Origin of the sequence: Nonomuraea sp. AD125B, from assembly GCF_041402765.1 — a bacterium.
Taxonomy (GTDB): domain Bacteria; phylum Actinomycetota; class Actinomycetes; order Streptosporangiales; family Streptosporangiaceae; genus Nonomuraea; species Nonomuraea bangladeshensis.
In genome coordinates, this window is sequence record NZ_JBGLOU010000001.1 from 882,587 (window position 1) to 937,054 (window position 54,468).

The 54,468-nt window shown below is 73.0% G+C and carries 54 protein-coding genes (1 of these 54 running past the window's edge); 17 read left to right on the top strand and 37 right to left on the bottom strand.

All coding sequences use genetic code 11. The features are described 5' to 3' along the window. Positions 1-85: 85 nt before the first annotated feature. Positions 86-955 carry an LLM class F420-dependent oxidoreductase gene (locus ACBR40_RS04085; RefSeq protein WP_371247436.1) on the bottom strand — a complete coding sequence of 290 codons (870 nt, stop codon included), beginning with the start codon at positions 953-955 and terminating at the stop codon, positions 86-88. A 17-nt stretch (positions 956-972) separates the two neighbouring features. Between ACBR40_RS04085 and ACBR40_RS04090 the strand changes: the two genes are divergently transcribed. The 7 genes from ACBR40_RS04090 (at position 973) to ACBR40_RS04120 (ending at position 7,251) form a co-directional block, all read left to right on the top strand. Continuing rightward, positions 973-2,085: an iron-containing redox enzyme family protein gene (locus ACBR40_RS04090; RefSeq protein ID WP_371247437.1), complete on the top strand. Its 1,113-nt coding sequence runs from the start codon at positions 973-975 to the stop codon at positions 2,083-2,085. Positions 2,086-2,179: 94 nt separating this feature from the next. Further along, positions 2,180-2,308 (top strand): hypothetical protein, encoded by a 129-nt coding sequence (locus ACBR40_RS04095; RefSeq protein ID WP_281249601.1) that lies wholly within the window; start codon positions 2,180-2,182, stop codon positions 2,306-2,308. After that, a complete protein-coding gene (locus ACBR40_RS04100) occupies positions 2,308-3,402 on the top strand; it encodes a YeiH family protein (protein WP_371247438.1) in 1,095 nt (364 codons plus the stop codon). Before ACBR40_RS04095 ends, ACBR40_RS04100 begins: the two co-directional genes overlap by 1 nt. Before the next feature lie 93 nt (positions 3,403-3,495). Continuing rightward, entirely contained in the window at positions 3,496-4,275 is a 780-nt protein-coding gene (locus tag ACBR40_RS04105; RefSeq protein WP_371247439.1) for an ABC transporter permease, read from the top strand. Between the two features lie 21 nt (positions 4,276-4,296). Continuing rightward, the gene (locus ACBR40_RS04110) at positions 4,297-5,337 is read left to right on the top strand and encodes an ABC transporter substrate-binding protein (RefSeq protein ID WP_371247440.1); all 1,041 of its coding nucleotides are present in this window, start codon (positions 4,297-4,299) and stop codon (positions 5,335-5,337) included. Continuing rightward, complete coding sequence (locus ACBR40_RS04115; RefSeq protein WP_371247441.1) at positions 5,321-6,163, top strand: ABC transporter ATP-binding protein; 843 nt, start codon at positions 5,321-5,323, stop codon at positions 6,161-6,163. Before ACBR40_RS04110 ends, ACBR40_RS04115 begins: the two co-directional genes overlap by 17 nt. Positions 6,164-6,168: 5 nt before the next feature. Next, complete coding sequence (locus ACBR40_RS04120; protein ID WP_371247442.1) at positions 6,169-7,251, top strand: LLM class flavin-dependent oxidoreductase; 1,083 nt, start codon at positions 6,169-6,171, stop codon at positions 7,249-7,251. 9 nt (positions 7,252-7,260) lie between these two features. Here the strand turns inward: ACBR40_RS04120 and ACBR40_RS04125 are convergent, their stop codons facing one another. Both ACBR40_RS04125 and ACBR40_RS04130 read right to left on the bottom strand, forming a co-directional pair. Continuing rightward, entirely contained in the window at positions 7,261-7,653 is a 393-nt protein-coding gene (locus tag ACBR40_RS04125) for a hypothetical protein (RefSeq protein WP_371247443.1), read from the bottom strand. An 83-nt stretch (positions 7,654-7,736) separates the two neighbouring features. Further along, complete coding sequence (locus tag ACBR40_RS04130) at positions 7,737-8,054, bottom strand: sensory rhodopsin transducer (RefSeq protein WP_344216104.1); 318 nt, start codon at positions 8,052-8,054, stop codon at positions 7,737-7,739. A gap of 88 nt (positions 8,055-8,142) precedes the next feature. Here ACBR40_RS04130 and ACBR40_RS04135 point away from each other — a divergent pair, with 88 nt between their 5' ends. Further along, complete coding sequence (locus tag ACBR40_RS04135) at positions 8,143-9,363, top strand: aromatic acid exporter family protein (RefSeq protein WP_371247444.1); 1,221 nt, start codon at positions 8,143-8,145, stop codon at positions 9,361-9,363. On the opposite strand, the gene ACBR40_RS04140 is transcribed toward ACBR40_RS04135, so the two are convergent. Next, positions 9,355-10,164, bottom strand: coding sequence for a GNAT family N-acetyltransferase (locus ACBR40_RS04140; RefSeq protein ID WP_371247445.1), 810 nt, complete (start codon positions 10,162-10,164; stop codon positions 9,355-9,357). The genes ACBR40_RS04135 and ACBR40_RS04140 overlap by 9 nt on opposite strands. Continuing rightward, positions 10,161-12,260: a phosphate acetyltransferase gene (gene pta / locus ACBR40_RS04145; RefSeq protein ID WP_344216098.1), complete on the bottom strand. Its 2,100-nt coding sequence runs from the start codon at positions 12,258-12,260 to the stop codon at positions 10,161-10,163. Before pta ends, ACBR40_RS04140 begins: the two co-directional genes overlap by 4 nt. Before the next feature lie 76 nt (positions 12,261-12,336). Between pta and ACBR40_RS04150 the strand changes: the two genes are divergently transcribed. Beyond that, on the top strand, positions 12,337-13,059 hold the full coding sequence (locus ACBR40_RS04150) for a class I SAM-dependent methyltransferase (protein ID WP_344216096.1): 723 nt from the start codon (positions 12,337-12,339) through the stop codon (positions 13,057-13,059). Between the two features lie 149 nt (positions 13,060-13,208). Here ACBR40_RS04150 and ACBR40_RS04155 read toward each other — a convergent pair whose 3' ends face one another. Further along, positions 13,209-13,985: an SDR family oxidoreductase gene (locus ACBR40_RS04155; protein WP_371247446.1), complete on the bottom strand. Its 777-nt coding sequence runs from the start codon at positions 13,983-13,985 to the stop codon at positions 13,209-13,211. Between the two features lie 174 nt (positions 13,986-14,159). Here ACBR40_RS04155 and ACBR40_RS04160 point away from each other — a divergent pair, with 174 nt between their 5' ends. Next, positions 14,160-15,020, top strand: a complete 861-nt coding sequence (locus ACBR40_RS04160) for a helix-turn-helix transcriptional regulator (RefSeq protein WP_371247447.1) — start codon at positions 14,160-14,162, stop codon at positions 15,018-15,020. Between the two features lie 79 nt (positions 15,021-15,099). Here the strand turns inward: ACBR40_RS04160 and ACBR40_RS04165 are convergent, their stop codons facing one another. From ACBR40_RS04165 to ACBR40_RS04175, 3 genes are all read right to left on the bottom strand, one after another. Beyond that, positions 15,100-15,615, bottom strand: a complete 516-nt coding sequence (locus tag ACBR40_RS04165) for a hypothetical protein (protein WP_371247448.1) — start codon at positions 15,613-15,615, stop codon at positions 15,100-15,102. Between the two features lie 98 nt (positions 15,616-15,713). After that, positions 15,714-16,562 (bottom strand): cytochrome c biogenesis CcdA family protein, encoded by an 849-nt coding sequence (locus tag ACBR40_RS04170; RefSeq protein WP_371247449.1) that lies wholly within the window; start codon positions 16,560-16,562, stop codon positions 15,714-15,716. Between the two features lie 5 nt (positions 16,563-16,567). Beyond that, positions 16,568-17,140, bottom strand: coding sequence for a redoxin domain-containing protein (locus ACBR40_RS04175; RefSeq protein WP_344216086.1), 573 nt, complete (start codon positions 17,138-17,140; stop codon positions 16,568-16,570). A gap of 284 nt (positions 17,141-17,424) precedes the next feature. Between ACBR40_RS04175 and ACBR40_RS04180 the strand changes: the two genes are divergently transcribed. Further along, positions 17,425-18,264: an alpha/beta fold hydrolase gene (locus ACBR40_RS04180; protein WP_371247450.1), complete on the top strand. Its 840-nt coding sequence runs from the start codon at positions 17,425-17,427 to the stop codon at positions 18,262-18,264. A 30-nt stretch (positions 18,265-18,294) separates the two neighbouring features. On the opposite strand, the gene ACBR40_RS04185 is transcribed toward ACBR40_RS04180, so the two are convergent. From ACBR40_RS04185 to ACBR40_RS04210, 6 genes are all read right to left on the bottom strand, one after another. After that, a complete protein-coding gene (locus ACBR40_RS04185; RefSeq protein ID WP_371247451.1) occupies positions 18,295-19,449 on the bottom strand; it encodes an NADH:flavin oxidoreductase in 1,155 nt (384 codons plus the stop codon). Between the two features lie 61 nt (positions 19,450-19,510). Beyond that, positions 19,511-19,972 (bottom strand): hypothetical protein, encoded by a 462-nt coding sequence (locus ACBR40_RS04190; protein WP_371247452.1) that lies wholly within the window; start codon positions 19,970-19,972, stop codon positions 19,511-19,513. A 104-nt stretch (positions 19,973-20,076) separates the two neighbouring features. Then, a complete protein-coding gene (locus ACBR40_RS04195) occupies positions 20,077-21,063 on the bottom strand; it encodes an LLM class flavin-dependent oxidoreductase (protein ID WP_371247453.1) in 987 nt (328 codons plus the stop codon). A 120-nt stretch (positions 21,064-21,183) separates the two neighbouring features. Beyond that, positions 21,184-22,401, bottom strand: coding sequence for an Ig-like domain-containing protein (locus ACBR40_RS04200; RefSeq protein WP_371247454.1), 1,218 nt, complete (start codon positions 22,399-22,401; stop codon positions 21,184-21,186). A 146-nt stretch (positions 22,402-22,547) separates the two neighbouring features. Continuing rightward, positions 22,548-23,147: a dihydrofolate reductase family protein gene (locus tag ACBR40_RS04205; RefSeq protein ID WP_371247455.1), complete on the bottom strand. Its 600-nt coding sequence runs from the start codon at positions 23,145-23,147 to the stop codon at positions 22,548-22,550. After that, entirely contained in the window at positions 23,144-23,980 is an 837-nt protein-coding gene (locus ACBR40_RS04210; protein WP_371247456.1) for a metalloregulator ArsR/SmtB family transcription factor, read from the bottom strand. The genes ACBR40_RS04205 and ACBR40_RS04210 overlap by 4 nt, the downstream gene beginning before the upstream one ends. An 88-nt stretch (positions 23,981-24,068) precedes the next feature. Here ACBR40_RS04210 and tsaA point away from each other — a divergent pair, with 88 nt between their 5' ends. Next, positions 24,069-24,470 (top strand): tRNA (N6-threonylcarbamoyladenosine(37)-N6)-methyltransferase TrmO, encoded by a 402-nt coding sequence (gene tsaA / locus ACBR40_RS04215; protein ID WP_344216070.1) that lies wholly within the window; start codon positions 24,069-24,071, stop codon positions 24,468-24,470. Between the two features lie 110 nt (positions 24,471-24,580). Here the strand turns inward: tsaA and ACBR40_RS04220 are convergent, their stop codons facing one another. Then, on the bottom strand, positions 24,581-26,749 hold the full coding sequence (locus ACBR40_RS04220) for a hypothetical protein (RefSeq protein WP_371247457.1): 2,169 nt from the start codon (positions 26,747-26,749) through the stop codon (positions 24,581-24,583). Between the two features lie 155 nt (positions 26,750-26,904). On the opposite strand from ACBR40_RS04220, the gene ACBR40_RS04225 reads away from it, so the two are divergent. Further along, positions 26,905-28,074 carry an MFS transporter gene (locus tag ACBR40_RS04225; RefSeq protein ID WP_344216067.1) on the top strand — a complete coding sequence of 390 codons (1,170 nt, stop codon included), beginning with the start codon at positions 26,905-26,907 and terminating at the stop codon, positions 28,072-28,074. Here the strand turns inward: ACBR40_RS04225 and hydA are convergent. The 14 genes from hydA to ACBR40_RS04295 all read right to left on the bottom strand — a co-directional run bounded on the left by hydA (position 28,049) and on the right by ACBR40_RS04295 (position 44,136). Next, positions 28,049-29,455, bottom strand: a complete 1,407-nt coding sequence (hydA, locus tag ACBR40_RS04230; protein WP_371247458.1) for a dihydropyrimidinase — start codon at positions 29,453-29,455, stop codon at positions 28,049-28,051. The genes ACBR40_RS04225 and hydA overlap by 26 nt on opposite strands. After that, the gene (locus ACBR40_RS04235; RefSeq protein WP_344216063.1) at positions 29,452-29,841 is read right to left on the bottom strand and encodes a gamma-glutamylcyclotransferase; all 390 of its coding nucleotides are present in this window, start codon (positions 29,839-29,841) and stop codon (positions 29,452-29,454) included. Before ACBR40_RS04235 ends, hydA begins: the two co-directional genes overlap by 4 nt. A gap of 13 nt (positions 29,842-29,854) precedes the next feature. Then, positions 29,855-30,649 (bottom strand): ATP-binding cassette domain-containing protein, encoded by a 795-nt coding sequence (locus ACBR40_RS04240; protein ID WP_371247459.1) that lies wholly within the window; start codon positions 30,647-30,649, stop codon positions 29,855-29,857. Then, positions 30,646-31,506 carry an ABC transporter ATP-binding protein gene (locus ACBR40_RS04245; protein ID WP_371247460.1) on the bottom strand — a complete coding sequence of 287 codons (861 nt, stop codon included), beginning with the start codon at positions 31,504-31,506 and terminating at the stop codon, positions 30,646-30,648. Before ACBR40_RS04245 ends, ACBR40_RS04240 begins: the two co-directional genes overlap by 4 nt. Further along, positions 31,503-32,372, bottom strand: coding sequence for an ABC transporter permease (locus tag ACBR40_RS04250; protein WP_371247461.1), 870 nt, complete (start codon positions 32,370-32,372; stop codon positions 31,503-31,505). Before ACBR40_RS04250 ends, ACBR40_RS04245 begins: the two co-directional genes overlap by 4 nt. Beyond that, on the bottom strand, positions 32,369-33,433 hold the full coding sequence (locus ACBR40_RS04255; protein ID WP_371247462.1) for an ABC transporter permease: 1,065 nt from the start codon (positions 33,431-33,433) through the stop codon (positions 32,369-32,371). Before ACBR40_RS04255 ends, ACBR40_RS04250 begins: the two co-directional genes overlap by 4 nt. 26 nt (positions 33,434-33,459) lie before the next feature. Continuing rightward, complete coding sequence (locus tag ACBR40_RS04260; protein ID WP_371247463.1) at positions 33,460-35,058, bottom strand: ABC transporter substrate-binding protein; 1,599 nt, start codon at positions 35,056-35,058, stop codon at positions 33,460-33,462. 105 nt (positions 35,059-35,163) lie between these two features. Beyond that, positions 35,164-36,897, bottom strand: a complete 1,734-nt coding sequence (locus tag ACBR40_RS04265; RefSeq protein ID WP_344216050.1) for a hydantoinase B/oxoprolinase family protein — start codon at positions 36,895-36,897, stop codon at positions 35,164-35,166. Then, positions 36,894-38,945 (bottom strand): hydantoinase/oxoprolinase family protein, encoded by a 2,052-nt coding sequence (locus tag ACBR40_RS04270; protein WP_371247464.1) that lies wholly within the window; start codon positions 38,943-38,945, stop codon positions 36,894-36,896. Before ACBR40_RS04270 ends, ACBR40_RS04265 begins: the two co-directional genes overlap by 4 nt. Continuing rightward, entirely contained in the window at positions 38,942-40,240 is a 1,299-nt protein-coding gene (locus ACBR40_RS04275) for an amidohydrolase family protein (RefSeq protein ID WP_371247465.1), read from the bottom strand. Before ACBR40_RS04275 ends, ACBR40_RS04270 begins: the two co-directional genes overlap by 4 nt. Before the next feature lie 8 nt (positions 40,241-40,248). Beyond that, entirely contained in the window at positions 40,249-41,406 is a 1,158-nt protein-coding gene (locus ACBR40_RS04280) for an FAD-binding oxidoreductase (RefSeq protein WP_344216044.1), read from the bottom strand. Then, positions 41,403-42,908: an NAD(P)/FAD-dependent oxidoreductase gene (locus ACBR40_RS04285; RefSeq protein ID WP_371247466.1), complete on the bottom strand. Its 1,506-nt coding sequence runs from the start codon at positions 42,906-42,908 to the stop codon at positions 41,403-41,405. Before ACBR40_RS04285 ends, ACBR40_RS04280 begins: the two co-directional genes overlap by 4 nt. Further along, entirely contained in the window at positions 42,905-43,192 is a 288-nt protein-coding gene (locus ACBR40_RS04290; protein WP_344216040.1) for a (2Fe-2S)-binding protein, read from the bottom strand. The genes ACBR40_RS04285 and ACBR40_RS04290 overlap by 4 nt, the downstream gene beginning before the upstream one ends. After that, on the bottom strand, positions 43,189-44,136 hold the full coding sequence (locus ACBR40_RS04295; protein WP_371247467.1) for a dihydrodipicolinate synthase family protein: 948 nt from the start codon (positions 44,134-44,136) through the stop codon (positions 43,189-43,191). Before ACBR40_RS04295 ends, ACBR40_RS04290 begins: the two co-directional genes overlap by 4 nt. A gap of 196 nt (positions 44,137-44,332) precedes the next feature. On the opposite strand from ACBR40_RS04295, the gene ACBR40_RS04300 reads away from it, so the two are divergent. Beyond that, positions 44,333-45,376: a LacI family DNA-binding transcriptional regulator gene (locus tag ACBR40_RS04300; RefSeq protein WP_344216036.1), complete on the top strand. Its 1,044-nt coding sequence runs from the start codon at positions 44,333-44,335 to the stop codon at positions 45,374-45,376. Here ACBR40_RS04300 and ACBR40_RS04305 read toward each other — a convergent pair. From ACBR40_RS04305 to ACBR40_RS04315, 3 genes are all read right to left on the bottom strand, one after another. After that, positions 45,330-46,706, bottom strand: coding sequence for a hypothetical protein (locus tag ACBR40_RS04305; RefSeq protein WP_371247468.1), 1,377 nt, complete (start codon positions 46,704-46,706; stop codon positions 45,330-45,332). The two genes, ACBR40_RS04300 and ACBR40_RS04305, sit on opposite strands and share 47 nt — an antisense overlap. A gap of 138 nt (positions 46,707-46,844) precedes the next feature. Further along, entirely contained in the window at positions 46,845-47,714 is an 870-nt protein-coding gene (locus ACBR40_RS04310) for a hypothetical protein (protein WP_371247469.1), read from the bottom strand. Then, positions 47,714-48,268 carry an RNA polymerase sigma factor gene (locus ACBR40_RS04315; protein ID WP_371247470.1) on the bottom strand — a complete coding sequence of 185 codons (555 nt, stop codon included), beginning with the start codon at positions 48,266-48,268 and terminating at the stop codon, positions 47,714-47,716. Before ACBR40_RS04315 ends, ACBR40_RS04310 begins: the two co-directional genes overlap by 1 nt. Positions 48,269-48,370: 102 nt before the next feature. On the opposite strand from ACBR40_RS04315, the gene ACBR40_RS04320 reads away from it, so the two are divergent. Next, positions 48,371-49,225: a pentapeptide repeat-containing protein gene (locus ACBR40_RS04320; protein ID WP_371247471.1), complete on the top strand. Its 855-nt coding sequence runs from the start codon at positions 48,371-48,373 to the stop codon at positions 49,223-49,225. Here ACBR40_RS04320 and ACBR40_RS04325 read toward each other — a convergent pair. Then, entirely contained in the window at positions 49,191-49,583 is a 393-nt protein-coding gene (locus ACBR40_RS04325) for a hypothetical protein (protein WP_371247472.1), read from the bottom strand. The genes ACBR40_RS04320 and ACBR40_RS04325 overlap by 35 nt on opposite strands. A 70-nt stretch (positions 49,584-49,653) precedes the next feature. Between ACBR40_RS04325 and ACBR40_RS04330 the strand changes: the two genes are divergently transcribed. Further along, positions 49,654-50,541, top strand: coding sequence for a helix-turn-helix transcriptional regulator (locus tag ACBR40_RS04330; RefSeq protein ID WP_371247473.1), 888 nt, complete (start codon positions 49,654-49,656; stop codon positions 50,539-50,541). 69 nt (positions 50,542-50,610) lie between these two features. Here ACBR40_RS04330 and ACBR40_RS04335 read toward each other — a convergent pair whose 3' ends face one another. Both ACBR40_RS04335 and rsgA read right to left on the bottom strand, forming a co-directional pair. Then, positions 50,611-51,123 (bottom strand): GNAT family N-acetyltransferase, encoded by a 513-nt coding sequence (locus tag ACBR40_RS04335; RefSeq protein ID WP_371247474.1) that lies wholly within the window; start codon positions 51,121-51,123, stop codon positions 50,611-50,613. A 47-nt stretch (positions 51,124-51,170) separates the two neighbouring features. After that, the gene (gene rsgA / locus ACBR40_RS04340) at positions 51,171-52,247 is read right to left on the bottom strand and encodes a ribosome small subunit-dependent GTPase A (protein WP_371247475.1); all 1,077 of its coding nucleotides are present in this window, start codon (positions 52,245-52,247) and stop codon (positions 51,171-51,173) included. Positions 52,248-52,579: 332 nt separating this feature from the next. Between rsgA and ACBR40_RS04345 the strand changes: the two genes are divergently transcribed. Beyond that, entirely contained in the window at positions 52,580-53,848 is a 1,269-nt protein-coding gene (locus ACBR40_RS04345; RefSeq protein WP_371247476.1) for an ABC transporter substrate-binding protein, read from the top strand. A 58-nt stretch (positions 53,849-53,906) separates the two neighbouring features. Here the strand turns inward: ACBR40_RS04345 and ACBR40_RS04350 are convergent, their stop codons facing one another. After that, positions 53,907-54,468, bottom strand: partial view of an EF-hand domain-containing protein gene (locus ACBR40_RS04350; protein WP_371247477.1) — the 3' portion only. Its footprint extends 17 nt past the window's final position; the window shows 562 of its 579 coding nt (coding positions 18-579); its start codon lies off the right edge, out of view; its stop codon occupies positions 53,907-53,909.

Genomic DNA, 54,468 nt, shown 5'->3' on the forward strand with positions numbered 1-54,468 from the left:
ACCGTACAACACCCCTCTGACCTGCGTAATTCCCCGGTCACGAAATCCCCATGACGGGCGGCGAAGGTAACGTGCGGGTGTGCTCTCAGCCGCGTCCCAGCCCGAGCGCGGCGGCGGCCTCCTCCAGAGCTTCCAGGTGTCCCTCGACCGGGCCGAGGCCCGCCCCCATCGTGTTGATCGAGAGGTGCGTCGCGCCCGCCTCCCGCCAGCGCCCGGCGAGGTCGACCAGCGCCTCGGCGTCGCCCGTCCACCCCGCCCGGCCCTCCATGCCGAGCCCGGACGGGTCGCGGCCGGCCTGCGTGGCGGCCTCCTCGACCATGGCCTTGGCCTGGTCGAGCTCCGGCCCCGGGGACATCTGGGGGAACCAGCCGTCGGCCAGCCGCCCGGCCCGCCGGTAGGCCGGGGGCGACTGCGCGCCGAACCAGACCGGGATCGGCCGCTGCACCGGCAGCGGCGCGAGCCCGGCGGCGCTCACCCGGTGGTACTCGCCCTCGAAGGTGACCGTCTGCTCGCACCAGAGCTCGCGCATCAGCGCGACCTGCTCCTCGATCCGCTTGCCGCGGGTGCCGAAGTCCGCGCCGAGCGCTTCGTACTCGACGTGGTTCCAGCCCAGCCCCACGCCCATGCGGAAGCGTCCGCCGGTCAGCAGGTCGACCTCGGCGGCCTGCTTGGCGGCCAGCACCGCCTGCCGCTGCGGCAGGATGATGATGCCGGTGACCAGCTCCAGCGACGTCAGCGCGGCCAGGTAGCCGAACATCACCATCGGCTCGTGGAAGGTCGTGTGCACGTCATAGGGGCCGCTCCAGCCCTGGTGCACGGCCGGGTCGGCGCCCACGACGTGGTCGTAGGCGAGCACGTGGCGAAAGCCCAGTTCCTCGACGCGCCGGCCGTAGGCGCGTACGGCGCCCGGGTCCGCGCCGATCTCGGACTGCGGGAAGACGACACCGATCTGCATGTGTGGCTCCTGTCATCGTGATCTTCCCTCCCATCATCGCGGTCCCGCCGTGCCCGGCCCGCGACCGCCGCGCTGCCCGGCGCGCCCGGTTTGGACGTGAGGGCCCCGGGCAGCGGAGCCGGATGCACCTGCCCGCCGCCCGCGGCCCCCTCACCGCCGAGCTCTTCGAACGCCTCGCCGGGCCGCCCGCCGACCTGGACCCGCCGCCGGCAACCCCTGGCCCCTGCGCCACGGCCCTGGCGGACGGCGACCTGCAGCTCGCCCTGTTCGCCTGCTACGAGCTGCACTACCGCGGCTTCGCCGGGGTGGACGACCGCTGGGAGTGGCAGCCGTCGCTCCTGGGCTTCCGGCGCGAGCTCGAACGCCGCCTGGAGGGCGCGCTCGCGGACGCCGTGCCGCGTCCCGAGCCGGTGCCGCCCCAGCAGGTACGCCGCGCGCTCAAGGAACTGGTCGCCCACGACGAGCAGCAGGGACCGGGCCTGGCGGCGTACCTCCAGCGCGAGGCCGACCTCGACCGGTTCCGCGAGTTCGTCGTCCACCGCTCGATCTACCACCTGAAGGAGGCCGACCCGCACACCTGGGGCATCCCGCGCCTGCACGGCCGGCCCAAGGCCGCGCTGGTGGAGGTCCAGTCCGACGAGTACGGCGGCGGCAGGCCCGAGCGCATGCACGCCGAGCTGTTCCGCACCACGATGACCGCCCTGGGCCTGGACGCCTCCTACGGCGCCTACCTGGGCCGGGTGCCGGGCGTCACGCTGGCCGTCTCCAACGTCATGTCGCTGTTCGGGCTGCACCGCCGGCTGCGCGGCGCGCTGGCCGGGCACCTCGCCGCCGTGGAGATGACCTCGTCGCTGCCCAACCGCCGCTACGCCACGGCCCTGCGCAGGCTCGGCGGGGACGCCGAGGCCACCCGCTTCTACGACGAGCACGTCCAGGCCGACGCCGTGCACGAGCAGATCGCCGCGCACGACCTGTGCACCGGCCTGGCGACGCAGGAGCCGTCGCTGACCGGCGACATCCTGTACGGCGCGGCGTGCGCCCTGGCCGTCGAGCGGCTGTGGGCGGAGCACGTGCTGGGCCGTTGGGAGCAGGGCGCGACCTCGCTGGAGGACGAGACGGTCGCGGCCTGAGACCTCCTGTTAACCTACTAAATCAGTAGGTCTTGACGGGTTTAGTCCTCCGTGGTGTCCTGAAATCGGCCGACCGCCGGAGAGGGGCACCCCCATGAGCACCCGAGAAGAACCTCCTGAGAGCCGTACCGCGTTCAACGAGGACTGGGCGGCGACCCTCCTCGGCCTGGCGCTGCTCGTCCTCGTCCTCGCCGGCGTCATCCCGCCCGGCCTGGTGCCGTGATGACCGCCGGGACCGCCGTCACGACCCGCACGTGGCAGTGGAGCGCGCTCGGCGTGCTCGCCGTCCTGCTGCTCGGGGCCGCCACCCGCTTCCTGGAGCAGAACGTCCCGTCCTGGTTCGCCGGCTCGGGCCTGGCCAAGGCCGTCGAGTTCCCCGTGTACGCGATCGTCCTCGGCCTGCTCGGCAACGCGGTGCTCACCGCGGCCGGGCTGCGGGAGCGGCTGTCGGGCGGGTTCCGCACCGAGTTCTTCATCAAGACCGGGCTCGTGCTGCTCGGCGCGTCGATCAACCTCAAGGTGATCGTGACCGCGGCCGGGCCGGCGATCGTGCAGGCCCTGGTGCTGATCAGCACGGTGTTCCTGTTCACCTGGTGGCTGGGCGGCAGGCTGGGGCTGGACGACCGGCTGCGGGCGCTGCTGTCGTCCGCCGTGTCGATCTGCGGGGTCAGCGCCGCCATCGCGGCCGCCGGAGCCGTGCAGGCCAAGCGTGAGCAGCTCGCCTACAGCGCCAGCCTGGTGATCGCCTTCGCGCTGCCGTCGATCTTCGTCCTGCCCGCGCTGGCCACCCTGCTCGGGCTGAGCCCGGAGGTCGCGGGCGCGTGGATCGGCGGCAACATCGACACCACGGCCGCGGTGACCGCCGCGGGCGCGCTCGCCGGTGAGGACGCGCTGGCCATCGCCACCATCGTCAAGGTCACCCAGAACGCGCTCATCGGCGTCGTCGTGGTGGCGCTGACGGCCTGGTTCGCCTTCCGCGTGGACCGGCGGCCGGACGCGCCCCGGCCCGGCGCGGGGGAGCTGTGGCGGCGCTTCCCGAAGTTCGTGCTCGGCTTCGTGGCCGCCTCCGTGCTGGCCACGTGGTACCTCAACACGGTCACCGCCGCCCACGGCAAGGAGGTGATCGGGGTGGCGAACGACCTGCGCACCTGGTTCCTCATCCTCGCCTTCGTGAGCATCGGCCTGGAGTTCCGGGTCGCCTCGCTGCGGGAGGCGGGCTGGCGGCCGGTCGCGGTGTTCGCGGCGGCGACCGTGGTCAACGTGGTGGTCGCGCTGGCGCTCGCCCTGGCGCTGTTCTCGGGCTTCGCCGTGTCCTGAAGGCGGTGAAGCCGCAGCTTGTGCGGCACGGGCCGGATCCTCTACCGTATTCCCCACTAAACCAGTCGCTTATAGGGAATAGGGGTTGGGCCGGTGTTCCGTGGCGTCGGGCTCCGGGTCGCGAGCGTGATCCTGCTCGGGGCGATCTGGTGGGCGGTCGCGGCCGCCCACCTCTGGCCGGAGGTGTTCGTGCCGTCGCCCGGCTCGGTGTGGCAGCAGTTCCTGCTCACCTCCTCCACCCACGACGGGCAGCGCGGCTACGGCGGCCACCTGCTTTCGGAGCACCTGCTGGCCAGCCTGCGCAGGATCGCGCTCGGCAGCCTCTACGGCATCGCGGGCGGCGTCGCGCTCGGCCTGGTCGTCGGGCTCGTGCCCACGGTGCGGGCGCTGCTCAACCCGCTCATCACGTTCGTGCGGACGCTGCCGCCGCTGGCCTACTTCAGCCTGCTCATCATCTGGCTCGGCATCGACGAGCCGCCGAAGGTCGCGCTGCTGTTCGTGGCCGCGCTGCCGCCCGTGGCCGTGGCCACCGCCGACGCCGTACGCGGCGTGCACGCCGACTACCTGTACGCGGCCCGCTCGCTCGGCGCCCGCCGCTGGCAGCTCCCGTACCGGGTGGTGCTCCCCAGCGCGCTCCCCGAGGTGATCACCGGCGTCCGGGTGGCCGTCGGGGTCGCCTACACCACGGTCGTGGCCGCCGAGACCGTCAACGGCGTCCCCGGCATCGGCGGCATGATCCGCGACGCGCAGCGCTACAACCAGACCGACGTCGTCGTGCTCGGCCTGCTCGTCATCGGCGCCTCCGGGCTGCTCATCGACACGCTCCTGCAATCCACCGAGCGCCTGCTCGTGCCCTGGCGCGGCAAGGCCTGAAACCCCCGGAGGCACCAGCCCATGAAACTCCGCCTCGTCCCCGCCCTGGCGCTCGCCCTCTGCCTGGCCGCCTGCTCGACCGGCACCGGCGCGAGCCCTGCCGCCGACGCCGCCGCCGACGCCGACGGCAGCCCCAAGGAGCTGCGCATCGGCTACCAGCTCATCCCGAACGGCGACCTCATCGTCAAGGACCAGCGCTGGCTGGAGAACGAGCTGCCGGGCACCAAGGTGACCTGGATCAAGTTCGACTCCGGCGGCGACGTCAACACCGCGATGGTGGCGGGGAGCATCGACATCGGCCTGGCCGGCAGCAGCCCGGTCACCCGCGGGCTGTCCGCGCCGCTGAACATCCCGTACCAGGTGCCGTGGATCTTCGACGTCATCGGCGAGAACGAGGCGCTGGTCGCCCGCGAGGCGACCTCCGTCGACGGGCTGAAGGGCAAGAAGATCGCCACCCCGTTCGCCTCGACCGCCCACTACAGCCTGCTCGCCGCGCTCCAGCGGGCCGGGCTCGCCGAGTCCGACGTCACCGTCGTCGACCTGGAGCCGCCGGACATCCAGGCCGCCTGGACGCGCGGCGACATCGACGCCGCCTACGTCTGGACGCCGGTGCTCGGCGAGCTCCGCAAGACCGGGAAGACGCTGGTGACCAGCAAGGAGCTGGCCGCGGAAGGCAAGCTGACCGCCGACCTCGCCGTGGTGCGCACCCAGTTCGCGACCTCCTACCCCGAGACCCTGCGGACCTGGCTGCGCCAGCAGGACCGGGCCGTCAAACTGGTGCGCTCCGACAAGCAGGCCGCGGCCGCCGCGGTCGGCCGCCAGCTCAACCTCGCCCCGGACGAGGCCGCCGCGCAGCTCGACGAGCTGATCCTGCTCGACGGCAAGGAGCAGGCCGGGCCCGACTACCTCGGCACGCCGGACGCGCCGGGCAAGCTCGCCGAGAACCTGCGCGACGCGGCCACGTTCCTGAAGGCGCAGAACAAGCTGCCGTCGGTGCCCGAGCTCACCGTCTTCCAGAAGGGCCTGGCCACGAAGGACCTGCGCGATGCGTTCAGCGGATGAGCTGACCGGCGGGTCGCGCACCGCGGCCGGCGTGCGGCTCGACGGCGTCTCGCTCACCTACCGCCCGCGCTCCCGCTGGTCGCGCGCCCAGCCCGTCGAGGCGCTGCGCGGCATCACGGCCGGGTTCGACGCGGGCGAGTTCGTGGCCGTCGTCGGGCCGTCCGGCTGCGGCAAGAGCACGCTGCTGCGGCTGGTCGCCGGGTTCGCGGCCCCGACCGCCGGGCGGATCGAGGTGGGCGGCGCGCCGGTGACCGGTCCTGGTCCCGACAGGGGCGTGGTGTTCCAGCAGCCGCGCCTGTTCCCCTGGCTGAACGTGCGGCGCAACGTCGAGTTCGGGCTGCGGACGGCGGGCGTGCCGGGGCCGGAGCGGCGGGCGCGGGCGGCCGGGCTGCTGGAGCTCGTCGGGCTCGGCGACGTGGCGGAGCGGCGGCCGTACGAGCTGTCGGGCGGCATGCAGCAGCGGGCCGCCATCGCCCGCGCGCTCGCCCCCGGCCCGGCGATCCTGCTCATGGACGAGCCGTTCGCCGCGCTGGACGCGCTCACCAGGGAACGCCTCCAGGAGGAGCTGCGCCGGCTCTGGCAGGCCACCGGTACGACCGTGCTGTTCGTCACGCACAGCGTGGACGAAGCCGTCTACCTGGGCACCCGCCTGATCGTGATGAGCAGGCGGCCCGGCCGCGTCCTGCTCGATCAGCGCTCGGCCCTTCCCCACGCGCCCGACCCGCACACCCACCCGGACTTCCCGGCGGTGCGCGAGAGCGTGGCGCTGGCCGTGCGCCGGGCCGCGGCCGATGATGACTCTGACGACACGAAGCACGCGAGGTAACCCGGATGCTCCGTTTCCACTGGTTCCTGCCGACGACGGGCGACGGCCACGACGTCCGCTCGGCCATCACCACGACCGACGCCTTCCGCCCCGCCGACCGCGCGGCGAGCCTCGCGTACCTCACGCAGGTGGGCCGGGCCGCCGAGCAGGCCGGGTTCGAGGCCGCGCTCACCCCCGTCGGCGCGGGCTGCCCCGACCCGTGGATCGTCTGCGCCGCGCTCGCCCAGCACACCGAACGGCTGAAGCTGCTCGTCGCCTTCCGCACCGGGTACGCGCTGCCGACGCTGCTCGCCCAGCAGGCGCAGTCGTTCCAGGAGATCTCCGGCGGACGGCTGCTGCTCAACGTCGTCACCGGCGGCGACCCCGTCGAGCAGCGCGCCTACGGCGACTTCCTCGACCACGACGCCCGCTACGCGAGGACCGGCGAGTTCCTGCACGTGCTGCGCCGCTCCTGGGCGGGCACGCCCTTCGACCACCACGGCGAGCACTACCAGGTCGAGCGCGGCGGGCTGGCCCGGCCGCTCGACCCGGCCCCCACGCTCTACTTCGGCGGCGCCTCGCCGGCGGCCGAGCAGGTCGCCGCCCGGCACGCCGACGTCGTGCTCATGTGGGGCGAGCCGCCGCACGCCGTCGCCGAGCGGGTCGCCCGGCTGCGGGCGCTGGCCGGGCCGCTCGGCCGCGAGCTCCGCTACGGGCTGCGCGTGCACGTCATCGCCCGCGACACCGCCGCCGAGGCGTGGACGGTGGCCGACCGGCTGCTCGCCGGCATGGACCCGGCCCGCGTCGAGGCGGCCCAGCGCCGCTTCGCCCGCTACGACTCCGTGGGGCAGCGCCGGATGGTGGACCTGCACGCGGGCTCCACCCGCGACCTGGAGATCCATCCCGGGCTGTGGGCCGGGGTGGGGCTGGTCCGTGAGGGCGCGGGCACGGCGCTGGTCGGCTCCTACGCCGAGGTCGCCGCGCTGCTGGGGGAGTACGCCGAGGCGGGGGTGTCGGAGTTCGTGCTGTCAGGCTGGCCGCATCTGGAGGAGGCCTACCGGGTGGGCGAGTACGTGCTCCCACGCCTCGCCCCGGTCCCATCGCCGTGACCTGCTACCTCACGCCGCCCGCCACCAGTACGACGGCCGCCGCAACGTGCCCTGCACCCGCCCGTCGCCCTTGAGCAGGTCCAGCAGCGCCTGGCTGAACTCCGTACGGACGGCGCACGCGCAGCCGCGCCCGGCGAGCACGGCCGCCGCCAGGTCGCGCGTGCGCAGCTCCCGCCCGTCGGCGAGCGCGGCCAGCACCTCCGGCATCGTCGCCGCGGCGGGCGCGCCGCCCTCGCCGCAGTCGTGCGCGCCGGGCTGTTCCGACAGGTACGCGTCCAGGCGTGTCAGGAACTCCTCGGACGAGGACGTCACGTCCTCCGCGCCCGTCCGCGGCGGGATTCGCGCCGGCTCGTGCTGGTCGAGCCGCCTGCGCTGACGTCTGATGCGATTACCCTTTCCCATGATCCAGGGACAGTAGCCGCTCGCCGCCGGCCGGAGCGCGTGGCAACGCCCGGCCGATCGGCAAGTTTGCGTCAAACGCCGGCTCACGCCGCCGTGCGCCGGCTCGCCTCGTGGGTGTCGCGGGTCAGGTCGACCAGCACGTCCACGTCGGCGACGATCACGACCGCGTAGGAGATCGCGGGGGACAGGACGGCGGGCCCGGCCAGCTCCTCCAGCGACAGCGCCTGGTGCCGCTGGGCGGGCACGACCGTGCGGTACGGTCCGAGCGGCGGCCGGCCCTCCGCGCAGAAGGTCAGCTCGACGCCGGCGTGGCGCGGCCCGACGTTGAACAGGTGCAGCCGGTCCCCGGGCGCCCAGCCCTCGGTGACCGCCATCCGCTCGGCTCCGACTAACGTCCTCATGCGCGACTCCCGTGTCTGGTGACTCCGTTTGCCGCTACCCAGACAGACCGGTCTCTATCAGACGTCCTTGTGGGGGCAGGGGACAGACATGGACACCGAACCGGGACGGGGGCGCGACGACGGCGGCTCCCCGCTCGGGCGCATCATGCGGAGCGGGGCGGCGGCGCTCGCCAGCATCCACCGGCAGGGACTCGGGCGCTGGCTGCAGCTGGAGCGCGAGGAGCTCATCCAGACGATCAAAGTGACGGTCGCGTGCATGTTCGGCTGGTGGCTGGCCGCGTACGTGCTGAAGGTCGATCTGCCGGTGCTCGTGCCCATCGGCGTGCTGCTGACGATCTCCGCCACCGCGTACGACACCGTGGTACGCGGCGTGCAGCAGGTCGGCGCGGTCTTCGTCGGCATGGCGGCGGCCTCGGCGCTGATCTGGCTGATGGGCGTCAACGCCCTCACTCTGGGCGTGCTCGTGCTGGCGGGCCTCGTGCTGACCCGCCTGCTCAACCTGCCGGAACGCAACGTGCAGATCCCGATCACGGCGCTGCTGGTGCTCGCGCTGGGCAAGACCTACGGCTTCGCCCGGCTCGGCGACGTGCTGCTCGGCGCGGCCATCGGCATCGCCGCGAACCTGCTGATCCTGCCGCCGCGCTTCGTCGACAACGCGATGCGCGAGCTCGGCGACCTGTCCGGCGAGCTGTCGGAGCTGGCCCAGGACATGGCCGACGGCCTGCGCTCCGACTGGGGCAAGGACGCGGCCGACGACTGGCTGGAGCGGGCCAGGGACCTGTCGCGGCGCCTGGAGCAGGCCGAGGAGGCGAGCGACCAGGCCGAGGAGTCGGTACGCCTGTCGCTGCGCCGCCGCCGCTACGACCGCAGGCTGCGGCAGGTGGCCGAGGCCGCGACCTGCCTGGACCACGCCTGCCACCAGTTGAGAGGCGTGGCCAGGGGGCTGGCGGACCTCGTGTCGGGCGTGCGCGGGCTGCCGGCGCAGGAGGCGGCCGAGGTTCCCCGCCCCCTGGCCGAGGAGCTGGACGCGCTGTCACGGCTGTTCGGCACGTTCGGGCGGCTGCAGCTCGGCCGCGGACGCGAGGAGGACCTGCGGGAGCTGCGCGCCGCCCTGCGCGAGGGCGAGCGGCAGCAGCACGTGTCGCAGTCGATGTTCGGCCGGACGCGCGACGACCGGCTGCGGACGCTGCAGGGAGCGCTGCTGGAGGACTGCGCCCGCATCCGGCACGAGTTCGACCCCGACCACGGTCCGCACCGCGACGCCTTCCCCTGGCCGGCGGCGAAGGCGTCCGGCGACGGCTCAGCCTAGGTCGGGGTGGGGGACGTACCTGTCGGGGCGCAGCCGGGCGAGCGCGGCCTCGTCGGCCATGAAGGTGTCGTGGTCGGCGATGTGCCAGCCCGCGCCCAGCAGCAGCGGCACGAGGGGATGCGGGCCGGGGACGGCGATCCGCCCGGTCCGTGCGCCGGTGGCGGCCAGGGCGCCGAGCACCGCGTCCGCGCAGTCGCCTGAGGTGTCGCCGCCCGCCGGGCCGATCAGGGTGTCGTCGCCCGCGCGGCGCGCGAAGGCGTAGCCGTCACCGTCGGTGACGTGCAGGGTGACGTCCGGCTGGGCCGCGTACCAGGAGAGGGTGCCGGGGCGGGCGCCCCCGGAGGCGCGGGCGTCGACGTCGGCGACCTCCGCCGGCAGGGCCGCGCGGACGGGCGGCGCGGGCAGCGGCGCGGCGGGCCCGGTCAGGTAGAGCAGCGGGGTCCAGGGACGCAACCCGTGCCGGACGTAAAGGGCCAGGGCGCGGGGGTCGGAGCTGGCGAAGGTGACCTTCGGCCCCTCGCCGGCCAGCAACTCGGCCAGCAGGGCCCGGCCGACGCCGCCGGACTGCCGGTCGGGCAGCACGAACAGGTCGCCGAGGTGGGTGAGATCCGCCCGGCGCAGCGTCCCGCCGAACCCGGCGGCGTCCTCGGCGGGAGCGCGCGCGATCAGGAGGGCGCCGAACGCGCGCTCGGCGTCCAGGAAGTCGGCCCCCTGCGGCCAGCCGGTCAACAGCCCGAACCGGCGGGCGATGCGCCGCACGGCGGGCATGTCGGCGTCCGTGGCGGCACGCACGGCGCTCATCGGCGGGCACCGGGGGAGAGCGCCACGTCCGCGCCGCTCGTCACGGGCGCGGCCGGGACGTCGTCGCGCACCTGCGCGGCGGTGATGGCGACGGTGGTGACGATGTCGGCGACCGTCGCGCCTCTGGACAGGTCGTTGACCGGTTTGCGGAGGTTCTGCAGCACCGGGCCCACCGCGACCGCGCCGGCGCTGCGCTGCACCGCCTTGTAGAGATTGTTGCCGGTGTTGAGGTCGGGCACCACGAAGACGGTGGCGCGGCCGGCCACCTCGCTGCCGGGCATCTTGGCGTGGGCGACGGCGGGATCGACGGCGGCGTCGTACTGGATGGGGCCCTCCACCGGCAGGTCGGGGCGGCTCCTGCGGACCAGCTCGGTCGCCTCCCGCACCTTGTCGACGTCCGCGCCCGCGCCCGAGGCGCCCGTCGAGTACGACAGCATCGCGATCCGCGGCTCCACGCCGAACTGCGCGGCCGTACGGGCCGAGGCGATCGCGATGTCGGCGAGCTGGGCCGCGTCAGGGTCGGGGTTGACCGCGCAGTCGCCGTACACCAGCACCCGGTCGGCCAGGCACATGAAGAACACGCTGGAGACCAGCCCGAGGCGCAGCAGCTCGAACGCCGGCCGGATGGTGTGCGCGGTGGTGTGCGCGGCCCCCGACACCATGCCGTCAGCCAGGCCGAGGTGCACCATGAGCGTGCCGAAGTAGGACACGTCGGTGACGGTGTCGCGGGCCAGCTCGACGGTGACGCCCTTGTGGGCGCGGAGCGCGGCGTACTCACGGGCGAAGCGCTCGCGCAGCTCGGGGTCGAACGGGCTGATCACGGTCGCGCCGTCCAGGTCCAGGCCGAGCTGGGCGGCCTGCGCCGCGATGCGCTCGCGGTCGCCGAGCAGGGTCAGCTCGGCCACGCCGCGGCGCAGCAGCACCTCGGCGGCGCGCAGGATGCGCGGCTCCTCGCCCTCGGGCAGCACGATGCGGCGGCGGCGGGCCCGCGCCCGGTCCAGCAGCTCGTATTCGAACATGAGCGGCGTGACGACGTCGGTCCTGGCGATGGCCAGCCGGTCCAGCAGCACCTGGCCGTCGACGTGCTCGGCGAACAGCCGCAGCGCCGTGTCGATCTTCCCCTCGGCGGCGGGCGTGAAGCGGCCCTCCACGGCCGACAGGCGGGTCGCGGTGTCGAAGGTGTCGCGGTCGGTCGCGATCACCGGCAGGGGGATGACCATGCCGCGCAGCAGGCGCTCGACCGGCGCGGGCAGCTCCGTGCCCCCCGTCATGATCACCGCGGACAGCGAGGGGAAGCCCGGCGAGGTGTGGGCGGCGATCAGGCCGGGCAGCAGCGCGGCGGCCCGGTCGGACGGGATGATCAGCGCGGTGCCCTCGGTGTAGCGATCGAGGATGTTGGGCAGCGACATCGCGCCCACCGTGAGCCCGCTCGCCTCGCGGCCGAGCCCCTCGCGGTCACCGAGGAAGAACGCGCCGTCGCACGCCTGCAGCAGGTCGGCGACGGTGGGGGCGCGCAGGGACGGGGCCTCCGGCAGCACGAACACGGGCGTCGGATGCTCCAGCGCGGCCCGCAGGCCCGCCGGCTCCGAGGCGCGCGTGACGACGACGGCGAGCTCGTGGGCGTGGTGGTGGACGAGCTGCCGCGTCGACAGCTCCACGGCGGCGGCCACCTCGGCGGCCGTACGGTTCCTCGCGCTGACCACGTTGAGCACGGGCGTGCCCAGGTCGGCGGCCAGCCGGGCGTTGAACTCGAACTCGGTCGGCGCGCCCACGTCGGTGTAGTCGGTGCCGACGACCACCACGGCCTCGCAGCGCCCGGCCAGCTCGCGGTAGCGGGCCACGATGTCGCCGGCGGCGCGGTCGGCGTCGGCGTGCACGTCGTCGTAGGTGACGCCGGCGCAGGCGTCGTAGGGGAGGCCGAGCTGGAAGCGGCTGCGGACGGTGTTGATGAGGTTGTCCTCGCGGCCGGCCCGCACCACCGGCCGGAACACGCCCACCGCCCCCACCTGCCGGGACAGCAGCTCGACCATGCCGAGGGCGACCGTGCCCTTGTTGCTCTCCGCCTCGCCCGCCGCGACGTACACCGCACGTGTCATGCGCCCATTCTGTCCCGCCGCCTGACCGGATGTTTAACCGGTGGCGCCTGTCCGGCTCCGTGCCTAGGGTCGCGGCATGAACGAGGAGTTCGAGGACCCGCGGCTGGCCGCCGTGTACGACCCGCTCGACCCCGACCGCTCCGACCTCGACGTCTACGCGGCGATCGCGGCCGAGCTGGGCGCGCGCAGTGTGCTGGACGTCGGCTGCGGCACCGGGACGTTCGCGCTGATGCTGGCCGCGCGCGGCCTGGAGGTGACCGGCGTCGATCCGGCGGCGGCGTCGCTGGCCGTCGCCCGCGCCAAGCCGGGCGCCGAGCGGGTGCGCTGGATCCACGGCGACGCCCGCGCGCTGCCGCCGATGGCCGCGGACCTGGCCACGATGACCGCGAACGTCGCCCAGGCCATCGTCGAGCCGGACGACTGGGCCGCCACCCTCGACGGTGCGCGCCGGGCGTTGCGGCCGGGCGGGCGGCTGGTGTTCGAGACGCGGGTGCCGGCCCGCCGGGCGTGGCTGGCGTGGAACCGCGCGGAGTCGTACCGGGTGACCGACGTCGAGGGCGTGGGCCGGGTCGAGCAGTGGTTCGACCTGCTCGACGTCAGCGGACCGCTGGTCACCTTCCGTGGGACGTGGGTGTTCGCCGCCGACGGCGCGGTGCTGACGTCGGAGGCCACGCTGCGGTTCCGGGAGCGGGAGGAGGTCGAACAGGACCTGGACGCCCACGGGTACGTCGTGGAGGAGGTCCGCGACGCCCCGGACCGGCCGGGCCGCGAGTACGTGTTCCTGGCCCGCGTCCGGTGACCGATCGTGACGGCGGAGGTGACAGAAACCTGCCTTGACGTCACTCTGCGTGACGAGCGAGGGTGGGAGGTGTCAACGCCCGCCCGCAGGGGCCTGCCGGGTCTCTTCCCTGGTGCTCAACCCGGCCGGCCCCTGCCCTCGCCGCCGCGTCAGCTCGCCTGACCGGTCGGCATGATGGTGACCTGCTGGAGGTTCGCCCGGGGCGGCAGGCTCGCGAGGAACCCGATCGTACGCGCGACGTCCTGCGGCGTCAGCCACTCCATCGCCTGCTTCGACCCCTCCAGCCAGGCCAGCGCCCCTTCGTCGGTGACGTGGTCCTGCAGCTCGGTGCCGACGATGCCGGGCTCGATCGCCGACACCCGCACGTTCTTCGGCCCGAGCTCGGTGCGCAGGTGCCGGGACAGGTGGGTGACGTACGCCTTGGTCGCCGAGTACACGGCGAAGTTCGGGAAGATGTTCTGCGCCGCGATCGACGAGGTGTTGACCAGGTCGGCCACGCCGCGTTCCGTGGCCGCCTCGACCAGTTGCGGGACGAACGCCCCGATGACGTTCATCAGTCCCGTGATGTTGAGGTCGATCTGGTGCCGCCACTGGTCGGTCGCCAGCTCCTCGACGGGCGCGGGCAGCATGACGCCCGCGTTGTTGAACAGCAGGTCGGCGCCGCCGAGCTCGTCGGCGACGCGGTCGGCGGCGGCGCGCACCGCCGCCTCGTCGGTGACGTCGGCGGCGAGGGCCAGGGCTCGGCCGCCGGCCTGGGTGACGCGGGCGACCAGGGCGTCCAGGCGCTCCGCGCGCCGGGCCAGGACGACGACGTGCGCGCCGAGCTCGGCCAGGTGCTCGGCGGTGGCCTCGCCGATGCCGCTGGAGGCTCCGGTGACGACCGCGACGCGGCCGGCGAGGGGACGGGCGGAAGTGTGCGTGGTCATGAGGTGGTCCTTTCCGGGTTCCGTTGCGGAGTTCCGCCCCTTCAGCACATCACCCCGTGACCCCTCGACAGGAGGTCCGGACACGCCCTGACCAGGTAGGTTCTCAAAAGGCTGGTACTGACAGGGCCACCCACGCCGCGGGCCGCCGGGTCCCGTCCGGTCACAATGGAAGGCATGGACCGTAGCCGCGAGCTCGCCGACTTCCTGCGTTCCCGGCGTGCCAGGATCACTCCCGACCGTACGGGGCTGCCCGCCGACGGGCGTGCCCGCCGGGTGCCCGGGTTGCGCCGCGACGAGGTCGCCCGGCTGGCCGGGGTCAGCACCGAGTACTACACGCGCCTCGAACAGGGCCGCGCCGGCAACCCGTCGCCCGAGGTCGTCGAGGCGCTCGCGCGGGCGCTCGAACTCGACCTCGCCGAGCGCGAGCACCTCACCGACCTGCTCGCCCGGCCCGCCCGGCGGGCACCGGTCAGCCCGCAGCGCGTCCGGCCGGGGCTCCACCTGATGTTGCGGACGCTCGACCACGTGCCCGCGTTCGTCGTCGGGCGGCGTACGGACATCCTGGCCGCCAACCGCCTGGCCCGGACCGTCCTGACGGACTTCGACGCCCTGCCCGTTCCGCAGCGTAATCTCGCCCGTTACTACCTGCTGGATCCCGCCGCCAGGGAGCGCACGGGGGACTGGGAGCAGATCGCCGCCGAGACCGTGGCCATGCTGCGGCTCGAAGCCGGCCGTTACCCCGGTGACCGCCGGCTCGCCGACCTGGTGGGGGAGTTGACGTTGCGCTGCCCGGAGTTCAGCACGTGGTGGAACGACCATCGGGTGCTGCGGCGCACGCACGGCTCCAAGCGCTACCACCACCCGCTGGTCGGTGAGCTGCACTTCTCGTACGAGTCCCTGCAGCCTCCGGGGGATCCCGACCAGACGTTGTGCGTGTACAACGTGGAGCCGGGGTCCCCGACCGAGGAGGCCCTGCGCCTGCTCGCCGACTGGACGGCCCCGTCCGTGCCCGGCAGTTATGAATCTACATTGTAAAGGCGCCGAGGTCGCACAAAACCCTCAAGATCAATAATGGAACGGGCTTCGCCCGTACCTCTTCAACAACCGAAAGGCTTCACCGTCGTGTCACTGGCTGCCTGAGCAGGGTCTTGGGCTCGGGATCGGTGAAGTCGGTCAGGTAGATCTCGTGGTGCAGGCCGTTGCGCACCAGGCCGTGCTCGGCCATGAAGGCGTCCATCACGTCGAGCGACACCTTCTCCTCGCTGTAGGGGCTCTCGTGGAGCAGCTCCACGCACTCGCCCTCGGTGAAGACGACCACCTGGACGCGGTCCACGGCCGCGCCGGACGCGCGGGCCTGCTCGCGGGCCGTCTCGACCGTCCCCGGCTCGGGTACGCCGGGCAGCGGCAGCAGCAGGTGCCACCGCCACTGGTCGCGGGGCACTTCCAGCGGGGGCAGGGTGGTGTCCTCCACCCACCAGCGTCCTTCGAGGGGGCCGGCGGGGCCGCCCATGGCGGCGGCCACGGCGTGCAGGGCGCTGATGGCGGAGAGGTGTTCGGTGCCGCCGGGTTCGCCCATGCCGGTGACGTTGAGGCAGGTGGTGGGGCCGTGGTGGACCAGTTGCGGTGTCATGGGGTGCCTCCTGGGGCTTCGTGGGGTGGCCGGGCGGGGTGGTTGCCCGGGTCGGAGCCCTCAGCATGGGGTCTCCCGGTGTGGGAGAGTCCAGTCGTTCAGGGGGCTGGGTCGCGGCGGCGTGTCGTGCGCAGGATCAGGGTCGTCAGGGCGAGCAGGAGGCCGAGTGCGAGGGCGAGCGGTCCTGGGCCGAGTTCGGTGACCCAGCCGGTGATGGTCGTCTGTGCTGCGGTGACCGCGCTCACGATCGGGTCGTCGGTGTTCTGGCCTGCGAAGACGCGTAGTTCGTACCAGCCGTAGTAGAGGACGTACAGGCCCGCGAGGGTGAGTAGGGCGCCGCTGGCTCTGGAGACGTAGGGGAGCAGTCGTCGCAGCCGGGTCACGAGGGTGGCGCGGGCGAGTGCGACCGTCAGCGACAGGATGGCGATGATCAGGCCCATGCCGAGCGCGTAGGCGGTGAAGGCCGCGGCTCCGCCGCCTATGCCTTGTCCGGACAGTGCGGCGGAGGTGACGGCGAGGAAAGGTCCGGCTGTGCATGACAGGGAGGCGACGGCGTACGACAGGCCGTAGCCGTAGAGCGACAGGGGTGCGGTGGTGGGGCGGCCGGTGGCGAGCCCTGGGAGGCGGAGCACGAGTTCGCGGCCGGAGAGCAGCCACAGGCCCAGTCCGGCCAGAATCGCGCCGATGGCCAGGGTGGCCCATGGCAGGTGGCTGCCCACTGATACCGCCAGTATGGTCACGACCAGTCCGAACAGGCCGAAGACGGTGACGAATCCGGCGGTCATGGCGGCCGCCAGGATGAGGGCCCGGCGGATGGGGCGGGTTTCTTTGTCGTTGATCAGGAGGGTGAGGTAGGCGGGCAGCATGGCGAAGCCGCAGGGGTTGAAGGCGGCCACCATGCCGGCGGTGAGTGCCAGGGCCAGTGGTGTCTGGGTGGGGGAGGTCATGGCGGCTACTGGGCGGTCAGTGTGCGGAGGTGCTTCTCCAGTCCGTTCTGGCCGAGTGGTCCGGATGCTTTTTCGAGTGTGCCGTCCGGTTTCATGAATACGAAGGTGGATTGTTCGGTGACTCCGAGTTTCGTCCATACGGCGCCTTTGGCGTCGGACAGGTGGACGAGGTCGCTGGTGCCTGTGCGCTGGACGAACTCTTTCATCGCGGCTTCGGTGTCCAGGCCGGCGATTCCGATGAATGTGACGTCTTTGTGCTGGGTGGCCGCCGCTTTGACGGCGGGGGCGTCGGAGAGGCATTTGGGGCACCATGGGGCCCAGAACCAGAAGGCGATGGGTTTGCCCGCGAGGCTTTCCCCTTGGAAGGTTTTGCCGTCGAGTGTCCGGGTGGTGAAGCGGAGTGCGGCGGGTGCCGTGGCCTTGCGTGTCTCCTCGTTGCTGCCGGTGGGTGCGGCCGGCGCGGATGCTGAGGTGTCGGTGGCCTGGTGTTCCGGCTGGTCGGGGGGCGTGGTGCCGCATGCGGCGGTCAGCAGGGTGAGCGTGGTCATCGCGGCGGCGGCGCTTCGCAGGGTGCTCATGGCGACCACCGTAGATGTGCTGGGCTGGGTCACTTCTTACGAGATGGTGATGGTCGCAGTGGTGTGGCGTGGTTCAGGTGGGTTGCGGGTCGCCGGCCCTGCCGAGAGCCTGGCTCTGGCCGCCGCCGGGGCGTACCCGTGGAGGTCGCGACTTGGATTCGGCGGGTCCTGTCACGGCCTGCTCATCCATGTCGACAGGACCTCGGTGTCCTGGTCGCGGGTGGCGGGTACGCCGGTTGCGAACCTTTCCGTGGGGTGCGGGTTGCGCTCCTACGCTGTGGGACATGGTGATGATCGATGGTCTGGCGTGCGAGGAGGCCGGTGAGGGGCCGGCGCTGGTGCTGATTCACGCGGGCATCGCTGACCGGCGCATGTGGAGGCATCAGCGTGAGGTGTTGTCCGCTGGTCATCGGGTGATCAGTTATGACTGGCGGGGGCACGGCGAGTCGGCTGATCCGGTGGGTGGGGTCGTTCATCACGAGGATCTGCTGCGGGTGATGGACGGGCTCGGCGTGGAGCGGGCGGTGCTGGTGGGTGATTCGATGGGCGGCTCGTACGCGGTGGAGGCGGCGTTGGTGGCGCCGGGCCGGGTGGCGGGGCTGGTGCTGATCGCTTCGGGGTTGTCGGGTCATGTGTGGCCGGAGGAGATGGTGGCGCAGGCGCGGGAGCGGGTGCACAGCACGGTTCCTGCTGATCGGCTGGCTCGTTACCACGACGGCACGGCGGAGAAGGTGCTTGCCGAGGATCTGGACGCCTTCGCCCGTGCGCACGCGCTGTGGCAGGTGGCGGGGCCGGATCGGGGGGCGGATGATCTGGATCCGCGGGTGTGGGAGCTGGCGCTGGCGATGATGCGCCGGGTGTTCGAGCGTTCCTGGAGTCGTCCGCCGGTGCCGGAGCGGCATCTGTCGGCGAAGGATCGGCTGGGTGAGGTGGGCTGTCCCGCTCTGGTGATCAACGGTTTGGCTGACGTGCCGGGGATTCAGGCGGTGTCGGGGTTGCTGGCGGAGGGGATCCCGGGTGCGGGGCGGCTCGATCTGCCGGGGACGGGGCATCTGCCGCCGTTGGAGCGGCCTGCGGAGGTCAATGCCGCGCTGATCGGTTTTCTGGCGGGTCTGGGGTGGTGACGGGTCAGTGGCGGTCGCGAACCGATGGGCTCAGGCCAGGACGCAGCGGGTGCCGGTGTAGATCGTCGGCATGCACTTGTTGCAGTGGACGCACAGTGAGCGGGTCGCGGGGTCGGTTCGGAGGCGGTTGACGAGGTCGGGTTCGCGCAGCAGGGCGCGGGCCATGGCGACGAACGCGAAGCCCTCGGCCATGGCCAGGTTCATGGTGGCGCGCTGGCTGATGCCGCCCAGGAGGATCAGGGGTGTTTTGAGTGCGGCGCGGAAGTGGCGGGCGGAGTCGAGCAGGTAGGCCTCCTGGTAGGGGTAGGCGCGGATGAAGCGTTCGCCGGCGAGTTTGATGCCGAGGCGGGCGGGTTGTTTGAAGGTGGCGGCGAACTCGTGGATGGGGGCGTCGCCGCGGAAGAGGTACATGGGGTTGAGCAGGGAGCTGCCTGCGGTGAGTTCGAGGGCGTCGAGGCTGCCGTCGCGTTCGAGCCATTGGGCGACCTGGAGGCTTTCGTCGATGCCGAGGCCGCCGCGTACGCCGTCGTCCATGTTGAGTTTGGCGAGGATGGCGATGCGGTCGCCGACGGCGTCGCGGACGGCGCGGGCGGCGCCGAGGGCGACTTTGGCGCGGTTGGCCAGCGGGCCGCCGTACTCGTCGTCGCGCTTGTTGAGTCTGGGGGAGAGGAAGGCGCTGGCGAAGTAGTTGTGGCCGAGGTGGATCTCGACGGCGTCGAAGCCGGCTTCGGCGGCGAGCCGGGCGGCGGTGGCGTGGGCGGCGGTGATGCGTTCGATGTCGGCGGTGGTGGCGCGTCTGGTCATGGCGATGGCCTGCGGGTTGAACGCCGCGGACGGGGCGAGGGCGGGCAGGCGGTTGGATTTGCTGTTGGCGACGGGGCCGGCGTGGCCGATCTGGGCGGAGGCGGCGGCGCCTTCGGAGTGTACGGCGTCGGTGAGGCGGCGCAGGCCGGGCAGGGCGTCGGGGCGCATCCAGATCTGGCGGCGTTCGGTGCGGCCTTCGGGGGCGACGGCGCAGTAGGCGACGGTGGTCATGGCGGCGCCCCCGGCGGCGTGGGCGCGGTGGAAGGCGATGAGGTCGTCGCTGACCAGGGCGTTTCTGGTCATGCCTTCGAAGGTGGCGGCCTTGATGATGCGGTTGCGCAGGGTGAGCGGGCCGAGTTTGGCCGGTTCGAACACGTCCATGCGGGTCTCCGGGTGTCGGGGCCGCCTTCAGTCAAGCACTGACGGGGCTTTGCCTCGACCCCTATGGGGACGGCTTGTGGTGTCCTTCGAGTCGGCCGCCGAGCCGGGCGCGGAGGTCGGTCAGGAGGTCGGGGGCGGCGACGACGGTCCATCGGTCGCCGACGAGGTAGGTCCCGCCGTACGGTTGGGCTTCGTCGAGCCAGGCGCGGGCGCCGGCCTGGGTGGCGAAGGTCAGGAGGGTGTAGCGGCCTGCGGGGGTGTGGCAGCTGACTTCGCGTAGTTCGGTGGCGTCGACCTGGGGTTTCGGGTCGGTGCAGGCGACGGCTCGCTGGAGTTGTTCGAGGTCGGCGGCGGGGAGGGGTTGGTCGTCGGGAGGGGGTGGCTGTGTCGCGTGCCGGTGGGCGGTCGCGGCGTGGGCGGTGGTGGTGAGGGCCGGGTCGGGGGTGAGGAAGGTGGACACGGCCAGGCTCACGCCGATGAGGATGAGGCAGGACGCCGCGATGGACCGTACACGGTGCAGCATGTCGCCAGGTACGCAGGGGGCGGGGTCGCGGTTCAATTGCCGTGCGAGTTTTTATCGCTTGTGGCGGATCGGGAAGTGACAGCCGGCTCGGAGTTGGCGCCGTGTCAGGTGGTGAGCTGGGGGAGGACTTTTTCGCCGAACAGGCGGATCGCGCCGAGCACTTCGTCCTGGGGGAGCCCGCCGATGTCGATCAGCAGCAGGTGTGTGTCGAGGCCGAGCAGTTTCTGCTGGGCGTTGAGGCGGTCGGCGACCTCGCTGGGGTCGCCGCAGATCGCCGCTCCGGCCATGAGCTTGTCGAGGTCGATCGCGGCGCCGTCGCCGCGCCAGCGGCCGGCGAAGGAGGCGTAGGCCCGTAGGTGGGGCCGCCAGCGTTCCCGGGCGTCGCGTTGGGCGACGAACACGTGACTGGGCAGTCCGACGCGGCCGGGGGCGCGGCGCCGGTAGTGGGTGACGAGGTCGAGGTGGACGGCGGGGTCGCGCAGGGTGCTGGGGAGCATGAGCGGTAGTCCCAGGGTGGCGGCGAGGTCCGCCGAGGCGTGCGATCCGCTGCCGATCCAGACCGTGGGGTGGGGTCGCTGTACGGGTCGTGGGGCGGTGGTGACGTTCTCGAGCGGGCCGCGGTAGGTGCCGTGCCAGGTGACGTTCTCTTCGCGCAGCAGGGTGAGCAGCAGCCGGAGGTTCTCGTGGAAGCGTGGCCGTAACTCGGCGGGGGTGATGCCGAAGGCGGCGTCGGTCTCCCTGGAGACGCCGCGGGCGGCGATGAGCTCGGCTCGTCCGTCCGACAGCGCGTCGAGGGTGGCGAGCTCTTCGGCGACGCGTACGGGGTCGTGGTGGGCGAGCAGGGTGACGCCGGTGGACAGGCGCAGGGTGGTGGTGCGGGCGGCGATCGCGGCGAGCAGGAGTTGCGGCGCGGAGACGATGTAGCGGGTGAAGTGGTGCTCGCCGATGGCGATGCCGGTGAATCCGGCCTGTTCGGCGGCGACGGCCTGTTCGATCACGGCGCGCAGGCGTTCCCGCTCGGGTGGTGAGACGCCGGTGCGCGGGTCGGGCAGGTGGTCGCCGAGAACCAGCAGGTAGACCGATGCGGTCATGGAAGCCCCCGTCAGCGTGGGCGGTCGTCTGGCACCGGGACCGATCTGTGCGGATCGGTCCCGGTGGGCCGCTGATTGTGACTATAAGAGCCGACGGGGGCGGTGCGCGGGTGTGACGGGTCAGGCGTCGTTGGGACGGGGCGTCTCGGCCGGTTCGGCGGGCGTGGCCGGGGCGTCGGGCGTGTACAGGGCGCTGCCTGCTCGCCATTCCTCCCAGGACTTGGCCCACGGGGTCGGCCCGTTGCCGAACTGGAGTTTGTGCTTGGTCCCGACGATTTTGATGATGTCGCCGCGCTGGGTGAAGTTGTAGAACCAGCGGGCGTGGGAGGTGCTGGCGTTGACGCAGCCGTGGCTGACGTTGCGGTGGCCCTGGTCGCCGACCGACCAGGGGGCGGCGTGGAAGAACATGCCGCTGTAGGTCATGCGGATGTTCCATTTGGTGCGGGTCCGGTAGAGGCCGGGCAGGCCGATGGTGGCGGAGTCCATGATGATGTCGGGGGCCTTCTCCTGGGCGATCATGGTGCCGGACCAGCTTTCGAAGCCGGGTTTGCCGAGGCTGATGGGGATGGTCCTGACGACCTTGCCGTTGTTGCGGACGACGGCGCGGTGGGTGCCGTTGCGGATCTTGGTGATGTGCTCGGCGCCGACGGTGAAGGTCACCCGCCGGTCCTTGACGCCCCAGGTGCCGCGGCCGACGCGCAGCCCGGCCAGGTGCGCGACCACGGTGACCTCCTGGCCGGAGGGCCAGTACGTGCGCGGCCGGTACTGCACCTCCCGGTCGCTCACCCAGCTCCAGGAGCCCTCGACGGGTTTGGACATCTCCACCGTCAGCGCGCGCTCGACCGCCGCGCGGTCCTCCCGTGCCGGCACCGGTTTCGACAGGGTGAGCTGGATGGGCATCCCGACGCCGACGCGCTCGCCGTCCATCGGCGACATGCCGCCGTCGATCACCCGCGCCGGTTTGAGGGTGGTGAACGTGGCCCGCTCGGTGACCTGCCGGCCGTCGGTGCCGACGGCGCGTGCCCGCACGGTGTACGTGGTGGAGGGTTTGAGCGGCCACTGGGGCCGCCAGGTGCCGTCGGCGCCGGCGCTGCCGCTGATCTGGCGTCCGTCGGCGTCGGTGACGGCCACTGCGGTGATCTGGCCGTCGGCGACCTTGACGGTGATGCCGGCGTCCGGGGCCACCTTCCGCGTGCCGTCGGCGGGCGTGATGAGCAGCCTGGCCGGGGCGCCTTGCGGCTGCCGCGCCGGGGCGCCGGGCTCGCCGGGGGCGCATGCCGCGGTCAGGAGCAGCACCGCGGTGCAGGCGCTGAGGAGTAGGGTGCCGCCGGTCCGCATCGTGTGTGCCTCCAGTTCCCCGCAAGTAGGCATAAGTGGGGCTAGTAGCCTCTTAGTGATACGGATAGCGGCATTCCCACTACTGACAGTAATCATGCCGAGATGTCGCAATCGGCCGGTGATCACGCCATATCAGCGGGCTTCTTCTAGCGGACGCGGTCGTAGACCAGGGCGAGCTCGCCCAGGTCGCCGCCGCGCTGGTGGGTGAGCCGCCACTTCGAGGCCGGCAGGCCGTCGTCGAACAGCCGCTGCCCGCCCCCGGCGATCTCGGGGGTGATGAGGAGGTGGAGCCGGTCGAGCAGGTCGGCCGCCAGGAGCGGCTTGATGACGCTGGCGCTGCTGTTGACGAGGATGTCGCCGCCGCCGGCGGCCTTCAGCTCGGTGACGACGTCGGCGGCGGGGGCGTTCACCACGCGGGTGCGTTCCCACGGGGCCTCGGTCAGGGTGGTGGACAGGACCACCTTCTCGGTGCCGACCAGCCATTGGGCGTATCCGCGGTCGCGCGGGTCGGCGTCGCCGTCGTCGGCGACCGAGGGCCAGTAGCCCATGAAGCCCTCGGCGTTGACCCGGCCGAGCAGCGCCGTGGTCGCGTTCTCCCAGATGCGGTTCATGTGGTCGCGCGCGACCTCGCTGGTGACGTAGGGGGCGAAGGCGGCGAAGTCGCCCGGCCCGCCGGGGCCGTGGTAACGCCCGTCGAGGGTGAGGCTCAGGTTCGCGGTCACTTTGCGGCCGGTCGGCTGGTTCATTTCGTGCTCCTGGTGGTGGGGAGGTCGGTGAGGATCGCGGCGAGCTTGTCGAGGCTCTGGCCGAAGCCGATCTCGATGCCCGCGACGAAGTCCGCGGACTCGACCGCGCTGTCGGTGATGCGGAAGCGGACGTCGAGGTCGGTGCCGGCGGCGGCGGGCCGGAGGGCGAGGTCGAGGTGGGCGGTGAAGGCGGGGGTGCCGTCGGGGAGCTCGGGGGAGAGCCGGTAGGCCAGGTGCTCGCCGGGCCGTACGTCGTCGACCACGCCCCGCGCCCGCCCGACGACCAGGTCGGAGCCGTCGGCGTCCTCGGCGTCGCGGTACTCGTGGACGATCCGGCCGCCCTGGCGCGCCTCGAAGACGAGCTCGGAGACGCGCAGGTCCTGCGGCGTCCACCAGCGGGCGAGCAGGCCGGCCTCGGTCAGGTGCCGCCAGACCTCCTCCGGGCTCCCGGCCAGGGACCGGTGGAAGGTGAAGGAGCGGCCGTCGGCCCATCCCGGCTCCCGGGCGGCGAGCCGTTCGGCCTGGAGGGTGAGTCCGTAGCGGTCGTAGGTCTCGCGGGAGCCGCCGGCCCGGTCGGCGGTGTCGGCGAGCCGGGTGAGCGCGGCCGCCAGCTCCCGCAGCGGCCCGGCCCGCAGCGCGTAGACGCGGCGCTGGCCGGAGCGCTGGGAGGTGACGAGGCCGGCGCGTTCGAGGTTTTGCAGGTGCTTGGTCGTCTGGGGCTGGCGGGCTCCGGCGAGCTGGGCGAGCACCCCGACGGGCCGGGGCCGCTCGGCCAGCAGCTCCACGAGCCGCAGGCGGGCCGGGTCGGCCAGTGCGGTGAGGATCGCGTCCATGCCGAGAAGTATTCACCACAGAGAATATTCCTGTCAACGAATATTTTCGGGGTGGCGCTCCGGGGGCGGGCTGCGGTAGGGAGAGATCATGACGTACGAGATCCGGGTGATCGGCGCGGTCGAGTCGCCCCTGGCGGATCGCGCGAGCGCGCCAAAGCAGGGCCATGAGGGCGCACCCGAAGCCTGGCTGGCGTTCGACCCGGCGATGGCGGAGGGGATCGGCGATCTCGCGGCCGGTGACGAGGTGTTCGTCCTGACCTGGCTGCACCTCGCCGACCGGACCGTGACGGCCGTGCGCCCGCGCGACGACCCGCGCAACCCGCTGACGGGGGTCTTCAGCACCCGCTCCGCCGACCGGCCCAACCCGATCGGGCTGCACCGGGTGCGGGTGCTCGCGGTGGACGGGCTCCGGGTGCGGGTGGCCGGGCTGGAGGCCGTGGACGGCACGCCGGTCATCGACGTGAAACCGGTCCTGGACGCGGCGCGCTAGGCGCCCGCGTCCAGGACCGAAGCGAAGGGCGAGGAAAGCGGGAAGGCTGGAGAGCTCTTTACGAAGAAAGAAGAAGGAAGCCCACCCATGGCCTCGCGATCCGCACCCTATCAGGCGGGGATCAGCTCGTGCAGCGTCGCCGGCGTGTAGACCCGCGCCCCCTCCGGCGCGTCGGCGGGAGCCTGCAGCCCGAGGTAGGTGGTGTGGTCGCCGGTCCCGCCCCTGCGGGCCAGCAGGGCGGCCAGGTGGCGGACCGTGAGGTACTCGCGTTCGACGATCGAGCGCACCAGCAGGGCCGTGCTCAGCCGGTTGCCCTCGACCTGGTTGAAGGCGGGGCTGCCCTTCAGGTAGAGGTGCAGCCACTTGGCCCGCCAGCGGCCGTCGCCGCCGCGCAGGAAGACCAGCGGCAGCGCGACGCTGCCCGCGCCGCGCAGGTCGGACTTCATCCGCACCGTACGCGGCTCGAACGGCAGGCCCTGCTGCACGAGGTCCCTGGTCATGAACCCGAAGAACGCCTCCGCCGCCTGGTCGAAGGGCTCACCGTCGTAGACGTTGACCTGGGGGATGACGACCGGGCGGGTCGCGCGGGCGAGGACGACGTCGATGAACTCGCTCGCGCCCTGGGCGGCCGTGGTCAGGTCGCCGGAGTAGGTGGCGAAGTCGTTGGTGTAGTTCGTCCACGAGATGTACTCGGGGTCGCCGTAGGCGTCGTCCAGCATGAGCGCCGACAGGTCGTAGTCGGTGCGGCGCGCGGTCTGGCGCCAGTGGACGAAGAAGCGCAGCAGTTCCCCCTCGACCGGCGCCGTCGAGCCGCGCGGCAGCATGCCGAGGCCGGGCGCGGCCGCCTTGCCCGACAGCGGCAGCGCGACGTCGAGCATGGCGGGCTCGACGACGAGCCTGCCGAGGTCGGGCAGCCGCCGCGTGATCTCCTCGTCCAGGAGGCCGGCCGCCTGCGCCAGCACGCCGGCGGAGAGCGGGGGGCGGGTGTCGGCGCTCGTCCAGGCGCGGCCGTGCCGGTTGACGAAGACGCGCCCTGCGGCCGGGGCGAGCCGGTTGTGCAGGTGCTCGCGCAGCGACAGCAGCACCCGGCCGGACGCGGCCCGCGCCGCCTGGGCGGCCGCCGCCAGCACCCGCTCCGGGTCGGTGCCGGTGCGCAGCAGGTGGTCCAGCCGGCGCAGCAGCGCGCCGGGGGAACGTTCCAGCAGCTCGACCGCCTCGTCGGTGCGCCCGGCGGCCAGCGCCGTCTCCACGCGGCCGCCGAGCCCGCGCGCCGGGCGCTCGCCGCGGGCGACGTCGAAGACGTGCGCCGCGCGCGGCAGGTGCGGGTACTCGTGCGGGTGCAGGCGTTCGCCGAGCCGTTTCCACGGCTCGCGCAGGCGGGGCACGTCGCCGAGGGCGGCGTCCGTGGCGACGGCGTCCAGGGCCTTGAGCAGGGCACGGCGCTCGGCGCGGCGGAAGGAGCGGAACCGGGTGGCGGTGGCGAGCGTGACGTCGCCGCCGGAGGCGCCGCAGGCCAGGCGGAGCACGTCGGTCACGGTGTCCACGAGCAGCGGCAGGCCGGCGGCCAGGCGCGCCGCGTTGACGACGGCGCGGTTCTCCCGCACGGGGATGTGCTCCGGGGCCTCGCCGGCGGCCGGCTCGGGCAGGTGCCCGGCGCAGTACGCGGCCAGCTCGCGCAGCGCCGCCAGGTCCTCGGCCGGCAGCGGCACCCGCGAGCCGGCGAGCGACAGGTACAGCTCACGCGCCTCCGACCGCAGGTCGCCACCCAGGTCCAGCACGGTGACGCGGTCGCCGGCCAGCGGGATCAGCTCGGCGTGCGCGGCCAGCAGGTCGGCGTAGGCGTGCGGGTAGCTGCCGTAGTCGGGCAGGGTGAGCAGGTTCAGCGTCCGCGGCGTGACCGCCTGGTCGGAGGCGTCCGGGCCGAGCAGCGAACGCCACATCAGGCTGGTCCAGAACTCGGCCGTGCCGGGGACGTTGCGCGGGAAGTCGATGAAGTAGGCGTTGTGGCGGACGTGGTCGCCGGCCAGCTCGCGGACGGCGGCCAGGATCCGCAGGCCGAGGTCGATCACGTGCTCCACGCTCAGCCCCGACAGCCGCTCCAGCAGCGCCGGCGAGCAGGCGAAGCCGGCGGTCAGCAGCGCGGCGTCGAGCTGGCGGGCGGCCACCACGCCCCGGCCCGGCCGGCCGCCGTCGGAGGCGCCGTCGGAGGCGCCGCCGGGGCCGGCGTCCAGGGGCACGCGTAACCTGCGGGTGATGACGAGGCTTTCCAGGTTGTCCACCGGCGTACTTTATCGCCGTTGCCGCAGGGCAGATGATCGCGCTGAGCGGCGAAAACCCGTTGCCGGGGAATGCTCCGCGATCGTATGGTTTTGCGCTCGTGATCACAGTGGTGGAGCGAGTCCTGCCCGCGCGGCTCGGGACAGGATTTCGATGGTTGCTGGCCTCGAGCTGGCTGACGAATCTCGGGGACGGTGTCGCCGCCGCGGCGGGCCCCCTGCTGATCGCGACGCTGACCCGCGACCCGCTGATGATCTCGCTGTCGGCCCTGGTGGCGTGGGCGCCGCCGCTGGTGTTCAGCCTGTACGCGGGCGTGCTGTCGGACCGCCACGACCGGCGCGTGATCGTGCTGGTCGCCAACGCGGCACGGGCCGTGGTGCTGGCGGCGCTCGTCGTGCTCATGATGACCGGCGCCCTGACCGTGGCGACGGCGCTGATCGCGCTCACGCTGCGCTCGGTCGCCGAGGTCTTCGCCGACAACGCGACCGCCACGCTGACCCCGATGCTGGTCGACCGGGACGACCTCGTCGTCGCCAACGCCCGCCTGGGCACCGGGTTCATCACGCTCAACCAGCTCGCCGGGCCGCCGGTCGGCGCGGCGCTGTTCGGGCTGGGCCTGGCCTGGCCGTTCGCCGGGCAGCTGCTGCTGGTGGCGGCGGGGATCGTGCTGGTCTCGCGGGTGAGGCTGCCGCCGCGCGAGCTGCCGGCCGCGGGCCGCAGGCCGAACGCCTGGCGTGAGCTGGTGGAGGGCTTCGGCTGGACCGTGCGGCACGCGGCGGTCCGCACGCTGGCGCTCACCATCCTGATCTTCAACTTCACGTTCGGCGCGGCCTGGTCGGTCCTCGTCCTCTACACCCAGGAGCAGCTCGGCCTCGGCGCGCTCGGCTTCGGGCTGATGACCACCATCGGCGGGATCGGCGGCCTGCTCGGCACCAGCGTGTACGGGGCCGTCACCCGCAGGCTCAGCCTCGGCGCGCTGATGCGGATCGGGCTCATCATCGAGACGTTCACCCATCTGGGCCTGGCCCTGACCCACTCGCCGTGGGTCGCCGGAGCCATCTTCCTGGCCTTCGGCGCCCACGCCTTCATCTGGGGCACCACCTCGGTCACCGTGCGCCAGCGCGCGGTCCCGCACGAGCTGCAGGGCCGGGTGGGCAGCGTCAACACCGTCTCCACCTACGCCGGTCTCGTGGTCGGCTCGCTGATCGGCGGCATGCTCGCCACCCGGTTCGGCGTCGCGGCGCCCTTCTGGTTCGCCTTCGCCGGGTCGGCGGTGTTCGTGGTCCTGCTGTGGCGGCAGCTCATGCACATCGCCCACGAGGAGTGATCGGGCGGGCGCGCAGGTGCCGGCCGCGCGGCTCGGGGTCGGTGAGCACGCCGTCGTGGACCACGACCCGGCCGCCGACCAGCACCGTACGCGGCCGTCCCGTCACCGCCCTGCCCTCGTAGGGCGTGTAGTCCGTCGCCATGTGGAGCGCGCCCGAGGTGATCGTCCAGCGGGCGGCCGGGTCCCAGACGGCGACGTCGGCGTCGGCGCCCGGCATGAGGGTGCCCTTGCGCGGATACAGGCCGTTGGCGCGCGCCGGATTGGCCGCGGTCAGCTCCACGAACCGGGTGGCGGGCAGGGCGCCGCCCGCCACGAACTCCGAGAAGATCACCGGCAGCCGGGTCTCGACGCCCGGCAGGCCGTTCGGCATGGCGCGCACGTCGGCGCGGCGCGACTGCTTCTGCGCCACGTCGTAGCAGCAGTGGTCGCTGCCGATCGTGCTGATCTCGCCGGTGGCCAGGTGGCGGGCCAGCCCGTCCACGACGGGGCGCGGGCGCAGCGGCGGGCAGCACACGAACCGCTCGGGGTCGGGCCCGGCGTACAGGCCGTCGTCCAGGACCAGGTGGTGGGCGACGGACTCGGTCCAGGCGGCCAGGCCGCGCCGGCGGGCCGCGGCGACCAGCTCGACGGCCTCGGGCGTGGACTGGTGGACGAAGTAGACCGGCGCCTTCAGCGACTCGGCGATGGCCAGCACCTCGGCGACCGACGCGGTCTCGGCCAGCTCGGGACGGGTGGCCGCCATGTGCTCGGCGCCGATCCTGCCGTCGTGGGAGCAGCGCGTCTGGGTGTCCTCGATGATGTGGTTGGCCTCGCAGTGGATCACCACCATGCCGCCGAGGTCGCGCAGCGTCGACATGGTCTTCAGGATGGTGTCCTCGTCGGCCATCGTCTCGCCGCGGTAGGTGGTGAACATCTTCACCGTCGGCATGCCGTCGGCGACCAGCGAGCGCAGCTGCTCGGGCACCGTGTCGTCCCATGCGACGACGCAGGCGTGCAGGGCGCTGTCGCACAGGCCGCCGGCGGCCTTGGCGCGCTGGGCGTGGGCGGCGTCGGCGGGTGACTGGCCGGGGCGCGGGATGGCGAAGTCCACGATGGTGGTGGTGCCGCCGAAGACCGCGGCCGTCGTGCACTGGCGGTAGTCGTCGAGCGAGGTGAAGTCGCCGGAGGTGAAGCCGACGTGGCAGTGCGGGTCGACGCCGCCGGGCAGCACCAGCATGCCGGCGGCGTCGATCTCGGCCGTGCCGGGCGGGGCGGGCGTGCCGGGCTCGGCCAGCGCCGTGACCTTGCCGCCGGCGATGAACACGTCCGCCGGGGCGCTCCAGGCGGCCTCGGCGACCGTGCCGCCGCGGATCACCACCGGCTCGTGCGAGGACCCGCTCATCGGCCCGCTCCGGCCAGGTGCGCCCGCCAGCCGCCGGCCTCGCTGATGTCGGTGACGCCCGGCGCGCCCAGCGCCTCGGCGCGCATCCGCATCGACAGCGAGCCGCTGCCGTCGGCCAGCTCGATCACGCCCAGCTCCAGCTCGGGCGGTTCGCCCGGCAGCAGGTGCTCGCGCAGGATCTCGTAGGTGACCTCGTACAGCTCGCCGGGCACCGCGTGGCCGCCCGCGCCGACGGGGTGGAGGCCGGGGAACTCCTCGCGTACGGAGTAGAACCGGTAGAGGGGCGCGGTCGTCGCCGGGCCGAGGAAGCGCGCGCCGGCCAGCGCGGTGTTCAGGCTGCCGCCTGACATGGCCTGGCCGTTGACGAACATGCGCAGATTCTCCATGGGGTGCTCCTTCTCAGAGGCCGGAGGGACGCTGCCGGGCGAGCGCCGGGTCGGGGACGGGCACGGCGTCGAGCAGCGAGCGGGTGTAGGGGTGCGCGGCGTCGCCGTAGATCTGCTCGCGGGTGCCGATCTCGGCGAGCCCGCCGTCGAGCATGACGGCCACCCGGTCGCACAGGTAGTAGACGACCGCGAGGTCGTGGGCGATGAACAGGATCGACAGGCCCAGCCGTTCGCGCAGGTCGCGCAGCAGGTTCAGCACCTGGGCCTGGACCGAGACGTCGAGTGAGGAGACCGGCTCGTCGCAGATGAGCAGCCGCGGCTCCACGGCGAGCGCGCGGGCGACGGAGATGCGCTGGCGCTGCCCGCCGGAGAACGAGCGCGGATGGCGGTCCAGGTGCTCGGCCGACATGCCGACCGTCTCCAGCAGCTCGGCGGCCCGCGCGCGGCGGCGCCGCCGGTCCGGCTCCAGCCCGTGCACGAGCAGCGGCTCGCCGATGAGCTCGGCCACGGTCATGCGCGGGTTCAGCGACGAGTACGGGTCCTGGAAGACCATCTGCATGTCGGCGCGCAGCGCCCGCAGCTCGCGCCGCCCGGCGGCCAGCACGTCGCGGCCGCCGAGCAGGATCTGCCCGCTGTCGGGGCGGGTGAGGCGGGTGATGCAGCGCGCGGTGGTGGACTTGCCGGAACCGGACTCGCCGACCAGGCCGAGCACCTCGCCCGGCGCCACGTCGAAAGAGACGCCGTCCAGGACGCGCCGCCCGCCGAAGGTCTTGACCAGGTCGCGGACCTGGAGCAGCGGCTCGCTCACGATCCCTCCTCCTCGTGGCCGGGGGCGCCGATGACGGCGAGCGGCCGGGTGACGTCGCCGCCGATGCGGGGGACGGCGGCCAGCAGCGCCTTGGTGTACGGGTCGCGGGGCGCGGCGTAGATCTGCTCGACGGTGCCGGTCTCGACGGGCCGGCCGTGGCGCATCACGACCGCCCGCTGGGCGAACCCGGCGACGATGCCGAGGTCGTGGGTGATGAGCAGGATGGACATGCCGCGCTCGTCGGCCAGTTCGCGCAGCAGCTCCAGCACCCGGGCCTGGACGCGTACGTCGAGCGCCGTGGTGGGCTCGTCGGCGATGAGCAGCGCGGGCTCGGCGATGACCGCGATGGCGATCACCACGCGCTGCCGCATGCCGCCGGAGAACTGGTGCGGGTAGTCGTCGGCGCGGTGCTCGGCGTCGCGCACGCCCAGCCGTTCCAGCAGGTCGACGGCGCGGCGGCGGGCGACCTTCCTGGGCACGCCGCGGATGACGAGCGGCTGCATGACCTGGCGGCCGATCGTCATGACCGGGTTGAGCGAGGCCAGCGGGTCCTGGAAGACGAGGCCGACGCGGCCGCCGCGGATCTCGCGCATCCTGCGCGGCGGCAGCGTCAGCAGGTCGACGCCCTCCAGCTCGATGCGGCCGGACAGGCGCGCGTCGGGGTCGAGGCGGAGCACGGCGCGCGCCGTGACGGACTTGCCGGACCCGGACTCGCCGACCAGGGCGACCCGCTCGCCGGGGGCGAGGTCGAGGTCCACGCCGTGGACGACCTGCGCGGGACCGGCCGGCGACGGGTAGGAGATCCGCAGGTCGCGGACGCGCAGCAGGGGTCCGGTGCTCAGGGGTTCGGTGCTCATCGTGCCTCCCGGCGGATCGTCGGGTCGTTGCGCACCCGCAGCCAGTCGCCCACCAGGTTGAAGGCCAGGGCGGTCAGCAGCAGGGCCAGGCCCGGGAAGGCCACGGCCCACCAGGCGTTGGTGAGGTTGTTGGCCTCGCCGGCGATCATCGCGCCCCATTCGGCGGAGGGCACCTGGGCGCCGACGCCGATGAAGGACAGGCCGGAGATCACCAGCATGACCGCGCCGACGTCCACGGTCGTCTGCACGTAGAGGGTGTTGAGCGCGTTGGGCAGGATGTGGCGGAAGATCAGCCGGCCCTGGGGGACGCCCAGGACGCGGGCCGCGTCGACGTACTCGGCGTCCTTGACCTCGCGCACCAGCGTGCGGGCCAGGCGGGCGTAGCCGGGCCACCAGGTCACCGACAGGGCGATGACGGCGGAGGACAGGCCGGGCCCGAGCGCGGCCGACAGGCCGAGGGCCAGGATGATCGCCGGAAGCGACAGGCCGATGTCGGTGATGCGCATCAGCACCTCGTCGACGACCTTGCCGCCGAGCGCGGCCACGGTGCCGATCAGGACGCCGATCACGGTGGAGGCGGCGATGACGACCAGCGTGGCGGGCAGGGTGACGCGGGCGCCGAAAAGGACGCGGCTCAGCACGTCCCGGCCGTTGGCGTCGGTGCCGAACCAGTGCTCGGCCGAGGGCGGAAGCAGCGCGTCGGTCAGGTTCACCGCGTACGGGTCGTGCGGCGCGAGGAGCGGCCCGACGGCCGCCATCGCGACCACGACGACGACCACCGCCAGGGCGGCGCCCTCCACGAACGGCACCCGGTGCCGGATCCGGGCCGCCACGGCGGCTGTGGCCCCGGTCGTGGCTGCGCTCATGCGGGCACCTCCGTCCTGGCCGCCTCGGCGGAGGCGGCCGGGCGGCGGGCGCGGCCGCCGGTATGGCGCAGCCGCGGGTTGAGCCAGAGCTGGACGAGGTCGACGGCGATGTTCGCCAGCACGAAGACCACTCCGATCACGAGTACGGTGCCGATCACGGCGTACAGGTCGTTCTGCAGGACCGCGGTCACCGCGTAGGCGCCGATGCCGGTCCTGCCGAAGACGGACTCGACCAGGACGGTGGAGCCGAGCATCCAGCCGAGCTGCATGCCGAGGATGGTGCTGGCCGGCACCAGCGCGTTGCGCAGCCCGTGCAGCACCACCACGCGCAGCTCCGACGCGCCGGTGGCGCGGGCGAGCTGGACGTAGTCGGAGCTGAGCGCGGTGAGCATCGAGGAGCGCACCGTCCTCGCCACCACCGCCACGAACGACGCGGCGAGCGTGATCGCCGGCAGCACCAGGTGCGCGGCGGCGTCGGCGAAGGCCGCCAGGTCGCCGCCGAGCAGCGCGTCCACCGACGTCATGCCGGTGATCGCGGGCACCTGCCGGCCGAAGGACAGCTGCCCGGTGAGGGGCAGCGCCCTGAGCTGGGCGGCGAAGACGAGCTGGAGCATCAGGCCGAGCCAGAAGACCGGCATGGCCGCGCCCAGCAGGGTGATCAGCCGGGCGGCGGCGTCCGCCGCCCGGCCGCTGCGCCAGGCGGCGTAGGCGCCCAGGGGCACCGCCACCACGATGTTGATCACCATGGCGGCGAGGACCAGCTCCACCGAGGAGGGCAGCATGGCCGCGACATCCTCCAGCACCGGCCGCTGGGTGAACACCGACGTCCCGAGATCCCCCTGCAGCAGCCGTCCCATGTAGGCCAGGAACTGGTCCCACAGCGGCCGGTCCAGGCCCAGGCGGGCGGCGACGGCGGCGACCTGCTCGGCCGTCGCGTTGCGCCCGGCGGCCGCGCGGGCGGGGTCGCCGGGCAGCACCTGGGTCATCAGGAACGTGACGACGGCGAGGCCGAGCAGCACGACGACGCTCGTGACGAGCCGCCGGAGCAGCAGACGGGCCATGCGGAGTCCCTCCTCGTGCCGGTGGGTCAGCCGACCTGGACCTTGTAGACGTCCACGGTCTGGTGGTGGGCGGGCTGGTAGGTGTAGCCGGTCAGGCCCTTGCGCAGGACCGTCACGTACTGCGAGTTGGCCATGTTGATGGCGTAGTGGTCGGCGGCGATGAGCTGCTGGGCCTTGCCGTAGGCGGCGCACCGCTCGCTCTCGTCGGTGGCGCGCTGGCCCTGCTCGACGAGCTTGTCGACCTCGGGGTTGTCGTAGCCGCCGCTGTTCTGGCCGTTGTTGATGAAGGTGGAGTGGAACTGCACGTACAGGACCGCGTCCGGGTCCGGGTAGGCCGGGAAGCCGTAGATCATGCCGAGGTCGGGCGTGGTCTCGTTGGTCTTCATGCGGTCCACGTACTGCGGGTAGGTGATCGCTTCGAGGTTGAGGGTGACGCCGATCTCGGCCAGGTTGGACTGCAGCAGCGTGGCGGCCTGCTCCATCTCGGCGGTGGCCTTCAGGTACGTCATGGTGAGCTTGACGCCGCTCAGCCCGGCGTCGGCGAGGATCTGCTTGGCCTTGGCCACGTCGCGGGCCGGCTGCGGGGCGGAGGAGTCGAAGCAGGTCATGCCGCTCGGCAGCACGCCGACGGCTTTCTTGCCGGCGCCCTTGAGGATGGCGCTGATGTGCTGGTCGTAGTCGTAGGCGTGGCTGAGGGCCTCACGCAGCTTCGGGTTCGACAGCGGCGAGTCCTTCATCTTGGCGAACACGTACAGCTGCACGTTGGTGTCGGCCTTGTCGACCGTGAACCCGGAGCTTTCCATGCCCGCCCAGTCGGTGGGCGCGATGTCCATGGCGATGTCGATGTCGCCCGAGGTCAGCGCCGTCTTCTGGGTGGCGGCCTGCGGCAGGTAGCGGAACACCACGTCCTTGGCCTGGTTGGTGAAGCCGCCCCAGTAGCCGTCGTGGCGGGTGAAGCGGGCCTCCTGGTTGGCGGTGTAGCCGGTCAGCTTGTACGGCCCCGACCCGGCGTCGTTGGAGGCGAGCCACTTCTGGCCGTCGTCGCCGCCGGCGTTGGCGGTGACGAGCTTGGAGTTGAGCAGGTAGACGCGGGTGAGGGCGGAGGCGAACGGCGCGTACGGCTGCTTGAGCCTGATCGTGGCGTGGGTGTCGTCGGTGACCTCGGTGGAGTCGTAGGCCTTGACCAGGGAGGCCACGCCGATGCCGAGCCGGGCGATGCGGTCCAGGGTGTACTTCACGTCGGCGGCGGTCAGCTTGGCGCCGTCGTGGAAGGTCACGTCGTCGCGGAGGGTGACGTCGAGCGCGGTGCCGTCGTCGTTGAACTTCCACGCGGTGGCGACCGACGGCGCGAGCTCGCTGCCCTCGTAGCGCAGCAGCGTGTCGTAGGCGGGCACGGCCACCTCGTCCACAGTGGAGTTGTCCGCCTGGACGGGGTCGAAGGTCGCCGGCGGCTCGTTCTCGGCGATGATCAGCGTCTGCTTGCGGGCGTCCGTGCCGCCGCCGGCGGCGGAGCCGCCGCCTCCGCACGCCGCGAGGGCGAGGGAGGCGGCCACGGCTGCCGCGACCAGGCGCAAGGGACGGACCCGGCGGGACCGGCCCGCCGTCGGGGGGATGGGGTGGGACATGGATCTTCTACCCTTCATGAGTACGCCGTCGCGGCGGTCAGCCGTGCCCGGACGGTGGGCCCGGCGATGGGTCCGGCGGTGGGCCCGGCGGTGGGCCCGGGGCGGTCAGGAACCCGAGGCGGCCGATCGTGACGCCCTGGCGGGCGTGGGCTCCCAGCCGCCGGAGGGGTCCACGACGACGCCGTAGATCCGCTCCGCCGCCTGCGCGCTGACGTAGCCGTCGAGCACGTCGGCGACCACGGCGGCCGGGTCGCGGTCGAGCGGGTCGCCGTAGCCGCCGCCGCCCGCGGTGCGGTTGACGAAGCGGTCCCCCGCCCGCATCGTCGCCCGGTACATGCCGACCCGCTTGGCCCGGTCGGTGCCCGGCCAGAGCACCATCTCGCTCGGCTCGGGCTCCTGGCCGCCGTCCAGCGCCCAGGGGCGGGTCTTGCTCTTCTTCTTCATCGACAGCACCTCGCCGTCGGCGAGGTAGCGGACCTGCCGCAGCACGCCGACGCCGCCGCGGTGCCGGCCGGCCCCGCCGGAGTCGGGGATGAGTTCGAGCCGCTCGTGAAAGACGGTCGACTTGTGCTCCAGGACCTCGATCGGGGTGTTGCGCACGACGCTCTGCGACGGGTGCTGCTGGGCGTTGGCGCCGTCGTGGTCCTTGTGCGCGCCCCAGCCGATGCCCTCGTTGTTGCTGATGACGAAGTCCGACCCGGTACGCGGGTCGTGGCCGAGCGCCATGAAGCCCGGCTCGTCGCCGCCCGAGGACGCCGGGATGTCGTCGAGCACCTGCGCCAGCGCCTTGTGCAGCAGCTCGAAGGCGACGATGCCGCTCCACTGCGTGAACGTCGCCACCGGGTACTGGGCGTTGAAGAAGTTGCCCGGGTCGGCCTTGACGGTCAGCGCCCGGTAGTGGCCGGCGTTGGACGGCTCGCGCGCCGTCGTCAGCTCCTTGAACGTGGCCTTGGCCAGGCTCTCGGTCGCGCCGATCGGCAGGTTGACCGGGCCGAGCACGGCCCCGTCGGAGCCGTTGAAGTCGACCTCCATGCGGTCGCCGTCGATGGTGACCTTGACCTCCATGCGGATGAGGTCGTCGGTGATGCCGTCGTCGTCGCAGTAGTCCGCGGCCGTCCACGTGCCGTCGGGCAGGGCGGCCACGGCCTTGCGGGCGACCCGCTCGCCGTGCTCGATGATCTGCCTGATGGCCTGGTCCACGGTGTCGCCGCCGAACTTCTCCCACACCTGGGCCAGCCGGTTCTCGCCGGTGCGCAGCGCCGCGAGCTGGGCGTGGAAGTCGCCGATGGTCAGGTCGGGCAGGCGCGAGTTGAAGCGGATCAGCTCGATGATGTCCCGTACGACCTCGCCCCGGCTGACGATCTTCGTGCCCGGGAAGATGAGGCCTTCCTGGTGCATGTCGGTCGAGTCCAGGACGTAGCCGGGGGCCTTGGCGCCCAGGTCCATCCAGTGCGCGCGGACCGCCAGGTAGGCCGCAGGGCCGTCGTGCCCGTCGCGGAACACCGGCGCGAACAGCATCGCGTCGTAGGAGTGGGCGCCGCTCCAGTACGGGTAGTTCAGCAGGTAGACGTCGCCGGGCGCGAGGTTGTCGCGGCCGACGTACTCCACGCCCTTGACGATGGCGTAGTCGTTGGCGCCCAGGAAGGACGTGATGCCGGCCGCCTCGGCGGTCAGGTCGAGGTCGGCGTTGTAGATGGAGATGCCGAAGTCGAGCACCTCGTAGATGACCGGGTTGAACGCCGCCCGCACCAGGGTGCGGCGCATCTGCTCGCCCACCGAGACCAGGTAGTTCCTGATCACCTCGACGGTGGCGCCGTCCAGCCGCTCGCCCGTGCTCATGCCTGGCCTCCCGTGATCACCAGTTGCCCGTATCGGTCGACGGTGAGCTGCTGGTCTCCGAAGATGACCGTGGTGGAGGTGCCTTCCTCCACGATGGCCGGCCCGCTCACCTCGTGGCCGGCGCCCAGGGTGGCCCGCGCGTACACCGGGAAGGCGACCGTCTCGCCGGAGGCGACGTCGAACGCCGGTCGCTCGCCGACCGGTTCCGGGACGGCGCTGCCCGCCGGCGGCAGCTCGCGCAGGCCCGGCTTGGACAGCCGGCCGACCGCGCGCACCCGCAGCGTCAGGATCTGGCCCGGCTCCGGCATCGCGTGGCCGTAGCGGGCCTCGTGCTGCGCGCTGAAACGGGCCAGCACGGCGGCCGCGGTGTCGCCGGGCACCAGGTCGATGCCGAGGCTGTGCTCCTGGCCGTGGTAGCGCACGTCCAGGCGGCGGATCAGGGTGCGGTCCTCGGGCTTGACGCCCTGCGCGGACAGCACCTCCTCGCCCTGGCCCTCCAGCTCGGCGAACGCCTCCTCCAGCCCGGCCAGCGTCTCGTCGGTCAGCGGGCGCAGGACGGTGGTGGCGAACTCGTACTCCAGGTCCGACATGAGCATGCCGAAGGCCGAGAACGCGGCCGGCACCTGCGGCACGATCGTGGTCGCGATGCCCATCTCGCGGGCCAGCATCGGCGCGAGCAGCGGCCCGGCCCCGCCGAAGGCCAGCAGCGCGAACTCGCGCGGGTCCAGCGCCCGCTCCACGGTGATCTCGCGCAGCGCGCCCACCGTGCGGGCCAGCAGCACCTGGAAGACGCTGGCCGCGGCCCTGGTGACGTCCACGCCGAGCGGCTCGGCGAGCTTGGCCGCGACGGCGTCGCGGGCGGCGTCGGCGTCGATCGTCATGTCGCCGTCCAGGAACCCCGACGGGTCGAGGTAGCCGAGGACGAGCGCCACGTCGGTCACGGTCGGCTCGGTGCCGCCCGCCCGGTAGGCGACCGGTCCCGGCACCGCGCCGGCGCTGTGCGGGCCGACCTTCAGCAGGCCCTCGTCGATCCAGGCGATCGAGCCGCCGCCGGCGCCGACGGTGCGGATGTCGAAGATCGGGATGAGCAGCGGGAAGCCGTCGATGCCGGCCTCGTGCACCTCGCCGGGCTCGCCGTCCTCGATCACGCAGCAGTCGAGGCTGGTGCCGCCCACGTCGAACGTGATGACCTTGGCCAGGCTCTGCTCGCGGGCCAGGAAGGAGGCGCCGACGACGCCGCCCGCAGGGCCGGACAGCACCGTCATCAGGGGCGCCTGGCGGGCCAGCTCGGAGGTCATCGCGCCGCCGCCCGAGCGCATGATGTGCAGCGGGTGGGTCAGCCCGGCGTCGTTCAGCCGCGACTCCAGGGTGGCGATGTAGTCGTTCAGCACCGGCCGGATGTAGGCGTCGAGGGTGACGGTGCTGGTGCGCTCGTACTCGCGGTACTCGCGGGTGATGTCGGTCGAGGTCGAGACCGACACCTCGGGGTAGGTTTCGCGCAGGATGCGGGCGGCCAGCCGCTCGTGCTCGGGGTTGGCGTAGGAGTGCAGGAAGCAGACGGCCAGCGAGCGCAGGCCGTGCTCCTCCACCAGCAGCCGCCCGGCCTCGCGGACCGCGTCCTCGTCCAGCGGCTCGATCACGGTGCCCTGGGCGTCGATGCGGCCCGGCACGCCGGTGCGGTGGCGGCGGGGGACGAGGGGCGGCGGCGGGGCGTAGGAGAAGTCGTACATGTGCTGGGCGGGCACGTTGGCGCGGGCGATCTCCAGCAGGTCGCGGAAGCCCTCGTTGGTGATGATCCCGACGTCGGCGCCGCGCCGCTGCAGGATCGCGTTGAGGCCGAGCGTGGTGCCGTGGACGAACGCCTCCACGTCGTCCAGCCGGCCGGCGAGCCCGCCGACGGCGTCGAGCACGCCGCGCGCGGGGGCGTCGGGGGTGGTGGAGGCCTTGTGCAGCCGCAGCTCGCCGGTGGTGTCGTCGTAGGAGATCGCGTCGACGAACGTGCCGCCGATGTCGACGGCGAAGCGGGTGCGGCCGGGGTCCTGGCTCACTGGGCGCCCTCCGTGGGGTGGATGTCGGGAACGGCGGGAACGGCGGGCAGGTCGTCGCGGACGATCCGCCCGGCCTGCATGACGAAGGAGATCCGGCGCAGCGCGGACAGGTCGTTCAGCGGGTCGCGCTCGGTGACGATCAGGTCGGCGAGGTGGCCCTCCTCGACGGCGCCGGCCTGCCCCCGCAGGCCGACCAGCCGGGCCGCTTCGAGGGTGCCGGAGCGCAGCGCCTGCTCGGTGCTGAGCCCGGCCTCGGCCAGGAACTCCATCTCCCGGACCGCGACGACGGTGTCCTCGATGGGCTCGCCGGGCGGGTAGTCGGTGCCGGCCAGGAACGTGATGCCCGGCTTGTCCGGGTCGTCGGGGTCGGCGACGCCGGCCGCGATGGCGGTGCGGATGCTGGCCAGGTGGCCGGGGCCGACCTCCAGGGCCCGCTCGATCTGCCAGGGGGTGAAGGAGTGCTCGGCCATCCACTCGGGGCAGCGGGTCACGCACAGCGTCGGCGTCAGGTACACCCGCTGGGCGGCCATCTGGCGGGCGGTGTCGGCGTCGAGCTCGTAGGCGTGCTCGTAGCCGCGCACGCCCGCGCTGAGCGCCTCGCGGATGGCCGAGCCGGCGCCGGCGTGGGCGGTGACGTACGTGTTGTGCTCCTCGGCGGCGCGGACCACGGCGCGCATCTCGTCGATCGTCATCTGCGCGCCGGTGAACGACTCGCCCTGGTGGGCGATGCCGCCGGTGATGAAGATCTTGATGAGGTCGGCGCCGGCGGCCAGCTCGGCGCGGGCGGCCCGCAGGAAGGAGTCGTAGCCGTCGGCGTAGACGCAGGCGCTGCCGTGGCCGTGGCCGCCGGTCGTGGAGATGGCGCGGCCGGCGCCCACGATCCGCGGCGCCTCCACCCATCCCTGGCCGGCGGCGGTGCGGACGAGGAGGTCGGCGCGGTTCTGCTCGTGCACGGAGCGGATGGTGGTGACGCCCGCGTACAGCGCGTCACGGGCCCGGGACAGGGCGCGCAGCGCCGTGATGCCGGAGTCCTCCGCCTCGTCGGTGGCCGAGAACGGGTAGACCACCGACAGGTGCGTGTGCACCGAGATCAGCCCGGGCAGCAGGTAGCGTCCGTCCAGCCGCACGGTGCGCGCCCCGGGAGGCGGCGCGTCGGCGGTGAGGCGGTCGATCCGCCCGCCCCGCACGACGACGTTGGTGTCCCGCCGGACCTTGCCCGACCGCACGTCCACGACATGCCCGCCGGACAGCCACACCGGCTCGTTCGCGGGCGCTCGCCCGTCTGTCGCTGTCACCTGTCTCCTCATCTCTTCTTCTCGGGGAGGTCTTGCATGAGCCGCTCCGGTCCCAGGTCGGAGATGTCCACGGGCGGCTCGGCGCCGGCCACGAGGCGGCGCAGGGTCTCCGCCCACAGGGGGGCGAAGGTGAACGCGTACGTGCCGCCCGCGACGAGGAACCCCGGGCTGCCCGGCACCTCGCCGATCACCGGCATCTCGTCGGGGGTGGCGGCGAGCGGCCCCGCCCACGCCCGCAGCAGGCGCAGCCCCCGCACGAACGGCAGGATCCGCACGGCCAGCGCCATGTTGCCCACCATGCTGTCCACGCCCGCGTCGCTGCGGCCGTCGAGGTTGAGCCGGCGGGCCGGCCAGCCGCCGCCGACCAGCAGGTTGCCCGCGCTGACCTGTTTGACCGACAGGCCCTCGCCGATGTGCTGGACCAGGTGCGGCAGCCCGGCGGGGGAGCGGACGGTGGCGTGCATCTGGATCGCCACCGGGGCCAGGTCGAGCGTGATCCCCGCGAGCGCGGCGATCCGGTGCAGCCACGGCCCGGCCACGTCGATCACCACCGGCGCCGCGACCTGCCGCGGGCCGGCCGTCACCCGCCAGCCGCCGCCGTCGCGGGCGACGCCGGTGACCGGCGCGAACGGCACCACCTCGGCGCCGTGCCGCACCGCGTCGTCCAGGTAGGCCGGGGTGACCTTCAGCGGGTTGGCGTAGCCGTCGAGCGGGCACCAGGTTGCGGCGGCGACGCTCGGCCCGAGCTGGGGCAGCGCCGCGCGGGCCGCGTCGCCGTCGAGGATCTCGGTGGTGATGCCCGCCGCGTTCTCCCAGGCCTGCTTGTCGTGCAGCTCGCGGACCTGGGCGGGGGTCTCGGCGACGGTGAAGCCGCCGCTGCGGCGCAGCTCGACCGAGGCGTCCAGGTCGTCCTCCACGTCCTGCCACAGGTCGCTCGCGGCGCGTTGCAGGGGCGTGAAGCGGGCGCTGTCGAGGGGGACGGCCTGGCCGGGGCGGCGGGTGTGGACCGCCTGCACGTGCAGGTTGCCCGCGGTGGTGCCCGAGCCCTCGCGGCCGGGGGCGCCGCGTTCCAGCACCACGACCCGGTGGCCGTCGCGGGCGAGCCGGCTGGCGGCCGCCGCGCCGAGCACGCCGGCGCCGATGATCACCACGTCGGCGGTCGTCATGCGGCCTCCCCTTCGCCGGCCGGCTCAGGCCGGGCCATCTCTGTGCGGGCCGACTCAGATCGGGCCGGCCCAGGCCGGGCCAGCTCGGATCGGGCCTGGTCAGATCCGGCCTGGTCAGATCCGGCCGGCTCGGATGCGGCCATCTCCAGGAGGGTCGTCACCGGGACGGGGCGGACCGGGAGGCGGGACGGGAAGACGTCCGGGGACGTCCTGGCCACGGCCGAGACGGCGAAGCCGCACTCGCGGCCCTGGCAGGGGCCCATGCCCGCGCGGGTCCACGCCTTGGTGGCGTTCACGTCGCCGGCCGTGGTCCCGGCGACTCTGCGGACCTCGCCCGCGGGGACGGCCTCGCAGCGGCACAGCGTGGCGGTGTCCGGCAGCGCGCCCGGCAGCAGCCTCGCCAGCTCGGCAGGAGCCGGGTAGAGCGCGTCGGTCAGCTTCTTGAAACGTTCCAGGCGGCGGCCGGTCCTGGCCAGGCCGTGGAGTTCGGCGGCGGGGACGTCGTGTCCCTCGCGGGCGAGGATGTCGAGGGCGGCCGCGAGGCCCCGGGCCGCCGCGGTGGGCGCGCCGCCGATGCCCGCCGCCTCGCCGATGACGTACACGTCGTCGCGGGTGGCTCGGCCGGAGGCGGTGAGGACCGGCGTCGCGTCGCCGGTCGCCGGGTCCGTACGCACGGCGCAGCCCAGCATCCTGGCCAGGTCGGACTGCGGGCGGAAGCCGTAGCCGACGCAGAGCGCGTCCACGGCGACCGTGCGCACCGCCCGCGTGGGAGCGGCCGTGGCGGCCAGCGTCACGGACGTGACCCGGTCGCCGCCGTCGGCGCGCACGACCACGGTGTCCTGCCAGAGCGGCACGCGGGCGCGGGCCAGGCGGGCGGCGTACCCGGCCAGCTCGCGCAGCCGCGCGGGGTGGCGTACGGCGCCGAGCGCCCGCAGGCCGGGCCGGTAGGGGTGGCCGGCCTCGGCGATCCCGGCGACGGTCACGCCGAGGGCCAGCAGCGAGCAGGCGACGGGAAGAAGGAACGGTCCAGAGCCGGCCAGCAGCACGCGCTCGCCGATCGGCGTGTGGTCGGCGGCGGCCAGGTGCTGGGCGAAACCGGGCGTGGTCACGCCGGGCAGCTGCCAGCCGGGGAAGGGGAAGGGGCGCTCGTAGGCGCCGGTGGCGACGATCACGTACCGGCCGCGCAGGCGCACCGGGTGCTCGGCGGGGTCGGAGACCAGCAGCGTGCGGCCGTCGTCGTCGACGCCCCAGACCAGGTGGCCGGTGCGGCACTCGACGCCCGCCGCGCGTACGGCCTCGACCAGGCGGCGGCCCTCGGGACGGTGCTCGCCCCAGACGCGGGCGACCTCGGGGGCCGGGCGGCGGAAGTACTGGCCGCCCAGCTCGGGCTGCTCGTCCAGGACGGTCACGCTCAGCCCGGCGGCCGCCAGCCGGCGGGCCGCGGCGAGCCCGGCGGGGCCGCCGCCGACGATCACGACGTCCCGCTCCTCGTGGCGGCTCATGCCAGCTCCTCCGCGCCGGCCGTCTCGACGCGCATGCCGGGACGCACCGGGGTCAGGCAGGCCCGCACGCCGGGACGCCCGTCCACGGTCACCTCGCACTCCAGGCAGATCCCCATGCCGCAGAACGGGCCGCGCGGCTCGTCGCTGACCGGGTTGCGGCGAAAGGCCCAGATGCGGTCACCGACGAGCGCGGCGGCCAGGCTGACGCCCTTGACGGCGTTCACGGGCCGGCCGTTGACCTCGATCGTGACGGTGCTCGGGGTGGCCGGCGCCTTCGCGCTCATCCCCGGGCTCCGAGCGCGGCCTTCAGGCCCGACTCGGTGAGCACGGCGTCGATCGCCCGCAGCCGCGTCTCGTCCTCGATCGGCAGCAGCGGCGGCCGTACGTGGCCGCCCGGCTGGCCGAGCAGCCGCATGGCGGCCTTGAGCTGGGCGATGGGCGAGCCGAACACGCCGCTGTAGTCGGGGTTGATCAGCCGCGAGGACAGCGCCGTGTAGCGGTCGGCCCAGGCGCGGGCGGCGGCGGCGTCGCGGGCGGCGACCGCCTCGTAGTAGGGGACGGCGAACGGGGCGCCCATGCCGCCGCCGTCGATGTTGCCGTCGCCGCCGAGCTCCATGAGCACGGCCAGGCCGCGCCGGTGCAGGAAGCTGCCGAACACCCGGACCCGGTCGCTGACCGCCTCGACCGTGCCGAGCATGCGCAGCCAGTCGCCGGTGCTGTCCTTGATGGCGACGACGTTGTCCAGGTCCGCCAGCCGCGCGGCCAGCCCCGGATGGGCGGAGATGTCCACGGCGACGCCGCGCGGCCAGTTGTAGACCATGAACGGCAGGGCGGTGGCCGAGCTGAGGCGGTCGTAGAAGTGCACGATCTCGTCCGGCCCCGGGTGGACGTACGGCGGGGGCGTGGCGAGCAGCCCGTCGGCGCCGGCCTCGGCGGCGTGGCGGGCCAGGGCGATCGCCTCGTCCGGGGTGTAGGCGGTGACGCCGGCGATCACGGGGAAGCGGCCGGCGACCTCGTCCACCGCGATCTCGACGACCCGGCGGCGCTCGCCGGTGCTCTGGCTGAACCACTCGCCGGTGCTGCCGTTGACCAGGACCCCGTGCACTCCCTGCGCGGCGTACAGACGCAGGAGCGCGCGCCAGGACTCCTCGTCGAGGAGCCCGTCGGCGGTGAAGGGTGTGGGGGCGGCCGGCCAGTAGCCGTGCCAGGTGACGTCGTCGCGGTCCATGCGGTTCTCGACCTCGCGGGGTTGGTTTGGGATCGATTGCACAAGGTTGTAGCAACGCGTTGATTCCGGTCAAGGGGCAATTTGGGTTTTTACTCGGCGAAATATCGTCGTTACATCGACGCATTGACGATCTTCTGGCAGGATCCACGTGCATAATGGGATCGATCCCAAAGATCCACACCAGACAGGGGAGACGATGCGCATCGGACTGAAGGAGGTCGCCGCGGAGGCCGGAGTGTCCCGCAGCACCGCCTCGCGCGCCCTCAGCGGATCCCCGCTGATCTCCGCGGAGACCCGCGCGGCCGTCGAGCAGGCCGCGGCCCGGCTCAACTACCAGCCCAACCGGCTGGCCGGCGCCCTGCGCTCGCGGCAGTCCCACCTGGTGGGCCTGGTGCTCAACAACCTCATCAACGCCTCCTTCCACACGATCGCCGAGGTGGTCCAGCGCCGCGCCGCCGACGAGGGCTACCAGGTGATGCTCGGCATCACCGACGCCGATCCCGCGCGGGAGAAGGAGTTCCTGCGCACCCTCGCCTCACACGGCGTGGACGGCCTCATCGTGATCGGCACCGGCAAGAACGGCGCCACCACCAACGCCCTGCTCGCCGAGGGCACCGGCGTGGTCAACGTGATACGCCGCCCGGCCGACAGCGCCGCGCCGTCCGTGCTGGCCGCCGACCGCGAGGGCGCCCACGCGGCCACCTCCCACCTGCTCGACCTCGGCCACGAACGCATCGGCTTCATCGGCGGCGAGCTCACCGCCGACTCGGGCCGCGAGCGTTTCGCCGGCTACGAGCAGGCCCTGCGCGAACGCGGTCTCGCCGTGGACGAGTCCCTGGTCGAACGCGGCCCCTTCGCCCCCGGCTTCGGCACCGAGGCCGTCACCCGGCTGCTGCGGCGCACCCCCCGGATGACCGCGCTGTTCGCGGCCAACCACGAGGCGGTGTTCGGCATCCTGCCCACGCTGGCCAGCACCGGCGTCTCCGTGCCCGGCGACCTGTCGCTGGTCTGCTACGAGGACATCTCCTGGCTGCGCTACTGGTCGCCCGCCATCACCGTGGTCGACAACGGCGCCGCCGAGCTGGGCGAGCTGGCCATGAACCTCTTACTGCACCAGATGAAGCACGCCGACGGCGCGCGCGACGGCGTCCAGGAGGCCCGCAACGGGCGGGCGTACCGGGTGGGCGCGCAGCTCATCGTGCGCGACTCCACCGCGCCCCCGGCCCGTTCCGGGGGCTGAACGCCAGGCAGGCGACCGGGACCACGGGCAGGACGTAGCGGTGGTCGAAGTCCAGGACGGCGACCGGGCCGATCAGCAGGCCCGCCGCGACCGCCCACGGCAGCAGCGCCACGCCGGGCCGCCGCACCGCGGCCACCCCGCCGAGCAGCAGGATCGCGCCCAGCAGCGGGCCCCGCAGGTAGGCGGCGTACTGGTAGGCGACGAGGAAGTCCGCGTACGGCGACACCGACTCCGCGCCGCGCAGGTCCGGGTCGTACTCCCGCTGGACCTTGCCCGCCAGCGGCTGGTCCGGCAGCGGCCACCGGCCGTGGGTGAAGCCGAAGGCGGGCGTCGTACGGGCGGGATGGGCGATCGGGGTCCAGGAGAAGGCGATGGCGGTGTCCCGCGCGACCTCGCCCAGGTAGTCGAGCGGCTGGGCGGCGATCGCGCGCAGCGCGAACGAACGGGCCAGGTCGTTGTAGCCGAAACGGTCGCCGGGCAGCAGGTTGAGCGAGGACCCCGGGGCCCACACGTACTCGGAGGCGGCGTCCACCTTCGTGCCGTTGGGGCACAGCCGGGCCTCGGCGGGCGGCGGCTGGAGGCGGGCGCAGTCGGCGAAGGTCATCGTGCGGGCCCACAGCGCGACGCCGTCCGCGCCGCTGAGCGCGAACCGGCCGTGGTGCTGGGCGTACCAGGCGGCGTACGCGGCCAGGGGCAGCGTCCCGGCCAGGGCCAGCGCGGCCAGGCGGCGCCACCCCGCACGCCGTACGGCCAGCACCAGCACCACGAGCAGGAGCAGCGGGAGCGCGATCGTGCGCGTGAGCGCGGCCAGCGCGAACAGCAGCCCCGCCCCGGTCGCCGCCCGCACGGACAGGCGCGGCGGCCACATCAGCACGGCCAGCCCCGCCACGACGAGGAAGATGAACAGGGTGTCGGACAGGACGGCGTGCTCCAGCCGCAGGAACGAGGCGTCGAACAGCGGCGGCACGGTCGCCGCTGCCGCCGCCCAGCCGGGCGCCGACCTGCGCCGCAGCACGGCGTACACCAGCACGGCGATGACCAGGCCGAGCGCGTGCTGGACGGCCGCGACCAGCTCGACGCTGTGGAACGGCAGCAGCGCCCGCAGCAGCAGCGGGTAGCCGATCGGATGGAAGGCCGCCGACGGGGCGAGGTGCGCGGCGGTGTCGAGGTAGGTGTAGGAGTCGTACCAGTAGAGGGTGGCCGGGCGGTAGCCGAGCATCGTGACCACGCGCAGCGCGGCCGCCAGGGCCAGCAGCACGGCGAAGGCGCGGTGACCGGCGAGGAGGCCGCGCCGCGAGGGCAGCACGGCAGGAGGAGCGTCGACGAGCACGAGAGATCCGATCGGCGGGGAACGCGGGGAGGTCCGCACAGCGGCAGCGGCACGCGTGGCGGTGAAAGGAGCCGGCGCGGCGTTTCCGGCCGCCGCGCCGGTAGGAGGAGCCCCGTCCGCGAGGCTTGCGAGGGTCGATCAGCAGCGGGGCTTCGGCGCGTGCTGGTCCACGGCGCGCGGCTCGGGGGCGACCAGCAGGAGCGCCTCGCCGTCGGCGCTCATGACGCCGTCGTGCACGTACCAGTCGGCGGGGGCCGAGGGCTGCGCCCGCTGCCAGTCGGCGACGTACGTCGGGGTCACGCCACGCTCGCGCAGCATCGCCCCGACCTCGGCCACGGACTTGTTGACGTAGGGCACGCAGTGCAGGGGCTCGCCGGGCCTGGCGACGCCGGGCGGCATGCGGTACTTCTCGCCGGGCCTGGCCGGCCTGCCGAGCGTGATCTGGGCCTTCTTGTCGAAGTCGGCCGGCACCTTGACGCCGATCGGGCAGCCGCGGGGTCGTGCGCAGGACCCGGGGGCGTCGATGGTGGTGATCGGGCCCTCGGCGGAGACCGCCTGGCCGGCCCGCAGCCGGTCCAGGTCGTGCAGCACGAAGATCTGTCCGACCTGGCTCGCGGAGGTCGCCACCACTTCGAGCGTGATGTCCAGGCCCCGGGCCTTCAGCTCACGCTGGTACACCTCGGGCTCGGCCATCAGGTCCTTGACCGTGATCACGTAGGCGCCGTCCACGAGCCGGATGTCGAGCGCCGCGGAGGCGGGTGCCTGGGCGACACCGAAGGACAGCAGGGTCGCCAGCGCGGCCAGCGCCGGCACGGTCAGCCACGCCCGGCGGCGGCGGGGCGCACGGCCCTGGGCGGGGGCCGTGCTCGCGGTGGCGCCGGGCGCGGCGACCGAGTGCGCGGTGACCGGGCTCGCCGTGATCTCCTCCAGCAGCTCCCTGGCGATCGGCGTCATGCCGGGGCCGGCGTCGGGGGCGAGGCTCGCCACCAGGCGGTCGAGGTCGTGCATCAGATCGCTCCCTTCGCCAGCTCCATGGCACGCAGCCCGATGGCGGCGACGTCGATGCCCGCCGCGCGCAACTCCCTCGCCAGGCGTTTACGGGCCCGGTGCAGCCGCAGCCGGGCGGCGCCGCGCGAACACCCCAGCACGATGGCGACCTCGTCCGAGCCCAGCCCCTCCCAGCCGACCAGCGAGAGGATCTCGCGATCGTCGGGGCTCAGCCGCGCGAACGCCTCCCGCACGCCGGGGAGCACGCTGCCCGACCGGCCCGGCTCCGCCCATGCGGCCAGCTCCCTGCCGAGCCGTTCCACCAGCTCACCGCGGCGCGACTCGGCCCGGCGGCCGTTGGCCAGCACCCGGCGGGCCACGCCGAACAGCCACAGCCGCGCGTCCCGCCCCTCGGGGACGTCGTCGAGGCGGCGCCAGGCCGTGGTGAACGTCTCGGCGAGCGCGTCGGCGGCGTCCTCCGGCGAGCCGGTACGCCGCGCGACATAGGCGAGGATGTCGGCATAGTTGGCAACGTAGATCACCTCGAAACGCCGCTTGCGGTCAGGGGGAGTCACGCTGCCTTCTCTCGTCCGGGGTCCCGACACCCTGTACCTGTCCGGACCGTCCGGATCGTTTCACCCCGATTTCTGTCGGCATCGGATGCGAGACTCCGCGCCATGGATTCCCTACTTCCGGGCAGGCGAGAAGAGGCGAGGATCGTTCGCGGGGAGCTCCGTGACCAGCGGTTCCCGCTGCCCGCCGGGGTGACCGATGTGACCTTCGACGGTGCGCGGCTGGTGAACGTGGACTTCACGGGGACGCGATTCCGGTTCTTCATCGCCTTCGGCAGCGCGTTCGACGGCTGCGACTTCTCGGGCACCGCCTTCGAGCAGTTGGTGATGGGCGGCACCTACGCCGCTGCTCATGGGAAGGAGCGGGACGGCGCGACGTGGCCGCAGACCGTCTTCCGTGACTGTGCGTTCCGCCGCACCCGGTTCCCGGATCTCACCGCGTTCGGCAACGTCCGGTTCGAGAGATGCACCTTCGACCGGTCCCGGCTGCGGCTGCAGACGAACACGGGGGAGGCCGAGTTCGTCGACTGCGCCTTCATCGGCCGCGTACGCGAGATGAACTTCTGGGGCCGCCCGCACGACCACGACCGGGCCGCGCTCGGCAGAGACCGCAACGCCTTCACCGGCAACGACTTCACCGCCGCCGAACTCGACGGCGTCTCCTTCCGCCACATCGACCTGCGGGCCCAGCGTTTCTCCGGCCTCCCCGGGTACGCGCTCCTCGACCGGATCGCCGAGCGGGTGAGTGCGGTGCTGCCGCTGGTGGACGGCTGGCCGGACGACGAGCACCGCCAGGAGGCCCGTTCCGCGCTGGAGTTCCTCGCGGACTCGGCGTACGCGTGGAACGACGATCAGGCTCTGGTGAGCCCGGCGCGCATGGGCCGCAAGCTGCCGCCCGCCCTCCGGGAGGAGCTGTTCGCCGCGTTCAGACACACATCCAGCGATACATTTCGTGGCTGAGCCGCACCGCCTCGCGGGCCAGATCCCGCAGGGCGGTGACGCGTTCGATCTCGTGGTCGTCGAGCAGCTCGTCCTCGGCGTACTCACGCAGCCGCGCGTCCTCCACGGCGGCGAGCGCGGCGACCGTCTCCGGCGTCACCCGGTCCACGCCCGCCCCCTCCTCGTCGTCGGCCACGACCGCGCTGTCGCCGAACTCGCTGACATCGCGCCCGCTCAGCTCGGCCACCAGGTCGCCGAGCTCGGCGATCCAGCCCTTGCAGTCGACGAACGGCAGCTGCACCTGGCCCGGCCCGCCGGCCATGGCCCGCTCGGCCGATTCGTCGGAGTCCGCCACGAAATAGTCCACCAAGACGCCCATGGCCGGACACCTTATCGGGGGGACAACCTCGACCCCCTTCACGCTCCGGCCGCTGCCTACGATGGGAGAGGTGGACAACCGAGACGAGATCCGCGACTTCCTCGCCACCCGCCGCGCCAAGATCACCCCGCAGCAGGCCGGGCTGGCGCCCGGGACCCGCCGCCGGGTGCCCGGCCTGCGGCGTGAGGAAGTCGCGGTCCTGGCCGGGGTCAGCACCGACTGGTACACCCGGCTGGAGAAGGGCCACATCAGCGGCGTGTCGGAAGAGGTGCTGAACGCCGTCGCGCGGGCGCTCCAGCTCGACGCCGCCGAGCGCGCCCACCTGTTCGACCTGGCTCGCGCCGCGAGCGCCCGGCCCCGGTCCCGGTCCCGCCGGCCCGTGCAGAAGGTCCGTACGGGCCTGCAACGCATGCTGGACGCCATGAGCGACGCGCCGGCCATCATCCGCAACGGCCGCATGGACATCGTGGCCGCCAACCTGCTCGGCCGCGCCATGTACTGGCCGGTCTTCCAGAGCCGGCGGACCGGCCCGCCCAACATCGCGCGCTTCCAGTTCCTCGACCCCGCCGGCCGGGACTTCTTCCCGCAGTGGGACACCGCCGCCGACACCATCGTCGCCCTCCTGCGCACCGAGGCCGGCCGCGACCCCTACAACAAGGACCTCACCGACCTGGTCGGCGAGCTGTGCACGCGCAGCGACGACTTCCGCGGCCGATGGGCCCAGCACGACGTCCGCCTGCACCACACCGGCACCAAGACCTTCCACCACCCGGCGGTCGGCGAGCTGATCCTGGACTACGAGTCCATGGACCTGCACGCCGACCCCGGTCTCAACCTGACCGTCTACACGGCCGCCCCCGACACTCCCGCGCACGACGCGTTGCGCCTGCTCGCCAGCTGGGCCGCCACCCAGGAGAACGCCGTACGCTCCCCGCGGGACGATCGATCGCCCCGCTGATCAGCCGGCACGCGTGCCCGGGCCCCGGCCACGCCGGGTGCCGCCCGCCGGGGTAATTGGAGCGGCGGGTCAGACGCCGAACGCCGCCGCGTACCTGATGACACCGCTCGGGACCGGCCGCGCCGGATCGAGGGCGAGCGCCATCATGTACTTGTCCTCGACCTCGAAGGGCGGGCGGATGCCGTACCCGGAGGCCGGGGTGAAGCCGAAACGCGGGTAGTACTCGGCGTGGCCGAGCACCACCACCAGGTTCTCGCCCTGCTCGGCGGCGGCGCGCAGCGCGGCGCGGATGGCGGCCGAACCCGCGCCCCGCCGCTGGTGTTCGGGCCTGACGGCGCACGGGCCCAGGGCGAGGGCGGGCGCGTCGCCGACGTGGCAGCGGGTGAGCAGCGCGTACCCGGCGAGGTCGCCGCCGGGGGTCTCGGCCAGCCAGGACAGGCCGGGCAGCCACGCCTGCGGGTCGGCCCGCAGCGCCTCGACGAGGTCGGCCTCGTGCGGGCTGGGGAAGGCGGCGAGGTTGACCTCGCGGATGGCGGCGACGTCGCCGGCGCTCTCGGGACGGGTGGTGAAGGAAGAGGTCATGGTCGGGTTCGTCTCCTCGTTCTTCTGCGCATGCAGGGCGTGGCCGGTCATTGCTGCTGGTCCCGGAACCTGTAGGTGGCGCGCAGGTGACTGGTGATGGCCTTCTTCTGGCTGACGCGCTCGTCGCGCAGCCGGGCGTCGGTACGTGAGGCGGCCCAGGCGGCCTCCCGTTGCAGCTTCCGGTAGCTGTGCAGGCGGCGTTCGGGCAGTTCGCCCGCCGCGATGGCGGCCTGGACCGCGCATCCCGGCTCGCTGTCGTGGCCGCAGTCGCCGAAGCGGCACTGCTCGGCGAGGTCCTCGATCTCGGCGAAGACCTGCTCCAGGCCGTCGGCGGCGTCGTGCAGGCTGATCCCGCGCAGACCGGGCGTGTCGATGAGGACTCCGCCGCCGGGCAGGGGGAGCAGCTCGCGGCGGACGGTGGTGTGGCGGCCCTTGCCGTCCTGCTCGCGTACCGTGCCGGTGGCCAGCAGCTCCTCGCCGAGCAGCGTGTTGCCGAGGCTGGACTTGCCCGCGCCCGAGGGGCCGAGCAGCACGGTGGTGCCGCGCAGCAGCGCGGCCAGCGCGTCGATGTTGTGACCGGTCGCGACGCTGGTGACGAGGACGTCGGCGCCGGGCGCCAAAGCCTCGGCCTCGGCGCGGACGGCCTCGGCGTCGTCGGCCAGGTCCGCCTTGGTCAGGGCGACCACCGGCTGCGCCCCGCTCTCCCAGGCCAGGGCGAGCAGGCGCTCCAGTTTGGCCGCGTCCAGGGGCGTGGCCAGGGACAGGGCGATGACGACCGTGTCGACGTTGGCGGCGAGGACCTGTCCGTGGGAGGACCTGGAGGCCGACGAGCGTACGATCGCGCTGCTCCGTGGCAGCAGCGCCACCAGGTGCGGCTCGGCGCCGGGGCGCAGCGCGGCCCAGTCGCCGGTGCAGGGGGTCAGGAGGGGGTCAGGCGGGTGCGGCGCGGCGAACGTGGCCCGCGTCGGGCCCGACGCGGTGATCGCCGTGCACAGGCCGCGGTCGACCCGGGAGATCCGGGCCGGGACGAGACCCGCTTCGTAGTGGTCGGTGAAGGTTCGGTCGAGTGCGCCGGTCCACCCGTACCGGGACAGGCCGGATGGATCCGTGTAGGTATGTGGCAACGTGAGACCCTTGCGGAGAAGGGGCCCCGACGAGACGCGGACATCACCCCGCCCGGCTCAGGGCAGGGGGAGAAAGTGGGTCAGACCGGGGCCCGGGACGTGAGGTCGGTCCGGGCGCTGCGCGGGGCAGCGGTCTTCACCGCGGTCATCGAACCTCACCTCCCTTCCACACTGATCCAACACCGAACGGACGGTAGCGTAGCACCCCCGTCAGGATCGGTCGTACCGCGCTCCGCATCGTTGTAAGCTCCGACCTTCATCACGATGTCGATCTTCGTGCTGTGCGACCACCGGACCGGAACAGGTCCTCCGTCCCCCCAGGAGGCGAACCCGTGGGCTCTGGCAAGAAAGCGCTGATGGCGACGGCGCTGGCCACCGTCGTGCTGTCGACCACCGTGGCGTGCGGCGGCGACGGCGGCAGAACCGAACTGCGGTTCTTCTACTGGGGCAGCGAAGCGCGGCACAAGATGACGGAAGAGGCGATCAGGAAGTTCGAGGAGAAGCACCCGGACATCGACGTCGTGGGCGAGTTCTCCGGTTTCGGGGACTACTACGAGACGCTGGCCACCAAGGTCGCCGCCGACCAGGCGCCGGACGTCATCACGCTGGAGATCCGCGGCCTGCGCGAGTACGTCGAGCGCGGCACGCTGGCCGACCTGTCCGACAGCGTCGACACCGCCGACATCGACGCGAAGGTGCTGGCCACCGGCACCATCGGCGGCAAGCGGTACGCCATCCCCACCGGCGTCAACGCCTGGTCCCTCGTCGTGGACCCGGAGGCGTTCCGCAAGGCGGGGCAGAAACTGCCGGACGACACGAAATGGACGTGGGACGAGTACGCGACCCTGGCGGCGGCGATCACCGCCGGCACCGGCGGCCGGATCTACGGCGCGCAGCAGGCGTTCAACCCCGCCTTCCTGCAGATCTTCGCCGCCCAGCGCGGCGAGCGCTTCTACGACGGCAGCCGGATCGGCGTCTCGCCCAGGACGTTGAAGGCGTGGTGGGCCCTGCAACGCAGGCTGGTCGCCACCAAGGGCTCTCCCGGCGTCGCCAAGACCGTGGAACTGGCCGCCCAGAACGTGGACCGTTCGCTGTTCGCCACCGGCAACGGCGCGATGGGCATGTGGTGGAGCAACGAGCTCGGCGCGATCAGCAAGGCGGCGGGCGGCAAGCAGGTCGGCCTGCTGCGCATGCCGAAGGCGGGCGATGCCGCGTCGGGCGGCATGTTCCTGCAGCCCGCGATGTTCTACACGGCCTCGGCGAAGTCGCCGCACCGGGCGGCGGCGGCCGCGTTCATCGACTTCATGGTCAACGATCCGGACGCGGGCGGGATCGTCCTCAGCGACCGCGGGTTGCCGGCCAACGCCAAGGTGCTGGCGGCGGTCACCCACAAGCTGCCCGAGGTGGACAAGAGGACCGTGGCGTTCCTGAAGGAGATCGCGGGCGAGCTCACGGACCCGCCCGCCGCGCCGCCGAAGCTCGCCAGCGCCATGGAGGACATCCTCCGGCGGTACACGCACGAGGTGCTGTTCGGCCGGATGACGCCGGACGCGGCCGCCCAGAAGTTCGTCACGGAGGCCAACGCCTCGATCGCCGGCTGAGGGACAAGAAGCTTGCGCCGGCCCGACCCCCGCGACCGGCGCGAACAGCGCGAGGCCGTCAGTCCGCGACTCTGCCGAACAGGTGGTTGGCGGGGGCCTCCGGGTCGTCGCCGTAGAAATACTCCGCGAGCGCCTGGTGGAACTCGGCGCGGTCCAGCGTGCCTGAACCGTTCAGGTCCAGGGCTGCGAAAACCTCGGCACAGTGCTCGAAGGAGATGTTGCCGGCCAGGCCGAAGATCTGCTGGAACTCCTCTTGGCCGATCCTGTCGTTGCCATCGAGATCGATGAGGTCGAAATAGCAGTCGGCCACCAGCTGGATCTGCTGCGGGTACAGGCGGGGGTCGGTCAGGGCCCGGCGGAACCCTTCGGTCATCTCTGGCAGGTCGATCTTCCCGTCGCCGTCCTGGTCCATCGGGGCGATCACCTGAGTCCAGAACGCCTCCAGCTCCTGGGTGAGGCGATGGGCGGTCGGGGACTGCGCGGCGGCACGAGCGGCGATGTAGCGCTCGGCCATCAGCAGGACGTCCTGCCGGGTGATGACCCCGTCGCCGTCGACGTCGGCGCCCCTGAACCACTGGCGGTACTTGCGATCTCGAAGAGTGGTCATGTCCGCGTGAGCT

Bases quoted from the DNA above. Each gene is read 5' to 3' on its own strand.
- ACBR40_RS04085 (WP_371247436.1), bottom strand. From the start codon at position 955: ATGCAGATCGGTGTCGTCTTCCCGCAGTCCGAGATCGGCGCGGACCCG.
- ACBR40_RS04095 (WP_281249601.1), top strand. From the start codon at position 2,180: ATGAGCACCCGAGAAGAACCTCCTGAGAGCCGTACCGCGTTCAACGAG.
- ACBR40_RS04100 (WP_371247438.1), top strand. From the start codon at position 2,308: ATGACCGCCGGGACCGCCGTCACGACCCGCACGTGGCAGTGGAGCGCG.
- ACBR40_RS04110 (WP_371247440.1), top strand. From the start codon at position 4,297: ATGAAACTCCGCCTCGTCCCCGCCCTGGCGCTCGCCCTCTGCCTGGCC.
- ACBR40_RS04115 (WP_371247441.1), top strand. From the start codon at position 5,321: ATGCGTTCAGCGGATGAGCTGACCGGCGGGTCGCGCACCGCGGCCGGC.
- ACBR40_RS04120 (WP_371247442.1), top strand. From the start codon at position 6,169: ATGCTCCGTTTCCACTGGTTCCTGCCGACGACGGGCGACGGCCACGAC.
- ACBR40_RS04125 (WP_371247443.1), bottom strand. From the start codon at position 7,653: ATGGGAAAGGGTAATCGCATCAGACGTCAGCGCAGGCGGCTCGACCAG.
- ACBR40_RS04130 (WP_344216104.1), bottom strand. From the start codon at position 8,054: ATGAGGACGTTAGTCGGAGCCGAGCGGATGGCGGTCACCGAGGGCTGG.
- ACBR40_RS04135 (WP_371247444.1), top strand. From the start codon at position 8,143: ATGGACACCGAACCGGGACGGGGGCGCGACGACGGCGGCTCCCCGCTC.
- ACBR40_RS04140 (WP_371247445.1), bottom strand. From the start codon at position 10,164: ATGAGCGCCGTGCGTGCCGCCACGGACGCCGACATGCCCGCCGTGCGG.
- pta (WP_344216098.1), bottom strand. From the start codon at position 12,260: ATGACACGTGCGGTGTACGTCGCGGCGGGCGAGGCGGAGAGCAACAAG.
- ACBR40_RS04150 (WP_344216096.1), top strand. From the start codon at position 12,337: ATGAACGAGGAGTTCGAGGACCCGCGGCTGGCCGCCGTGTACGACCCG.
- ACBR40_RS04155 (WP_371247446.1), bottom strand. From the start codon at position 13,985: ATGACCACGCACACTTCCGCCCGTCCCCTCGCCGGCCGCGTCGCGGTC.
- ACBR40_RS04160 (WP_371247447.1), top strand. From the start codon at position 14,160: ATGGACCGTAGCCGCGAGCTCGCCGACTTCCTGCGTTCCCGGCGTGCC.
- ACBR40_RS04165 (WP_371247448.1), bottom strand. From the start codon at position 15,615: ATGACACCGCAACTGGTCCACCACGGCCCCACCACCTGCCTCAACGTC.
- ACBR40_RS04170 (WP_371247449.1), bottom strand. From the start codon at position 16,562: ATGACCTCCCCCACCCAGACACCACTGGCCCTGGCACTCACCGCCGGC.
- ACBR40_RS04175 (WP_344216086.1), bottom strand. From the start codon at position 17,140: ATGAGCACCCTGCGAAGCGCCGCCGCCGCGATGACCACGCTCACCCTG.
- ACBR40_RS04180 (WP_371247450.1), top strand. From the start codon at position 17,425: ATGGTGATGATCGATGGTCTGGCGTGCGAGGAGGCCGGTGAGGGGCCG.
- ACBR40_RS04185 (WP_371247451.1), bottom strand. From the start codon at position 19,449: ATGGACGTGTTCGAACCGGCCAAACTCGGCCCGCTCACCCTGCGCAAC.
- ACBR40_RS04190 (WP_371247452.1), bottom strand. From the start codon at position 19,972: ATGCTGCACCGTGTACGGTCCATCGCGGCGTCCTGCCTCATCCTCATC.
- ACBR40_RS04195 (WP_371247453.1), bottom strand. From the start codon at position 21,063: ATGACCGCATCGGTCTACCTGCTGGTTCTCGGCGACCACCTGCCCGAC.
- ACBR40_RS04200 (WP_371247454.1), bottom strand. From the start codon at position 22,401: ATGCGGACCGGCGGCACCCTACTCCTCAGCGCCTGCACCGCGGTGCTG.
- ACBR40_RS04205 (WP_371247455.1), bottom strand. From the start codon at position 23,147: ATGAACCAGCCGACCGGCCGCAAAGTGACCGCGAACCTGAGCCTCACC.
- ACBR40_RS04210 (WP_371247456.1), bottom strand. From the start codon at position 23,980: ATGGACGCGATCCTCACCGCACTGGCCGACCCGGCCCGCCTGCGGCTC.
- tsaA (WP_344216070.1), top strand. From the start codon at position 24,069: ATGACGTACGAGATCCGGGTGATCGGCGCGGTCGAGTCGCCCCTGGCG.
- hydA (WP_371247458.1), bottom strand. From the start codon at position 29,455: ATGAGCGGGTCCTCGCACGAGCCGGTGGTGATCCGCGGCGGCACGGTC.
- ACBR40_RS04235 (WP_344216063.1), bottom strand. From the start codon at position 29,841: ATGGAGAATCTGCGCATGTTCGTCAACGGCCAGGCCATGTCAGGCGGC.
- ACBR40_RS04245 (WP_371247460.1), bottom strand. From the start codon at position 31,506: ATGAGCACCGAACCCCTGAGCACCGGACCCCTGCTGCGCGTCCGCGAC.
- ACBR40_RS04250 (WP_371247461.1), bottom strand. From the start codon at position 32,372: ATGAGCGCAGCCACGACCGGGGCCACAGCCGCCGTGGCGGCCCGGATC.
- ACBR40_RS04255 (WP_371247462.1), bottom strand. From the start codon at position 33,433: ATGGCCCGTCTGCTGCTCCGGCGGCTCGTCACGAGCGTCGTCGTGCTG.
- ACBR40_RS04260 (WP_371247463.1), bottom strand. From the start codon at position 35,058: ATGTCCCACCCCATCCCCCCGACGGCGGGCCGGTCCCGCCGGGTCCGT.
- ACBR40_RS04265 (WP_344216050.1), bottom strand. From the start codon at position 36,897: ATGAGCACGGGCGAGCGGCTGGACGGCGCCACCGTCGAGGTGATCAGG.
- ACBR40_RS04280 (WP_344216044.1), bottom strand. From the start codon at position 41,406: ATGACGACCGCCGACGTGGTGATCATCGGCGCCGGCGTGCTCGGCGCG.
- ACBR40_RS04285 (WP_371247466.1), bottom strand. From the start codon at position 42,908: ATGAGCCGCCACGAGGAGCGGGACGTCGTGATCGTCGGCGGCGGCCCC.
- ACBR40_RS04290 (WP_344216040.1), bottom strand. From the start codon at position 43,192: ATGAGCGCGAAGGCGCCGGCCACCCCGAGCACCGTCACGATCGAGGTC.
- ACBR40_RS04295 (WP_371247467.1), bottom strand. From the start codon at position 44,136: ATGGACCGCGACGACGTCACCTGGCACGGCTACTGGCCGGCCGCCCCC.
- ACBR40_RS04300 (WP_344216036.1), top strand. From the start codon at position 44,333: ATGCGCATCGGACTGAAGGAGGTCGCCGCGGAGGCCGGAGTGTCCCGC.
- ACBR40_RS04310 (WP_371247469.1), bottom strand. From the start codon at position 47,714: ATGCACGACCTCGACCGCCTGGTGGCGAGCCTCGCCCCCGACGCCGGC.
- ACBR40_RS04320 (WP_371247471.1), top strand. From the start codon at position 48,371: ATGGATTCCCTACTTCCGGGCAGGCGAGAAGAGGCGAGGATCGTTCGC.
- ACBR40_RS04325 (WP_371247472.1), bottom strand. From the start codon at position 49,583: ATGGGCGTCTTGGTGGACTATTTCGTGGCGGACTCCGACGAATCGGCC.
- ACBR40_RS04335 (WP_371247474.1), bottom strand. From the start codon at position 51,123: ATGACCTCTTCCTTCACCACCCGTCCCGAGAGCGCCGGCGACGTCGCC.